The 43,828-nt window shown below is 40.3% G+C and carries 37 protein-coding genes, 1 tRNA gene and 2 pseudogenes; 14 read left to right on the top strand and 26 right to left on the bottom strand.

All coding sequences use genetic code 11. From position 1 onward, the window contains the following. The first annotated feature begins 274 nt into the window (after positions 1-274). Positions 275-940, top strand: a complete 666-nt coding sequence (locus FTU58_RS11590; RefSeq protein ID WP_004973089.1) for an O-methyltransferase — start codon at positions 275-277, stop codon at positions 938-940. A 180-nt stretch (positions 941-1,120) separates the two neighbouring features. Here FTU58_RS11590 and FTU58_RS11585 read toward each other — a convergent pair whose 3' ends face one another. From FTU58_RS11585 to FTU58_RS11530, 12 genes are all read right to left on the bottom strand, one after another. Beyond that, on the bottom strand, positions 1,121-1,963 hold the full coding sequence (locus tag FTU58_RS11585) for a universal stress protein (RefSeq protein ID WP_154320670.1): 843 nt from the start codon (positions 1,961-1,963) through the stop codon (positions 1,121-1,123). Between the two features lie 126 nt (positions 1,964-2,089). Then, positions 2,090-2,716: a DapH/DapD/GlmU-related protein gene (locus FTU58_RS11580; protein WP_004973079.1), complete on the bottom strand. Its 627-nt coding sequence runs from the start codon at positions 2,714-2,716 to the stop codon at positions 2,090-2,092. Beyond that, on the bottom strand, positions 2,709-3,308 hold the full coding sequence (locus FTU58_RS11575; RefSeq protein WP_179993764.1) for a YigZ family protein: 600 nt from the start codon (positions 3,306-3,308) through the stop codon (positions 2,709-2,711). Before FTU58_RS11575 ends, FTU58_RS11580 begins: the two co-directional genes overlap by 8 nt. 222 nt (positions 3,309-3,530) lie before the next feature. Beyond that, positions 3,531-4,298: an LPS export ABC transporter ATP-binding protein gene (lptB, locus tag FTU58_RS11570; protein WP_004973074.1), complete on the bottom strand. Its 768-nt coding sequence runs from the start codon at positions 4,296-4,298 to the stop codon at positions 3,531-3,533. Continuing rightward, positions 4,298-4,864, bottom strand: a complete 567-nt coding sequence (lptA, locus tag FTU58_RS11565) for a lipopolysaccharide transport periplasmic protein LptA (protein WP_004973072.1) — start codon at positions 4,862-4,864, stop codon at positions 4,298-4,300. Before lptA ends, lptB begins: the two co-directional genes overlap by 1 nt. Continuing rightward, positions 4,854-5,396, bottom strand: a complete 543-nt coding sequence (gene lptC, locus FTU58_RS11560) for an LPS export ABC transporter periplasmic protein LptC (RefSeq protein ID WP_004973071.1) — start codon at positions 5,394-5,396, stop codon at positions 4,854-4,856. Before lptC ends, lptA begins: the two co-directional genes overlap by 11 nt. 40 nt (positions 5,397-5,436) lie before the next feature. After that, entirely contained in the window at positions 5,437-5,976 is a 540-nt protein-coding gene (locus tag FTU58_RS11555; protein WP_004973069.1) for an HAD family hydrolase, read from the bottom strand. A 3-nt stretch (positions 5,977-5,979) separates the two neighbouring features. Beyond that, the gene (locus tag FTU58_RS11550; protein WP_180062459.1) at positions 5,980-6,957 is read right to left on the bottom strand and encodes a KpsF/GutQ family sugar-phosphate isomerase; all 978 of its coding nucleotides are present in this window, start codon (positions 6,955-6,957) and stop codon (positions 5,980-5,982) included. Between the two features lie 403 nt (positions 6,958-7,360). Next, positions 7,361-7,436 (bottom strand) — tRNA-Gly (locus FTU58_RS11545). A 65-nt stretch (positions 7,437-7,501) separates the two neighbouring features. Next, positions 7,502-8,923 carry a cysteine--tRNA ligase gene (gene cysS, locus FTU58_RS11540; RefSeq protein ID WP_180062457.1) on the bottom strand — a complete coding sequence of 474 codons (1,422 nt, stop codon included), beginning with the start codon at positions 8,921-8,923 and terminating at the stop codon, positions 7,502-7,504. A gap of 199 nt (positions 8,924-9,122) precedes the next feature. Further along, complete coding sequence (locus FTU58_RS11535) at positions 9,123-10,235, bottom strand: beta-ketoacyl-ACP synthase III (RefSeq protein ID WP_154320667.1); 1,113 nt, start codon at positions 10,233-10,235, stop codon at positions 9,123-9,125. Positions 10,236-10,265: 30 nt separating this feature from the next. Further along, the gene (locus FTU58_RS11530; RefSeq protein WP_180062456.1) at positions 10,266-14,225 is read right to left on the bottom strand and encodes a DUF3418 domain-containing protein; all 3,960 of its coding nucleotides are present in this window, start codon (positions 14,223-14,225) and stop codon (positions 10,266-10,268) included. A 375-nt stretch (positions 14,226-14,600) separates the two neighbouring features. Between FTU58_RS11530 and ahpC the strand changes: the two genes are divergently transcribed. From ahpC to FTU58_RS11515, 3 genes are all read left to right on the top strand, one after another. Next, positions 14,601-15,164: an alkyl hydroperoxide reductase subunit C gene (gene ahpC, locus FTU58_RS11525; protein ID WP_004973058.1), complete on the top strand. Its 564-nt coding sequence runs from the start codon at positions 14,601-14,603 to the stop codon at positions 15,162-15,164. 345 nt (positions 15,165-15,509) lie between these two features. Further along, complete coding sequence (locus FTU58_RS11520; protein ID WP_225530638.1) at positions 15,510-15,827, top strand: hypothetical protein; 318 nt, start codon at positions 15,510-15,512, stop codon at positions 15,825-15,827. A 249-nt stretch (positions 15,828-16,076) separates the two neighbouring features. Then, positions 16,077-16,283 carry a hypothetical protein gene (locus tag FTU58_RS11515; RefSeq protein WP_004973053.1) on the top strand — a complete coding sequence of 69 codons (207 nt, stop codon included), beginning with the start codon at positions 16,077-16,079 and terminating at the stop codon, positions 16,281-16,283. A gap of 87 nt (positions 16,284-16,370) precedes the next feature. On the opposite strand, the gene FTU58_RS11510 is transcribed toward FTU58_RS11515, so the two are convergent. Further along, positions 16,371-16,589, bottom strand: coding sequence for a DUF1653 domain-containing protein (locus FTU58_RS11510; protein ID WP_004973051.1), 219 nt, complete (start codon positions 16,587-16,589; stop codon positions 16,371-16,373). Between the two features lie 251 nt (positions 16,590-16,840). Here FTU58_RS11510 and FTU58_RS11505 point away from each other — a divergent pair, with 251 nt between their 5' ends. Continuing rightward, positions 16,841-17,185 (top strand): hypothetical protein, encoded by a 345-nt coding sequence (locus FTU58_RS11505; protein ID WP_004973048.1) that lies wholly within the window; start codon positions 16,841-16,843, stop codon positions 17,183-17,185. Between the two features lie 403 nt (positions 17,186-17,588). Here the strand turns inward: FTU58_RS11505 and FTU58_RS11500 are convergent, their stop codons facing one another. Beyond that, positions 17,589-18,092, bottom strand: a complete 504-nt coding sequence (locus tag FTU58_RS11500; protein ID WP_180062455.1) for a hypothetical protein — start codon at positions 18,090-18,092, stop codon at positions 17,589-17,591. Positions 18,093-18,251: 159 nt separating this feature from the next. Between FTU58_RS11500 and FTU58_RS11495 the strand changes: the two genes are divergently transcribed. Continuing rightward, entirely contained in the window at positions 18,252-19,298 is a 1,047-nt protein-coding gene (locus FTU58_RS11495; protein ID WP_180062454.1) for a nitronate monooxygenase family protein, read from the top strand. 42 nt (positions 19,299-19,340) lie between these two features. Here the strand turns inward: FTU58_RS11495 and dusB are convergent, their stop codons facing one another. After that, the gene (gene dusB, locus FTU58_RS11490; RefSeq protein ID WP_004973043.1) at positions 19,341-20,366 is read right to left on the bottom strand and encodes a tRNA dihydrouridine synthase DusB; all 1,026 of its coding nucleotides are present in this window, start codon (positions 20,364-20,366) and stop codon (positions 19,341-19,343) included. A gap of 83 nt (positions 20,367-20,449) precedes the next feature. On the opposite strand from dusB, the gene FTU58_RS11485 reads away from it, so the two are divergent. Both FTU58_RS11485 and FTU58_RS11480 read left to right on the top strand, forming a co-directional pair. Then, entirely contained in the window at positions 20,450-21,655 is a 1,206-nt protein-coding gene (locus FTU58_RS11485) for a DUF1615 family protein (protein WP_179989574.1), read from the top strand. Then, positions 21,622-22,269 (top strand): HAD-IB family phosphatase, encoded by a 648-nt coding sequence (locus FTU58_RS11480; RefSeq protein WP_180062453.1) that lies wholly within the window; start codon positions 21,622-21,624, stop codon positions 22,267-22,269. The genes FTU58_RS11485 and FTU58_RS11480 overlap by 34 nt, the downstream gene beginning before the upstream one ends. 292 nt (positions 22,270-22,561) lie before the next feature. On the opposite strand, the gene FTU58_RS11475 is transcribed toward FTU58_RS11480, so the two are convergent. Both FTU58_RS11475 and FTU58_RS11470 read right to left on the bottom strand, forming a co-directional pair. Beyond that, the gene (locus FTU58_RS11475; RefSeq protein ID WP_096900933.1) at positions 22,562-23,656 is read right to left on the bottom strand and encodes an acyl-CoA desaturase; all 1,095 of its coding nucleotides are present in this window, start codon (positions 23,654-23,656) and stop codon (positions 22,562-22,564) included. Positions 23,657-23,669: 13 nt separating this feature from the next. After that, positions 23,670-24,740, bottom strand: coding sequence for a ferredoxin reductase (locus FTU58_RS11470; protein ID WP_167846089.1), 1,071 nt, complete (start codon positions 24,738-24,740; stop codon positions 23,670-23,672). Positions 24,741-24,894: 154 nt separating this feature from the next. Here FTU58_RS11470 and fabR point away from each other — a divergent pair, with 154 nt between their 5' ends. Next, positions 24,895-25,575 (top strand): HTH-type transcriptional repressor FabR, encoded by a 681-nt coding sequence (gene fabR / locus FTU58_RS11465; protein ID WP_026438369.1) that lies wholly within the window; start codon positions 24,895-24,897, stop codon positions 25,573-25,575. A 77-nt stretch (positions 25,576-25,652) separates the two neighbouring features. On the opposite strand, the gene FTU58_RS11460 is transcribed toward fabR, so the two are convergent. The 6 genes from FTU58_RS11460 to FTU58_RS11435 form a co-directional block, all read right to left on the bottom strand. Continuing rightward, on the bottom strand, positions 25,653-26,462 hold the full coding sequence (locus FTU58_RS11460) for an alpha/beta fold hydrolase (RefSeq protein WP_180062452.1): 810 nt from the start codon (positions 26,460-26,462) through the stop codon (positions 25,653-25,655). Positions 26,463-26,873: 411 nt separating this feature from the next. Then, positions 26,874-29,711, bottom strand: coding sequence for an RNA polymerase-associated protein RapA (rapA, locus tag FTU58_RS11455; protein WP_180062451.1), 2,838 nt, complete (start codon positions 29,709-29,711; stop codon positions 26,874-26,876). A 146-nt stretch (positions 29,712-29,857) separates the two neighbouring features. Then, on the bottom strand, positions 29,858-30,502 hold the full coding sequence (locus FTU58_RS11450; RefSeq protein ID WP_004973024.1) for an RluA family pseudouridine synthase: 645 nt from the start codon (positions 30,500-30,502) through the stop codon (positions 29,858-29,860). 486 nt (positions 30,503-30,988) lie between these two features. Beyond that, complete coding sequence (hemL, locus tag FTU58_RS11445) at positions 30,989-32,290, bottom strand: glutamate-1-semialdehyde 2,1-aminomutase (RefSeq protein WP_180037635.1); 1,302 nt, start codon at positions 32,288-32,290, stop codon at positions 30,989-30,991. A 47-nt stretch (positions 32,291-32,337) separates the two neighbouring features. Next, positions 32,338-32,958 carry a thiamine phosphate synthase gene (gene thiE, locus FTU58_RS11440; protein WP_180062458.1) on the bottom strand — a complete coding sequence of 207 codons (621 nt, stop codon included), beginning with the start codon at positions 32,956-32,958 and terminating at the stop codon, positions 32,338-32,340. A gap of 635 nt (positions 32,959-33,593) precedes the next feature. Continuing rightward, the gene (locus FTU58_RS11435) at positions 33,594-33,977 is read right to left on the bottom strand and encodes a DUF962 domain-containing protein (RefSeq protein ID WP_180062450.1); all 384 of its coding nucleotides are present in this window, start codon (positions 33,975-33,977) and stop codon (positions 33,594-33,596) included. Positions 33,978-34,486: 509 nt separating this feature from the next. Between FTU58_RS11435 and FTU58_RS11430 the strand changes: the two genes are divergently transcribed. Both FTU58_RS11430 and FTU58_RS11425 read left to right on the top strand, forming a co-directional pair. Then, on the top strand, positions 34,487-35,953 hold the full coding sequence (locus FTU58_RS11430; protein ID WP_179996251.1) for a CYTH domain-containing protein: 1,467 nt from the start codon (positions 34,487-34,489) through the stop codon (positions 35,951-35,953). Between the two features lie 204 nt (positions 35,954-36,157). Beyond that, complete coding sequence (locus tag FTU58_RS11425) at positions 36,158-37,624, top strand: CHAD domain-containing protein (protein WP_167846096.1); 1,467 nt, start codon at positions 36,158-36,160, stop codon at positions 37,622-37,624. Between the two features lie 121 nt (positions 37,625-37,745). Here the strand turns inward: FTU58_RS11425 and FTU58_RS11420 are convergent, their stop codons facing one another. Continuing rightward, the gene (locus FTU58_RS11420) at positions 37,746-38,378 is read right to left on the bottom strand and encodes a hypothetical protein (protein ID WP_167846097.1); all 633 of its coding nucleotides are present in this window, start codon (positions 38,376-38,378) and stop codon (positions 37,746-37,748) included. A gap of 108 nt (positions 38,379-38,486) precedes the next feature. On the opposite strand from FTU58_RS11420, the gene FTU58_RS11415 reads away from it, so the two are divergent. Both FTU58_RS11415 and FTU58_RS11410 read left to right on the top strand, forming a co-directional pair. Continuing rightward, the gene (locus FTU58_RS11415) at positions 38,487-38,888 is read left to right on the top strand and encodes a DUF3144 domain-containing protein (protein ID WP_004973007.1); all 402 of its coding nucleotides are present in this window, start codon (positions 38,487-38,489) and stop codon (positions 38,886-38,888) included. Between the two features lie 141 nt (positions 38,889-39,029). Continuing rightward, positions 39,030-40,094 carry an amidohydrolase gene (locus FTU58_RS11410; RefSeq protein WP_096901876.1) on the top strand — a complete coding sequence of 355 codons (1,065 nt, stop codon included), beginning with the start codon at positions 39,030-39,032 and terminating at the stop codon, positions 40,092-40,094. A 96-nt stretch (positions 40,095-40,190) separates the two neighbouring features. Here the strand turns inward: FTU58_RS11410 and FTU58_RS11405 are convergent, their stop codons facing one another. Together FTU58_RS11405 and FTU58_RS11400 are read right to left on the bottom strand one after the other, a co-directional pair. Next, entirely contained in the window at positions 40,191-43,007 is a 2,817-nt protein-coding gene (locus FTU58_RS11405) for a pitrilysin family protein (RefSeq protein ID WP_180062449.1), read from the bottom strand. 263 nt (positions 43,008-43,270) lie between these two features. Next, positions 43,271-43,705, bottom strand: a pseudogene (locus FTU58_RS11400) (PhzF family phenazine biosynthesis protein); the annotation flags it as partial. A gap of 57 nt (positions 43,706-43,762) precedes the next feature. On the opposite strand from FTU58_RS11400, the pseudogene FTU58_RS14170 reads away from it, so the two are divergent. After that, positions 43,763-43,828, top strand: a pseudogene (locus FTU58_RS14170) (helix-turn-helix domain-containing protein); the annotation flags it as partial.

Below are 43,828 nucleotides of genomic sequence, written 5' to 3'. Positions count from 1 at the left end.
TGTACACAGTGCACTGGGTTATGTATCACCTTTTGAGTTTGAAGCAATGTACTATGATAAGATTAACCCGTTAGGTCAGGTGGCCTAACTTAAATAAAAAAGTCTCCGACAAACCCGGTACGGTTCAGTGTTGTTTAGAATTAAATCCTAAAGAGGTCAAATTGACCTCTTTTTTTATTGCGAAATAGATTATCACCGGCTCCATTCCGCGAATAAATTGCACTCTGAGCAGAAAAGTTTACAATGCACACATCGCAACAAAGGTGAGCACGCTATGCAACAAATGTGGACGGATATCGATCACTATATCGAATCACATTTAATTCCCGAAGACCCAATTTTGACGCAAACTTTAGAAAATACCGATGCCAAAGGTTTTCCAGATCACCTTGCAGTTGCGGCAAATCAGGGCATGTTGCTACAAATGCTCATTCAAATGAATCAATGCAAACGTGTGTTGGAATTGGGCACATTCGCAGCTTATAGCACAATGTGGCTAGCACGTGCGCTGCCTGAAGATGGTTATATACTCACGATTGAAGGACGTGATACCCATGCAGCTTTGGGACAGGAAAATATTGACCGCGCTCAATTAAAACAAAAGGTTGAATTAAAAGTTGGTCGTGCTGCAGAAATTCTAAAAGCTCTGCCAGAAGATACTGAAGCTTTTGATTTTATTTTTATTGATGCCGACAAACAAAGCTATCCTGAATATTTGGAACTGAGTCTTAAACTTTCACGCTCAGGTACAATTATCTTTTTAGACAATGTAATTCGTGCAGGGGAAATTTTAAATCCTGACAATCACAAACCAAGCATTGAAGGGATTCGTGACATGTTCAAAGCCATGCAAAATCATTCGCGAATTTTATCGTGCACAGCATTACAAACTGTAGGCAGCAAAGGACATGATGGCTTTGCTTTAGCGATTGTAAAGTAAAGTCCACACAAGGTTAAAAAACGACCTAAAGCAATTTTACATTATATATTATAATGTTACATATACTGTCCATACAGTTATCCACAAATTATGCGGATAACCATGGACAGTCAGCAAGCATTTACATCAGTTCAACTAAACAATCTTTTGAAATGATCTTTTTTGAATCATTTACGATTTTTACTTTGCCACCAACAAAGGAACAGTTGAGTTACGGAAAATATTGGTGGTAATGCTTCCCAAGAAAAATTGATGAATTTTACTGTGGCTAAATGCCCCTAGTACAATCAACTGGATACCATGTTCACGTTGATAATCTAAAATATTTTCAGCTACATCACCATAACGATATTCAACCACCACATCTAAACCCGCTGCTGTTAAAAAATCTGCAGGTTCATTTAAAACTTCAGGATGATCGCCCACATAAAGCAAATGACATTGCAGTAATTTAAGCAAATCACTTTGTGCAATTCGCTTCATCATTTTGATGCAAGTTGGGGAATATTCATAAGCAAAAATAAAGCGGGTTGGTGCTTTAAAATGCTCTCCCACAGTCATCACGGTACAATTTGCACCACGAATAAAGTTTTCGACATTACTCCCTAAAGCCTTATTGCGTTCAGCAGATTTTTCGCCCACGCGTCCAATCACCACAATATCGTCTTCATTCAACACACTGAAGCTTTGTTCTAGAAAATCGCCTTTTTCTTGAATTTGAGTAGGTACAATTTCATATTTTTCCTGAATCATATTGGAAATGTGCTGCAATAAATTGTTGCTATAGTCGAGTGCTAATTCACTTTGTTTTTGTTCCAACTCAGCTAATTCTTTGAGTAACATCGCATTACTTTCAAAACCAATCACGCCACTAATTTCCCCCAAATGATAACTGGCGGGGTAATAATCCAAAACTTGTAATAACACCAATTCACGTTGAGTTTGTGTTGCAATCCACGCAGCAGCTTCAGCAAGCGCATTAATACAAGGCGAAGAATCAATACAAGCAATTACACGTTTCATTATTGCCTCTCTTACTGCCTTTTGCAGGCTATTTTTTAGTTGTTATTTTTAACTTAACACAACTCGTGTTGCAGGGACATGAAAAAATGTAATGAAGTTTAAAGATTTAGCCTTGCTGCATCGTATTTACTCACGATAACGAATCAATTTGGCAGGGTTTCCTACCACAATTTCCCGCTCCTGAACATCTTTGGTGACCATGCTATTCATACCAACGACTGCATGTGCCGCAATCTTCACCCCATCTTTAACACCAACATGCGCACCTAACCAAACATCCTTACCAACTTCAATGCCCTGTGAACGCACCGCTTGCTGATAAATGGGCTGATCCAAAGCCATGCCATGATCAAATGCATATAAATGACAATATGCTGCGATACGCACCTGATCATGAAGCTTAATTCCAACTCTGCCACCATCTAAAATACAGTGGTGATTAATCGCGACTTCATTGCCAATTTCTAAAGGGCCATGCAAAGTACAATCGGCTGCAATAAAGGTATTATCGCCAATACTGATTTTACGTCCTGGTTCTGCAAAAATATGTGCCAATGGTGAAATAAAACAGTTTTTGCCAATCTCTACCGTTTCCATTGCCATTAAATAAGCTTGATATTCCTGCTGCCAAGCTTCTGCCCAAGCACGATGTTTAGGTTTTAATGACCAATATAACCACGGCATGTAGTTTAAACGGTGTTTATGCTGCTCACGGTACTTCGATAATGGATCAGGTGAATTTGCTTCAGTCATCTTGATCATCCTCAAGGATTTTGAGTTGTTCACGCCCACGGCTAATATCTTGTAATTTTAGTTTTAAAGGGTCTATTTGATCGACTTGCATGAATGCCTTTACCAACACGCCTTCGGCGGTGTAGTCTTCGCTGTACTCAATCTGCTGACTATTTAGCTCGTATTGTAAAATTGCCCACTCATTAAAATGACAGGAAAATTGCACGGTCTTTTTTTCAATCAGTTCTATTTTTTCTGCTAGAGCCAAACATTGCCCTGCACATCCCCCATAGGCACGTACCAAGCCGCCTGTGCCCAATTTAATGCCGCCGTACCAACGATTCACCAACACCAAAACATTAGTCAACTCATTGCCTTCAATCGTGGCTAAAATAGGACGTCCTGCCGTACCTGAAGGTTCGCCATCATCATTAAAACGTAATTGATGCCCGATTTTCCATGCCCAACATTGATGTGTGGTAGATGGATCACGCTGCTGTTCCAAAAAAGTTTTTACCGCTTGCTCATTATCTACAGGCACAGCAATTGCCTGAAATCGACTTTTTTTAATTTCTTCTTCAAAAGTGATGGGCGCAGCAATGGTAAATGGCATAACACTCCAGATCAATCAACCAGTTAAATAAAAACTTGATAATTATAACGTGTTTAGCGCTCTAACGTATTTAGAGTTATAGCTTATTTGGACTGATAACCACCATGAAAAAACCTTCTATCCTCAAAGGTATAGAAGGTTAAATAATGTTTACACGACTTTCTGTTCTACAACTTATGCAGTAAGCATACGAAAACCAATAACGGTTAGAACATTCAAGCTTTAAACAAAAAAGTCTTCACCCAAATAAACTTCACGCACAATTTCATTTTCCAGAATTTCTTGCGGTGTACCCTCTGCAATGACTGAACCTTCGCTAACAATATAAGCACGTTCACAAATGGCTAAAGTATCACGGACGTTATGGTCGGTAATTAATACGCCAATGTCACGATCTTTTAAGGTACGAATGATATCTTTAATATCACCGACAGAAATAGGATCGACCCCTGCAAAAGGCTCATCTAACAACATAAATTTAGGGTCTGCTGCCAAAGCACGGGCAATTTCTGCACGACGGCGTTCGCCACCCGACACACTCATCCCTAATGAATCTTTAATATGCGTGATTTTAAAATCTGCCAGCAATTCTGATAAACGCTGCTGACGTTGCTGTTTATTTAAATCTTTGCGGGTTTCTAAAATAGCCATAATATTTTCAGCGATGGTCAGCTTTCTGAAAATAGAGGCTTCTTGCGGTAAATAACCAATCCCCTTACGCGCACGTTCATGCATGGCAAGGTCAGATAAATCCAGTTGATCTAAATGGATTTCGCCTTTATCCATACGCACCAAACCCACAACCATGTAGAAACTGGTGGTTTTACCCGCACCGTTCGGCCCAAGTAACCCGACAATTTCACCACTTTTCATTTCAAATGAAACGTCTTTAACCACCCAGCGCTTATTATAGTTTTTGGCTAAATGCTTAATACACAAAGTCTGCTGACCGTGCTGGACGCTGTCCTGTGCTGCGCTCGTTTGATCCATTAATCACGCGCTCCCGGGAATGATTTTGAACTTGATGGTGGAATCACAATTTTTACACGACCCGCTTCAGAACCAGTTTTGTTCGGTGTACCAATCGCTTCAACATCGCCTTTGTTCATACTATAACGCAAGGTATTACCACGAATACTGGCTCCATCTTGCTCTAAAAGTGCGCCACCCGTTAAGGTGATAATGCCTGTTTCAGCATTGTAAACAATCTTTTGCGCCTGACCTTTGGCAAGCCCTTTGGCTGGATCAGTCTTTTGCTGGAATTGCGCAGGTCTGCCCGTTGCCGTAATGACACTAATTTCTTTTTTGCTGTTCAGATTAGCAACAATCGAATCTGCCTGCAGTTTCATGGTGCCCTGTTCAATCACCACATTGCCTGTATAAGTGGTGACGCCAGTACGTTCACTAAAGGTCGCACGGTCTGCCAATAAAGTAATAGGCTGACTGCGGTCTGACGGAATTGCCCATGCACCTGCCGATGAAAGCACCGCCAAGCCCACAAGTGCTGCTTGTTTTATCAACGCTTTAGGAGCTGTAAGCTTAGATTTATGGTTCATACTTTCCTCGAATATTAAAAAATTCGTATTGCCCGTCATTTAAATTGGCTTTTAAGCCCTGACTGATAAAATCAGCCTGTGGAGATTGTACAGTCACTTGTTTTTCGGTACTGATTTCACGTGTTTTAGGAAACACATTCAACTCGACTGTTTCAAGCGTCAGTTTGCCTTGAGCGAGTAACTTGGTTGCTAGCACTTGATCTGACAACACAACCTTTTCATTGTCATTAAAACCTTGTGCCTGTTTAGCAAAAAAAGTGGCATCCACCGCGCCCGCTTTATACATAGAGGCATTCAAATTTTCCAGCTTAGAGGTTTTTTGCTGCATGTCTTGCTCTAAACGGTCAATTTGCGCACGCACATATAAATTGCCCTGCTCATCTGTTTGGGTCAGATGAATTTGCTCTGCACTATAAGTCATAGAGCGAGCAGCGTCAGTTTCCAGTTTTTTGCCTTTACCGCTGTAATAGTAATAACCACCACTTACAGCTGCAATTGCAATCGCAGTAACGTATAAAACTTTAGTATCCATAAGTGGGGCTGTAACTCAAACCTTTGAATGTATGACTTAATTAATGAGGGATGCTGAGATATTTTTCAAGTAAGCTTTGGTACACACCTTTGGCGGTTAAAATCATATCGCAGATTTCACGTACCGCACCGCGCCCACCCATGGCCTGTGTGACTAAATCGGCACGACGACGCACTTCAATATGTCCATTTGGCACTGTGACTTTCATCCCTGCAATCGAAAACGCTGAAAGATCAGGCCAGTCATCGCCCATATAGAGACAATCTGCAGGTGATAAACCTAACTTGGCACAGGCTTCCTGCAATGCAGTGCCTTTATCTTCACGTCCTTGGTAGACCAAATCTACACCTAAATCGGACATGCGTTTTTCGACAATATTACTTTTACGACCCGTGATGATAATGACTTTAACACCTGCTTGTTGCACCAGTTTCATACCTAAACCATCACGAATATCGAATGATTTAATTTCATCACCGCTGTTGGTTAAGGTGACAAAACCATCACTTAGAATTCCATCGACATCTAAAACCAAAGCTTCAATATGACGCGCTTGCTCTAATAAAATATAAGATGCCATTGTTTAGTTTACCCCTGCTTGAATCAAGTCATGCATACTGATCACACCAATGACTTTATTGGCATCATCCACCACCACAAACTGATTGATTTTACGGTCACGTAATTGTTCTAAAGCTTCAACTGCACGTGCTTCTTGTGAAATCGTTGCAGGATGTTGAGTCATCACTTGCCCAACTTGTAAATTCACATCAAAGCCCTGTTGTTTATCAATTAAACGTCGTAAATCACCATCGGTGAAAATGCCTAACAAGACGTCATTTTCATCGACAATTGTGGTTAAACCTAGACGTTTGTTTGAAATTTCGTATAACACTTTGTTCATTGGTGTATCTGGTGCAACTTTAGGTAATTCTGTACCGGTATGCATCAAATGTTTCACATGCAATAACAGGCGCTTACCCAAAGCGCCTGCAGGATGTGAACGAGCAAAATCATCGGCAGTAAAACCACGTGCATCAAGTAACGCTACAGCCAATGCATCACCTAATGCCAAGGTTGCAGTCGTACTTGAGGTTGGTGCTAAACCAAGTGGACAAGCTTCCTGAATATTGCCTAATGTTAAAGCGACATCAGCATTTTGTGGCATCGGCCCGCGATCATCACCGCTAATTGTGATTAGAGGAACTTCCAGATGTTTGATGAGTGGCATCAACATCATAATTTCATCACTTTTGCCGGAGTTGGAAATGGCAATTAAAACATCACCCCGTACCAACATTCCCAAATCACCATGCCCTGCTTCACCCGGGTGCATAAAGAAAGACGGCGTGCCTGTAGAGGCAAACGTCGCAGCCATTTTACGACCAATATGACCTGATTTTCCCATACCTGTGACCACAACACGCCCTTTGCAATGCAACATGATTTCGCAGGCACGGCTAAAACGCTGATCAATTTGCGTCGCCAAGACTTGTAATGCTTGTTCTTCTATTCTTAAAGTGTCTAAGGCTACAGATTGGAAATCAATGGTATTTAACATGTTTGGCATTCAACGTTCAACTTAAATTGAGTATTTTCTACACCTCAATAAAAGTGATTTATTGAAGCACATTTAATTTTCGCAATTTTAGCATATCTATGCAATTCTACACTTTGATTCTGCGTGTGTTTTTTGTTTTAACGCATTTTTGTATGCTGTTTTAATTAACTCGCTTTTTGACTCGAGTTTCAAATGAAAAACAATCATATTTGAGCTTAGGCTATTTATTTTATTGATTCAAAGTTGCAGATAAAGCTAAAGATAGAACTAGCTCAGAAGCATATTTCAACGAAAATGCTCTAAAAATTATGGATCAAACCCATCTATAAAGCTGACTGCAAGCAAGCTGTAACAAACAGCCATAAAAAAACGCTTATCTTTCGATAAGCGTTTTTTAAAATTTTGGAGCGGGAAACGAGACTCGAACTCGCGACCCCAACCTTGGCAAGGTTGTGCTCTACCAACTGAGCTATTCCCGCAATATGGAAGTGAATTATAAAGAATTTCATACAACTGTCAACTCTCTATGCTCCCAAGTGCTCAATTAATCAGCACGACGCCATACTGTACCTTGACGGGTATCTTCCAAGACCACACCTTGATCGAGCAAAGACTGACGAATTTCATCAGCACGGGCGAAATCTTTGGCTTTTTTGGCATCCTGACGTTGCTGAATGAAGTCTGCAATGGCTTGTTCAGATAAACCTAAAGCGTCCTGACCAATATCAGACTTCAGGAATTCGTCAACATCATGCTGCACCAAACCTAAAATATTGGTCAAATGACGCAAAGTCGAATAGTACACCGCCGCCTGATCTGTCTGCTGCTCTTTTACTGAACGGTTCAGCTCTTTATTGACTTCAAACAGAACTGCAATTGCTTCGGCTGTATTAAAGTCGTCTCGCATTGCGGCATTAAAACGTTCCACCAAAGCCTCATCTAACTGCTCAACTGTTTGCGTACCGTACGCTTGTTGATAAGCTTTAAATGAGTGATAGAAACGTGATAATGCGGTTTTGGCTTCTTTGAGTGCTACATCGGAGAAGTTTACAGGGCTACGATAATGCGATGACACAATAAAGTAGCGGATCACTTCAGGATGGAATTTTTCCATCACATCACGAATGGTGAAGAAGTTACCCAATGACTTCGACATTTTTTCGCCATCGACATTAATAAAGCCAACGTGCATCCAGTAATTTACATACTGCTCACCTGTTGATGCTTCAGACTGGGCAATTTCATTTTCATGGTGTGGGAACATTAAGTCTGAACCACCACCATGAATATCAAAATGATTACCTAAGCAGCAAGTCGACATCGCAGAACATTCAATGTGCCAACCCGGACGTCCATTGCCCCACGGCGAAGCCCAAGATGGTTCATTTTCTTTGGCATGTTTCCACAAAACAAAGTCAAATGGATGCTTTTTGTCGACTTCAACATCAACACGCTCAGACGCGCCCGCCTGCATGTCTTCTAGCTTGCGACCTGAAAGACGGCCATATTTGTCAAATTTTTCAACCTGAAAATAAACATCGCCATTACTTGCTGGATAAGCTGTGCCTTTATTGACCAAATTACCAATCATATTTTGCATTTGATCAATATATTCAGTGGCACGTGGTGCAGCATCAGGTTCAACACAGCCTAAGTTTGCCGCATCTTCATTCATGGCTTGAATAAAACGATTTGTTAAAGCTTGAATGCTCTCGCCATTTTCATTGGCACGTTTAATAATTTTGTCGTCAATGTCGGTAATGTTGCGGACATATTTCACATTCCAACCTTGACTGCGCAAAAAGCGAATGATGTAGTCAAATGCAACCATAACCCGCGCATGCCCGATATGACAGTAATCATAAACCGTCATGCCACAGACATACATGTCGATATGTCCTTCTTTACGCGGAACAAATTCAACTTTTTTTCGTTGCTCTGAGTTATATAGAACAAATGGTTGCATAGGTTTTCAAAATAGGTCTATTAAAAGATGCTCCATCTTAACCTAAGCATTATTTTTCATAAAGTTTTTCGATGTTTTTATTCTGTATGTGTCTGTGTAAAGAGAATATCGCGGATGATCCAAGCCTTCTCCCGAAGGAGAAGGAACTTTTTAATACCTGTACTTAGGCGTTTGCTGATCTTATACGGTTTGGCAAAGCTTATGCAGCATCACGTTTTTGTACCAAAATCGCGCCAACTGAATAGCCTGCGCCAAATGAACACAAGACACCATATTCACCGTTTTCGACTTCGTGTGCAGTACGGTGTAAAGCGATAATTACCCCTGCCGAAGAAGTATTGGCAAACTCATCTAAAATAATAGGTACTAAACCTGGTTGTGCTGCTTCTTTACCAACCACCAATTTCAAAATGAGTTCGTTCATGCTGGCATTGGCTTGGTGCAACCAGAAACGCTTCACCTCGGTTGGCGCAATCTGATTCTTTTCTAATTGCGCAGTAATCATTTTGGCAACTAAGGGGCAAACTTCTTTAAAGACTTTACGACCATCTTGATGGAAGCGTTTATCGTCAATATCTGCATTTTCACTTAAGTTTAAAAAACCGAAATTATTACGGATATTATTCGAGAACTGAGTAAACAGGTTCATGTCCAAAATTTCGAAACCTGCTTTGGTTTCAGTGTCTTCCAAAATTGAAGCGGTTGCTACATCACCAAAAATAAAGTGGCAGTCACGTGAACGGAAATCGTTATGACCTGAGGTAATTTCGACATTCACCAACAGTACGCGGCGCGCACCTGCTTTAATCGCATCATGCGCTTGCTTAATGCCGAAAGTCGCAGCAGAACATGCCACGTTCATGTCATAGGCATAACCTTGAATACCAAGCGCAGTTTGAATTTCAATCGCCACCGCAGGATAAGCACGCTGCAAGTTTGAGCAAGACAAAATCACCACATCAATATCTTCTGCGGTCACGCCTGCATTTTGCATGGCTTGTTTTGCAGCAATTACACCCCATTCTGCTTGTAGCGAAATTTCATCATCCCCGCGTTCACGCAAATTTGGACGTAAACGGTTAATGTCCAGAATACCTGTTTTTTCTGACACGTAACGGCGTTTTACCCCAGAGGCTTTTTCGATAAAGTCAGCACTTGAGCCACGACGTTCTTCAAGCTCACCTGCTGCAATTTTGTCAGCATTGAGCTGATTATACTGTTCCACATAAGCATTTAAACTTTCGACCAACTCTTCATTGGTAATAACATCTTCTGGGTGATAAAGACCAGTACCTATAATGCGAATGCCCATGTAAAACTCCTTCTAGAAATTACTAATATCTTAACTGATTCCGAGCTTTTCCCATACTTTTTGCAGCCGAGTTGCAGAAATTGGCATTTTGGTTTTCATGGGTTGAGAGAACAGCGATATGCGTAATTCTTCCACCATAAAGTACAATTCCTTGAGTCGGGCATCTTGTTTGTGTTTAAACAATTTGTCCATCCAAGGGTCAATTTGGGCGATGGCAGCATCGTCTCTTTGCAAGTTATTGGGTAAGCGGTCTAAACGTAATAACAACGCTTTCAAATAGCGCGGATATTCGCTCCACACCTCTACAGGCTTGCTATACACAAAGTCTGCCAGATGCATTAAGTCCAGCTGATCTTCTATATCATCCATATTTTTAGCAAAAACTGCTTCATCAAGCATAAGAAGCTGACGGCGGATGTCTTGCCATGCAATATAAATTTCATTAAAGATACGCAGCGTGGTTTGACCATGACTGAGGAAAGTCTTTTTTACCTCAAGCTGCAACTTTTGAAACTCTTCCAAGTTGACTGGTAAGTCACCAATAATGCTTTGCAATGTTGCATAGATCAACATTTGCTCAAGTTGAGCTTTATCACCCAAAGGCGAATACGCCAAAGCCAAGGGTTTATCAATTTGTTTTTTCAATTGGCGTGATAAATCACCCAATTGCACATATAGCAAACGAATCACGCCTTCACGGTGCTGACGAATCGCCTCACTCTGATCATTAAAGGTTTGAATCACCACACCCGATTCATCTTTTGGTAAAAGCTCTGCAAATGTTTTGCTTGGTACCAACGCCTGATATTGCTTAACCACTACGCCCGTAACTTTTTGCGAAGCTTCAAATACAAATCGTTCAGGAAAAGTTTGAAATTCTCCGTGCACCTGCTTTACAGGACTATGCGTTTCGGTATGGCAACGCGCTTTTAATTCAGATAAATCACGACCTTGCTCAATCACCCGCCCTTTTTCATCTAGCACTTTAATGAACGGCAATAAATACGCATCTACCCGCTCAAAGCTAAAGTCTTTTTCGGTGATGTGCTCTGCGCGTAACTGGAATGCCAAAAAGCTAAAAATGTGCTCGCGTAAATTTACCGCATCAACACGTTGTAGCAACTTTCGAGCTGTGTCTGGAATAGGCACCAAATGACGACGCTTATCTTTAGGCAAAGTCTTGAGCAAGGCTTCAATTAAATTTTCACGCCAACCCAGAACACCCCACGACCAGATATTTTCATCGACCTGTGCCAACGCTTGCACTGGAATTTTAACGGTTGCGCCATCTTCATCATGGCTGGGGTCAAAACGGTAACTGGCCGCCAAGCGCAGCTCACCATTACGCAAATAGTCAGGAAATTGCTGCGTGGTCGGACGATCATTCAGCCAAAGTGCATCATCTTCCACAAATAAATAACGTGGATTTTGCGGCTCTACTGTGGCACGCCAATCTTCAAAGGAACGACGGCTTGCAACTTCTGCAGGTACTTTGGCGGCATAAAATTGATAAATAGTTTCTTCATCAACCACTAAATCACGACGACGTAATTTATCTTCAACCCGTTCCACTTCTTCCAGTTTAAGCAGGTTGTGTTTTAAAAATGGTGGGGTAATGCCCAAGTTGCCTGTGGTTAAAGCATCACGTAAGAATATTTCATGGGCGGCTTCCTGATCGACCTTTTCGTAATTGACAGGACGTTTCGGCTCGATAATTAGACCAAACAGCGAAATCTGATCATAGGCATTCACCACGCCTGCTTTTTTAGACCAATGTGGTTCAAAATAGTGATGCTTCAGCAAATCACGTGCAGCCAATAAAATCCATTCAGGTTCAATTTTTGCCAAGGTGCGTAGATACACTTGCGAAGTTTCTACCATCTCAAATGCCATGACCCACGGTGTATTGGTTTTATGCAAAGTCGATGCAGGGAAAATTCGTGCTTTTTGTTGGCGTACTGCCATAAACACATTGCGCTCATCGGTTTTATTGGCAATAAAAGAAAGCAACCCTGTTAATAACGCCCGATGCAGATTTTCATAACTGGCTTTTTTCTCATTAAACGACAGTTTTAAGCCACGCGCCAAATCCACCAATTGTTCATGAGTTTTCTTCCATTCACGTAAACGCAACCAACTTAAAAAATGCTGACGGGCAAAAGTACGACGTTTGTTTTCACTCATGCCATCACGGTTTTCGTGTAAAGTTTCCCACAGTTTTAAATAGAATAAAAAGTCAGAATCTGCTTCACGGAACAGTGCATGTTTTTGATCGGCTTGCATTTGTTTGTCTGCAGGACGTTCACGCGGGTCTTGTACCGCCAATGCCGCTACAATAATCAGGACTTCATTTAACACCCCAAAATGTGCACCGCCTAAAATCATACGTGCCAATCGTGGATCAATCGGCATTTTTGCCATTTGCTGACCAATTTTGGTTAAGCTGCTGCCTTGAAGCTCGCCTTTATTAGCGGTGGATTTAGTGGAATTATTCGGATGATTGTCTCCCTTTTGCGTCGCAGAGCTGCTCATTCCGTCTAAAAGAGGGGCTTTACCCTTCTCAATCATCGCACCCAGTTCAATCAACAGCTTACGACCATCATTGACTAAACGATGATCTGGCGGCTCAATAAAATCAAAATCTTCGAGCGTACCCAAGCCCAAACTTTGCATTTGTAAAATGACCGATGCCAAGTTGGTGCGTTTAATTTCAGGTTCAGTAAACTCTAGGCGACTTAAAAAATCTTCTTCTGAATACAGGCGAATACAAACGCCTGGCGCAATACGACCACAACGTCCTTTACGCTGATTCGCTGCTGCCTGAGATACTGCTTCAATCGGTAAACGCTGCACCCGTGAGCGATAGTTATAACGTGAAATACGTGCAAAACCGCTATCAATCACATAGCGGATATTGGGTACAGTGAGTGCGGTTTCAGCGACGTTGGTGGCAATAATAATGCGACGACCACCACCTGAAGGATTAAAGATTTTTTGTTGTTCCGCCAAAGCCAAACGCGCATACAACGGTAAAATTTCAGTATGACGCGGTCCATGCTTATGCAAGGTTTCTTGCAGCTCCCGAATTTCCTGTTCAGTACTGGCAAAAATTAGAATATCGGCATGTTCAGGATGACCTTTTTCCTGTGCATCGGCAAAGCATTCTTCTACCGCTTGCACCACTGCGCGTGGCAAGTTTTCTTCAAAGTCATCAAACTCATCATCATCACTACCACCAATGCTTAATTCAGAAATTGGACGATAACGTACTTCGACAGGATAGCTTCGACCTTCGACCTCAAAAATAGGTGCGCCGTTAAAATAGTTACTAAAACGCTGCACATCTAAAGTTGCAGAAGTGATGATGACTTTTAAATCAGGGCGACGTGGCAAAAGTTGCTTTAAATAGCCCATAATGAAGTCAATATTTAAAGAACGCTCATGCGCTTCATCTATAATAATGGTGTCGTATTTATTTAAATAACGATCATTGGCAAGCTCTGCTAACAAAATACCATCGGTCATTAAACGGACAATTGAATCTTGCGAACCCTGTTCATTAAAACGAACTTTAAAGCTGATGGACTCACCTAACTTTTCGCCAACTTCTTCGGCAATACGCTGCGATACACTACGCGCAGCAAGACGTCGTGGCTGAGTATGACCAATTAACCCCGTTAAACCACGACCTGCCAACATTGCAATTTGTGGTAACTGTGTAGTTTTCCCTGAACCTGTTTCACCCGCCACAATAATGACCTGATGTTGCTGAATTGCAGTAATCAACTGTTCGGCAGATTGAGTCACAGGTAAATCTTGATTCAACTTAATGTTGGGAATGCGCTGTGCACGCTCCAACACTTTTAAATTAGATTTTTCAAATAATTCCTGATATTGCTTTGGATTGGCATCTTTGCCTTTTCGTAGTCGATTTAAACGATGACGATCACGCGCCAAAACGAGGTGGTCTACATTTAAATGACTCTGCACAGAATACGCTTCCTAACCAAAACACAAACGCGTATTTTACGCTGTAATGCCTTTAAGCGAAAGAACAGTGATTTAGAATGCGTATTTAAAAAGTTTTAAATCCCCCCTTGAATTTCAAAATAGCATCCCCATATAGATGTATGTTCACCAATTGCTTGAAATGGGTTGTATTTGAACCTGAAAAATAGGTTGTCATGCAATCATCATCATTTTGAGGCCTAATAAAGACTCAATAATACTGTGATGAAAGTGTACGCTTTTTACATACTCATTTGTTTTTCCGATGCTAGTAATGTAAAAATACCATTTCAGCAATAAAACAAAATTAGATACTCTATTGCCAACGAAATACAAACCTTAATCATGGAGACAATGATGAGCTTAATTAATACTGAAGTTAAACCATTTAAAGCAAATGCATACCACAACGGTCAATTCATTGAAGTAACTGAAGCTGATCTTAAAGGCAAATGGTCTGTAGTATTCTTCTACCCTGCTGACTTCACTTTCGTTTGCCCAACTGAGCTTGGTGACCTTGCAGACAACTACGCAGAATTCCAAAAATTAGGCGTTGAAATCTATGCAGTTTCTACTGACACTCACTTCACGCACAAAGCTTGGCACGATTCTTCAGAAGAAATCAAAAAAATCCAATACGTAATGGTTGGCGACCCAACTTGGACGCTTTCTAAAAACTTCGAAGTATTAATCGAATCTGCTGGTCTTGCTGACCGTGGTACTTTCGTAATTGATCCAGAAGGTAAAATCCAAATCATCGAAATCAATGCTGGCGGTATTGGCCGTGATGCTCAAGAACTTCTTCGTAAAGTTAAAGCAGCTCAATACGTTCACGCTCACCCAGGTGAAGTATGCCCAGCTAAATGGAAAGAAGGTGATGCAACTTTAGCCCCATCTATCGACCTAGTAGGTAAAATCTAAGTTTTAGATTAAACCACTCAAAAAAACCACGCATATTTTGCGTGGTTTTTTTTAATCAGAACATCACCCTTTTCTACCTTATTTATTCATATTTCATCTCTAGAATAGAAAATGTAAAAACATTACAACACTACAATCGAATCTGTACCGGTAACAGTTGTGAGATTTATTTTTGAGGGCTGTTCTATGAAAAAATTATTTTTACTTTCAACATTAATAGCATTTTCAGTGCCAGCTTTAGCTGATTTCAACTGTAATGGCAGCATTAAAAATCGAACTATTGATGATAATGTCAAAGTGCATAAACAATGTGTTCTTGATCATGTGACTATTAAGGGCAACCTAATGTTGCATTCCAACTCACATACGGCAATTAAAAATAGTACGATTGATGGCAATTTAGAATCTAAAGGAAACTTTAGTCAGGTTAATGCACATGCCAACCGCATTGATGGCAATATCCAACTCGAAGATGGGCGTAACATCCAACTCACGTCAAACCGTGTAAATGGCAATATTCAACTTAAAGATAATTCAGGCTCAATCGTTGTAAAAAATAACCGCGTGAATGGCAATTTAGAATGTGAAGATAACCGCGTAAAACCGACTGGCGGCACAAACCGTGTTTCTGGTGACAAAGAAGATCAATGTCGTCATCTATAAAATCTAGTCTTTCAATCATTTTATTTAAATGAATGACTATTCATGTGCAAAGCATAAACACCACATCCTAAATGTGGTGTTTTATTTCGCTTCATAATAGTTTTGTCGTTTTTGGCACGTTTAGGTTGCGCAAAAAACTTATATTCAAAAGTTACAATTCTGTAATACTTTTTAGCAAGCACTTCACTTATGTTCAAAATAAGCAGATTTATTCTGTGAAAAATAATATAAAAAATAAAGGAGTTGCTTATGGGTAAAACACTTGCCGTGACATCCTGGACATACAGTGCATCTTCACGTTATTTAAAAATATTTTACGAAAATGGCTCTGGGGATTTATTCCATCCTGTACCACAATTTATTTATGACAACTTATTAAGACGCAGTGATAAAGCAGCTTTTGTGAGTAAATATTTAGCATACGATTTAAGCTTTAACCGTATTTCCATTCAATAATTGATTTTATTAAACTTTGAGCATCCACATAACGATCCAATCTAAAAATAGATTGGATCGTTTTAAATAGGTAAATAACTTCAAATATTAATACACTTCTTGAATCAATTTAAAGCGTTCCTGTTCACGGTCATCATCCAAAGTAATACTCTCCGTGAACATATCAAGCGGTCTGGCCCAAATAGAATAATCGCCATATAAGCATTGATAAACCACCAATTTCTCTTGGGTTTCACTGTGTGTAGCCACATGCAGCACTTGATACAATTGCCCTTTATAATGTTGATAAATCCCTTTTTTAAGCATTTTACAATCCCAATCTTACAGAATGGCATTACTGTACAATAAAAACTGTAACCATTCTTAAGATTTCACCTTATCAGAAAAAATGAATCGCATCGGCATATTTTTCTCTAATTTATCGTTCTAATCTACACAACAAAAAAATATCTAAACCCATTACATTATTTGAACAATTTTAAGCTTCAAATTGATTGTTTTTTGGTTATATTCGCATTATCCCATCTTAAGTGGATGTAAAAAAAGGAAACATGATAATGAATAAACTTCTTATTGCTTTAGGTCTTGCTGCCACTGTAGCACTTGTAGGTTGTGCAAAAGAAAAAGCACCAGAAACAGGGGCAACTACGGGTGAACACTTAGAAAACGCTGCGGCTCAAGCTGCACATGATGCCAAAGATGCAACACATGAAGCTGCTACTGCTACAGCAACTGCGGTAGATAACGCAGCGCAAGCAACTGAAAATGCTGCACACAATGTTGCAACAGCAACAGAAAACGCAGCTGATGCGACTGTACAAGCTGCTAAAGATGCAACTGCTGCGACTGCAGGTGCGGTTGAACAAGGTGCTGCAAATGTGAAAGAAAAAGCACAACAATAATTTGATTGTATAAAACAAAAACTCCTGAGCAAGTTCTCAGGAGTTTTTTATTCAGCACGATTTAATTAGGGTCTGTTGACAATTCGTCTATGTTTGCGACATGAGAGATATATCTCGCAAGGTTTTTTAGCTGATATAAGGCATGGGACAGGAAATTTACTCATTCTAAATGACTGGCACATAACGTAATAGCAGCAAAAAATATGCTTGTACCCTTGCGCAGCAAACAAAGCAGTGCTTTGTTTTTGCTCATGTGGCTAAAACTTTCACAGATTGCGTTATAAAACTTGAAAATAAACCCGTTATTCCCTGCGTTTCATGCCTAATCTGCTCAGTTTTAGCCTACAGCGCAAGCCATTTATGAAATATCAACAGACCCTAGTAAACCTAAATCCTGCCGCAACTATAACGCCGCTTTTAAATTACAACCATAGCCCATGGTCTGTTGTACTTGGCGGTAACTGGTGTAACGATTCAAAATAAAATCATAATAAGATTCTGCATTGGCAAAATTTTCCTGCTCTGCACGCGGTAATTTTACATCTTTAAGAAAATCTAGATTGTTATGTCCTAAGCGATATAACTCAGCAAAATAACCATTCATCATATCGCAATAAGCAATTTTAGTCGGCTTTAAAGCAGTACTGGCGACCAAATGCTGATTCAAAGTTTGTAAGTTATTTACATCTAAAGGGAATTGATGCGCAAATGCGATATTTTCGACTTGTTTAAATTGTTTGAAGTCTTGCGCCAATTTGACATTTAAAGCATCTATACGCTGTTGTAATGCAGTCGCATCCTGAACCTGATATTGCTTTGGATCAATTTTTACTTGAGTTTGCTGTGGATTGCTACACGCACTTAATCCACACACCACAAGCAAACCACCATAAACGAAAGGCTTCATTAATTTACTCATCAATTCATACATCAGGCTTATTATGCCTGAAAGCATCTGCAAATTTAATGATATCGCTCATCTTAATATTTCATAAGGAAATGACGGATATGATTTGCCAATCTATCTAGAGTTGGGCAAAGTAGATAAAAACATGGAGTAAATAATATGACCTTATCAGAACAACTGAATATAAAGCATCCTATTTTTCTTGCTCCAATGGCTGGCGTTTCTACTCCCGAACTTGCAGCCGAGGTTTCTAATCAAGGTGGTTTTGGCTCACTCGGTTTAGGTGCAAACACGGTAGATGCTGCACGTGAGCAAATTTTACGCACTCAAGAACTGACTGATTTTCCATTTCAGGTCAATTTCTTTTGCCATGAATCAAGTCCACTAGATGAAGTCGCTGCACAAGCGTGGATTGCACATTTTCAGCCAATCTTTGAACGCTATGGCGCAACTGCACCGAGTCAACTAAATTGTATTTATCCAAGTTTTAAAGACCATGATGGATATTTAGATCTTGTACTAGAAACTAAACCACAAGCCGTCAGTTTTCACTTCGGGATTCCGCATGCGCATCAAATTCAGGCTTTAAAAGATGCAGGAATCATTACTATGGTTTCAGCAACCAACTTAGCCGAAGCTCAAGCCATTGAAGCAGCGGGAATTGATGTCATTATCGCCCAAGGCATTGAGGCAGGTGGACATCGGGGTATCTTTAACCAAACTTTTGATAGTGCAATTAAAACCAGCGATTTAGTACAACTGATTCGTGAACATTGTACCCTGCCAGTGGTTGCCGCAGGTGGCATTATGAATGGTCAGCAAGCACAGTTAATGCTGAAATTGGGCGCTTCTGCGGTACAGCTGGGTACAGCTTTCGTGCAATGTAAAAGTTCCAATGCCAATCCAGCTTATCGACAAGCTTTATTTCAGCAAAACATTACTCAAATTACCGACAGCATCTCTGGACGTCCTGCCCGTGGTTTAATTAATCATTGGCATACACAGGTAGATACACCAAATCGTTTAACCGTGCCCACCTATCCATATACGTATGATCTTGCAAAACAGTTGCATGCAGCCGCCGTAACACAAGGCGAGCAAGGTTATGCACCTTTTTGGGCAGGGAGTAATGTCAGTCAAATTCGTGAATTAGAAGCCGCAGATTTAATTAATCAGTTGGTTTTGGAAATGATTCACGCACGCTAAGTTTACGTACGAAAAACTCAACTGTGTATCACGGTTGGGTTTTTATTTTGTATCTAATAAGTTCACCGCTTCAACCTGCACATCACTCATGATTTCACCATGCGCAAGTAGCTGATTAAAGTAATCTTCCACCACTTTATATTGTTCTGCAGTACTTTCTACTTGATACATACTTTGACGGAATTCATTACTTGAACGTAAACCTTTGGTGTACCAAGCAATATGTTTACGTGAAATACGACAACCTGAATATTCACCATAAAATTCATACAGCTCAGCTAAATGTCCAAGTAATACTTTTTGAACTTCTGCAATGCTCGGTGCTGCTAACAGCTCACCTGTTGCTAAATAATGTGCGATTTCCCGAAAAATCCACGGACGTCCTTGCGCAGCACGTCCAATCATAATCGCATCTGCGCCTGTATAGTCCAAGACATATTTGGCTTTTTCAGGACTATCAATATCACCATTGGCAATCACAGGAATATTGAGCATGCTTTTCACTTCTTTAATCAGTGAATAGCGTGCACGGTTTAAATACATATCTTCACGGGTACGCCCATGCAATGCCAATGCAGCAATGCCTGCTTGTTCTGCGCGTTTGGCAACCCGTAAAATATTTTCCTGCCCATTCAAAAAACCTAAGCGAGTTTTCAGTGTCACAGGCACATTCACCGCGGCAACCACAGTATCTAAAATGCGTGCCACCAAATCTTCATCTTGCAATAAAGCCGAACCAGCCAACTTATTGCAGACTTTTTTGGCAGGACATCCCATATTGATATCAACAATTTGTGCACCATTGGCGACTTGATAACGTGCGGCTTCGGCCAAATCATGCGGGTCTGAACCTGCAATTTGTGCAGAAATTGGTGCAAGTTCCCCATCAAAGTTGGCACGATACAAACTCTTTTTACTCATGCGCAAAGTTTTGTCAGAGGTCATCATTTCACTGACCGCATGCCCTGCACCAAAGTACTTGCACAGTGAGCGAAAGGGTCTATCTGTGACGCCTGCCATCGGGGCAACGATCAAATTATTTGACAGTTGATAGGGACCAATATACATATATATTCTTAACTTTAACGATTGGCATAGTATACTGCATCTGCCCTTTGGGCTCATCCATTTGGAACGAGTTTTCCCTATCTATGAAAGACACTGTATTCACTTCTTTGATGAAACCCTTCAGCGTGCTTGCTTTATCATTAAGCTTGGCTGCCTGTGGAGATAGCGCATGGTGGTCTAAGGACAATGAGCCTACCCTTGAAGCAGAACAAATCCGCAAACTCATTCCAAATCGGGTCAGCGAGCGTAGTGCTTGGGCAAAAGATATTTACGATATTTCAGAGCAATTGGGCATTCCACAAACCAAAGAAAATATGTGTACCATCATTGCCGTCGTGGATCAGGAATCCAACTTTGTAGCCGACCCTCAAGTCTATGGTCTGGGTGAAAAAGCAGTTAAAGAAGTGCAAGACCGTTTGGATGAGAAATTTAAAGATAAACTGGGCGAAGCGATTGGCGGTACGGTTGCAGGCTATTTTCAGGATGTACTAAAAAACCATCCTAGCCCTGAAGATAACTATTTAAGCCAAATGCGTCGTGTGAAAACCGAACGTGAATTAGATGAATTGTATCGTGAAATTTTTGACTATATGGCCAAACATTATCACGTATCTGCACTAACAGGTGCTGCCAAACTGTTTGGACAAAATATTGGCGAAAAACTTAATCCAATTACCACTTTAGGCTCGATGCAAGTGCATATTAGCTATGCCAAAGAGCATAAACGTCAAAGCGGCAACATCGCAGAGTTACGCAGCGATCTATACACTCAATATGGCGGATTATATTACGGGATTCATCGTTTAATGATGTACCCTGCCGATTACGATCAACCGCTATACCGCTTTGCTGATTATAACTCTGGCATGTATTCGAGCCGCAATGCAGCATTCCAAAGTATGCTGAATGATTTAACCGAAGCAGAATTAGATTTAGATGGTGATTTGCTGCTTTACACTAAAGATGGTGGTGTGCGTAATGCAAAGAGTGAATCAGAACGCGAATTAATTGCTGTTTTTTCCAAACATAATATTCTAGTCACCCCACGACAAATTCGTGCAGACCTAAAAAAAGAAAAAGAAAAGAAATTTGAAGACACTGCAACTTATTTGGCGGTCACGAAACTCTATAAAGCGCAAACGGGCAAAGAGCCATTTTATGCCATGATGCCGCAAGTGGTCATTTCAGGGCCTAAACTGAGTCGAGATTACAACACCAATTGGTTTGCTACGCGAGTCAATGGACGTTATAAAACATGCATGCAAAAAGCCAAAAATATAAAAATCTAGCCCTATTTGATTTTGATGGGACCCTGTGCAGCAAAGACAGTTTTACAGGGTTTATTTTCTATGCTTTATCTAAGCGGCATATTTTTAAGCAAGGACTTAAAATCTTGCCTTGGATTCAGGCTTACTATTTAAAAGTTTATCCTGCACATGCCATGCGCCCTAAATTGTTTAATGCTATGTTTAAAGATGCAAATACAGCTGAAATATTAGCACTTGCACAGCGTTACGCAGTAGATTTAATGCATGACCTTAACCCACAACTGTTACAACAATTAAAACAGCATCAATTCAATGGTGATGATGTGGTGATTGTTTCTGCCAGTGTGGATATTTATTTGCAATATATTTGTCAGCAGTTAAATGTCGATTTGCTTTGTACTGAAACAGAAATTAAAAATCTACAATTCACAGGGCAATATTCAACACCTGATTGTAGTCGGGAACAAAAGAAAATACGGATTTTAGAACAATATGATTTAGAAAATTATGCAGCTATTTATGCGTATGGTAATAGTGATGAAGATGATGCCATGCTGAGTTTAGCGACTTATTCTTATATGGTGGGTAGTGATCATTCATTGCCAGAAATTGTAACTTATAAAAAACTGGCTTGATTTTGATGAATGATATAATAAAACCACAATTTGAATTGTGGGTTTTTTAAGTTACATGTAGCGGATGCCGCCTATGGTGATTACTTTTTTATACCCAGAATAGAAAATAAAAATAGAGTTTTCTCTTAATAAAATAGCTGATGATTCTGCATAAAAATAACGACTACAACACCTAAAGCAATAAAAAAGGTGACACTTTACAGCATCACCTCTAATTCAAAATAGAAGTATAGTTTTAAACCAAGATCAATCACTTAATCTATTCGTACTAAACAACTCATTTGTAAGTCACTTATTTCTTAAATGGAAAAGCATATTTCACAATACGTTTAAGCACACTGCCGTACTGTTTAACTAAGCTCGCATTGTTGTAGTTCAAGCCATACTTTTCACACACAGCTTGTACTTTTGGCGCCATTTTACGATAGCGACGTGCAGGAATATCTGGATATAAATGGTGTTCAATTTGATGGCTTAAATGTCCTGTCAAAATGTGGAATGCTTCAGAACCTGTAAGATTCGATGAACCACGAATTTGACGCATATACCAGTGACCACGGCTTTCGTTTTGCATCACAGACTTTGGAAATACTTCTACATCCTTCGTAAAGTGACCGCAGAAAATAATGCTGAATGTCCAAATATTACGAATACCATTCGCAACCAAGTTCCCTGTAAACACTGGTAAAGCCGAAGGGCCTGCAATCAATGGAAAGAACACATAATCTTTAAACAATTGTTTTCCAATTTTCTTCTGCATAGGTTGCCATTCTTTTTTGGCTTGGGCTTTGCTTTTACGGCCATTCAAAATTTTACCAATTTCTAAATTCTGAATGGCAACACCCCATTGGAACAGTAAGCAGAAAGGAATACTGTATAAAGGTTGCAATAAATAGCCTGATCTCCAGCGCTGTTCTGGGAACAAACGCACCAAACCATAGCCAATATCATCATCCATACCTTTAATATTGGTATAAGTATGGTGTTTAAAGTTATGGGTTTGACGCCAGTTGTCTGAAGTACCTACCGTATCCCATTCATAACTTGCACCATTGAATTTAGGATCATTCATCCAGTCATACTGACCATGCATGACATTATGACCTAATTCCATGTTTTCCATAATTTTGGCAAAGCCTAACAAGCCTGTACCCAAAACCCATGCTGGCGGGAACCATCCTGCGAACAATAAGGCACGACCTGCCATTGAGCTATAACGAATGGTTGAATAAACACGGCGGATGTATTTAGCATCTTTTTCGCCAATATCATCCAAAACTTCTTGTTTAATGGCGTCTAATTCACGTGCAAGCTCATCTAATTCAAATTGAGTGAGTTCACGGTTTTTAGGATTGCGGAAATATTCTATTTTTACTGGCATATTCATAATCGGAACTCGCTTATAAATCAATAATTAAATCGGTTTGTGCTGAATTGACGCAGATTTTCAATTGGTTATTCGGTTCGCTGTTTTGAACACCATCGACCAAGTTTTTAGTTGAACCTTCAGCCTTGTTGCATACGCATTTATGGCAAATTCCCATACGACAGCCGTATTTAGGTTTAATATTTTGCTGTTCCAGACTTTCTAAAATGGACTTGCCTTTTGGAATAGTGACAATCTTTTTCGATTGAGTCAGTGTAACTTGTACCAAACCAACATCGTCACTTAACACAGGGGTCATGCTAAAAGCTTCTGTTTTCAGCAAAGCAGCTTGTGCAAATAATTGTTCAGCTTGCGTGGTAAAACCCGATGGGCCACATGCAAACACTGCACTTTGCTCGATTTGTGCCAAGTCTTGTAAATGTTCTGCATTTAAACGGCTGTGCGCCACACTCGGCTCTTGAGTATAAAACACTTGAAATTTAAAGTTTGGATATTGTTGTGCCCATGCTTCAAACTGTGCTTTAAATGCTGCGTCTGCAAAGGTTTTTACCCAATACATTAAAGTTACTGGAGTGCTACCAAGACGACCTGATTTCGCCATGTCTTGTAGCAAACTATACATTGGTGTGATACCACTACCCGCTACCAATAGAATTAAAGGCTGGGCTTGTGCAGGCAGTTGCATATCACCATAAGGCGCACCAAATTCCAAAGTATCACCAACTTTGGCTTGCTCAACCAGCCATGTGCTGACTTTGCCCTGATCAACTTTTTTTACCGTCAATAAAACGTGTTGTGCATCAAGCTGAGTCAAACTATAGGTTCGCTCATAGCGTACGCCTTGAATTGTCACATAAACAGGATGATGCTGCCCTGCTGCGCCAATTTGGAATTTTTTATTGAATTGCAAAGTAAAGCTCACTACACCTTGTGCAGCGGTATCTTTTTTTACAATTTTGCCGAGTGACTGATTCACCGACCATAATGGATTAATTTTTTGCAACCAGAAATTGGCGGCATAAGGGTCTAGTACTGCAGTTGCAATACTGGTTAAGGGAGATTTTCTTTTTTCAGTTAGCTGCATGATTCAGCACCACCCGATGAAATTTTAATTATTATACACATGTATATATATTTGTATATACACCTGTATTGTTTCTAATCATTTCACAAGTACTGGCGCAACCGCTATAATGCCTCTAAGCTTATAAATTATTGAAAATATGACTCAGCCTGCCATGAAAACAAACCATGATGTGACTTTTCCAGAATCTGAAACGGTTCATGAGCCTCTTGTCGTGCGTACGGTTGGGCGTAAAGCTACCATTACCAAACAAGAATTATTTCAGGCAGCATTAAATTTAATTGGCCCACAAAAAAGTATCGCATCTTTAAGTTTACGTGAAGTTGCACGTGAAGCAGGCATCGCACCAAACAGTTTTTATCGTCATTTTAAAGATATTGATGAACTCGCGATTGAACTGATTGATCGTGCAGGTGTGGTGTTGCGTCAAATTCTGCATGAAGCACGTTTAAAAGCATCTAAACAAAACAGTATTATTCGCAGCTCGGTTGAAGTATTTATTGAACAATTAGATACCGATGAAGGCAATTTAAGTCTGCTATTACGTGAAGGTTATACGGGTTCAACCTCTTATAAGCTAGCTGTTGAGCGCCAATTGAATTATTTCCAGCAAGAATTGCAGGATGATTTAATTCGTTTAGAACGTTTAAATAACAGCAAGTTAGCGCATCCCGATATTGTCGCAAAAGCCATTACCCAGTTGGTGTTTAATATGGGCGCTAAAGTCATTGATATGCCTGCGACTGAACGTAAAGAAACCGCTGAACAAACCATGACCATGATTCGCATGATTTTAGAAGGTGCACGACATTTGGATGATGCCAAAATTCGTTAACATAACACACGATAAATCGGACGATTTTCCTGAATCAGGTCACGCCCGTTTGAGCATTTAATTGCTAGACTTCGCTGTTAAGCGTGTTGTTTTTGAATTAATTGCTGCACATGTGTTGCCGTGGTTTCAGGATTTTCCAAAGGAAACATGTGTCCTCCCTCGACCACACTAAACTCAATTCCATAAGTTTTTTGCATGCCTTGCGGTAAACCTTGCAAATAAAATGGGCTATGCCTTGCTGTAATTAAATGCACAGGTACATCTGGGGCTTTGCGTGGTGTGCGCCACCACCATGCAGGTACGGTTCTAAATATTTCAGCTTCTACCCGTTTTGGAATTGTTAATGTCACACCACCTTTTTGTGCGTCGACTTCTATGCCGCTTGCAAAATAATCTTCAAAACATTGTGGATCAAAATTTTTAAATAAACGGTTATGCCGCAAAGCTTGATAGGCTTCTGCATGGCTAGCCCAATGATCTCGACGCTTCATGGTCACGGCTGCAGGTGTGAGTTGATCTACATATTTTAGTTTAAATTTTTGTAAAATTTCAAATAATGCAGACTTCGATCCAATCACAAAAGGTGGATCCATAATAATCAATTGAGAAAATAAATCTGGACGCTGATAGGCACACATCAGGGTTAATAATGCACCAAAAGAATGCCCTAAACCAATCACTTGTTGCTTTGGAAACTGCTGCTCAATGTCCTGAATCACTTGATGAATCAAATAGGTCCACTTATAGGTCACAGGAAATTCTGCTTGTATACCAATCAGTGGAATTGCCTTTAAATGATAATCTTCTTCAAAACATTGAAAAAACTTTTGATAACTGGCAGAAGGAATACCATTGGCATGGGTAAAATGAATTGCAGCTTTAGTCATTTAAAATACGCTTAAAAGAAGAATATCGGGTCTGTGACTTGATCTATGCGTACGCGCTTACAGATTCAACACTTGGCACATCAATCATAGATAAAAGATCAACAGCCTTTAAACTACGCATACCACTGGGTTTTGCAAATGACCGGAATGCTGAAAAAGATGAATTATGAGTCATTTTAATGACACATAAGCACTGGTTGCTACTTTGTTTAAGTCTGTGATGTGAAAAATCTCGCACAAAATTTTTATTGCGATATTAAAAAAGCACCCGCTAAACTGCTCCGTAAAAATGAGGCGCAATGCCCAACTTAAAACGTGCAATTTAGAAGATGCCAAATATTTAAAAAAGTGATTGATTAAAACCGACTCAATACAAATACACCGTCTAGACACCTGTATTGAATGCACTCTTTATGGCTTTACCACCACCATCACCTGAATTGCTTCAGTCGTGACCGACAAACCATCTAATAATGCAACACCTTCTTTTTGCAATTTCTGTAAACGTGTAATTTCATCTTCACGAATACTTGGGTTAAATTGCTTCAAATAGCTTAAACGGTCAATTTCATATTGCCATTTTTTGCTATATACATCTTTAGCTTGTTGCTTAAATTCAGGCAATGCAGCTTTAGCCAACTCCAAAGCCTGTGTATAACGCGCTTCAATCGCGTCACGGCGTGCTTTCACCACTTGACGACAACTGTTGCCATCTAAATGATGTAAATAAGGTTTTAAAATTTCAGGGGCAATTTTTTGCGATAAATCCTGCCCTTTTTCGCTCAATAAGACACGAATGAGTTGCTGTGGCAAGCTTGATGGCAAATTCAGGGCTTTAGGTGCAATGACATCCACTTTGAACCAGACTTCGAGCAACACAGAACCTTGTGGCAAAGCGGCAGATTTTAATACCGCAACGTTGGTGCTACCAAAACCTTGTGTATTGATCATTTCCATCACGCTTTCTGTGAATGGATGCTCTAGGGTCAAATACTGTGCATCTTCACGAATTTGCGCCTGATCCCGATAGAACGTCGCGGTCATGCCTTCTTCGTCTAAGGTCAAACCTTGCACTTGCATTTGATCAGTTGGTTTAATAATCACCGTGCCATTGCTTTGTTCATCGAAGTCAATATTGGTCGATGCCATAAAGCGCTTCATAAACATAGGCAACGTGGTATTGTCGTCGTAATCTTCTAAAGCTTGTACAATTTCCTGCGCCACCACAGGACGGCAAGAGTTGTATTCCAACAAACGATCTCGACCCGCTTGAAGTTCTGCTTCCAAAGCTTCACGCTGCACACTGACTGCTTCCAGTAAATCTTCAAACTGTTGTCCTAAATCTGCAAGTAAGCAGTGTTTTAAATCGACAATAAAGTTTTCCTGCAAGGTTTGTGCAGTGGGTGAAATATTGCTGAAAATATTGAGTGCTTCGTTATACCAACGGAACATACGCTCTTGCGCAGTCCCCACCAAATACGGCACATGAATTTGAATACGGTTTTCTTGACCAATACGGTCTAAACGACCGATACGTTGTTCTAACACGTCAGGATTAGCAGGCAAGTCAAACAAAATCAGGTCTGAAGCAAACTGGAAGTTACGCCCTTCTGAACCAATTTCGGAACACAATAAAATTTGTGCACCATAAGAATCTTCTGCGAAATATGCTGCCGCTTGGTCACGTTCTAACAAGCTCATGCCTTCATGGAACATTGCAGTACGAATACCTGCATGTAGGCGCAGCGCATTTTCAAGGGCTTCTACCACAGGGCCGCTACGCGCAATTAAAAGCACTTTTTTATGTTTTAAGTCGCTACGCAAACGCTCCATTAACCACATTACACGCGGGTCAGTTTCCATCCAACTGCCATCGAGCTGTGCTTCTTCTGGCCACATTTGTTCACGCAGCTTACCATCTTTAGACCAGTTTTCTGGTGCAGGTAACGGCGCAGGCTGACAATCACGGCCTGGGAAACCTTGAATTGCTTCACGGGTATTACGGAACAAAATACGTCCTGTACCATGACGGTCTAATAATTCGTGGATAGCACGGAAACGCTGTTCAGGGTTATCTTCTATGCGATGTCCCAACAAGCCTTCCAGTGCAGCCAAATGGCTTTCTTCCAATGCTGCATCTGACATTAGGACTTCGGCAATTTTTGCCGTATGTTGATATTGTGCTTCTTCATCCAAGAAACGGTCGAGCGAGCTAAAACGTTGCGGATCGAGTAAACGTAAACGCGCAAAATGGCTTTCTACACCCAGTTGCTCAGGCGTTGCAGTGAGCAATAACACCCCTGCGGTTTGTTCAGCTAATTCTTCGACCAGATCATAACGGTCATTACCACCTTCTTCTTCGCTCCACATTAAGTGATGCGCTTCATCGACCACCAGCAAATCAAAACCTGCTTCTAGGGCTTGTTCGCGTAAGTCATCGTGGTCAATCATTAAATCGACTGAAGCAATGATGCATTGTTCGGTCAAGAATGGATTCAGGTCAGGATCGTGTTCTTTAATAGATGCCGTACGGGTTAAATCAAACAAAGAGAATTGCAGATTGAAACGGCGACGCATTTCAATCATCCACTGATATTGCAGCGAATCAGGTACCAAAATCAGGATACGTTCCGCACGTCCTGTTTTGAGTTGCTGATGGATGATCAAACCTGCTTCAATGGTTTTACCTAAACCAACTTCATCTGCCAATAAGACACGTGGCGCAAAACGCTTACCGACTTCATGTGCAATATAAAGTTGATGTGGAATCAAACCTACACGCGAACCCACCAAGCCACGCAGTGGACTGCTTTGCATATTGGCTTGCATCAACAAGGCTTCTATACGCAAGTCGTACCATTCTTTATAGTCAATTTGGCTGGCAAGCAAGCGGTCTAAGGGTTTCGAAAGTTGGATACTTGCACCAATACGGGTTTCATTCAGTGATTTTTTTTCTTCACTGCCATCTTGCAAACGACGCACCACGTTATAACGCAATACGCCATGACGGTCTTCGACCGATTCAACCGTCCACACATTGCCTTCTTGGTCTTGAACTTCATCATTTACATTAAAAATGATACGCGATAAAGGTGCGTTATTGCGTGCATAGACACGGGTTTCATCACTTTTAGGGAATAAAATGCTGACCGATCGCTCATCTACATCAATCAGAACACCAAGTCCTAATTCCGTTTCTGTGTCTGATAACCAACGTTGACCAATAGCAAACTGCTGCAATTTTTCCACCTTTATTTAGAAGTTAGGACGTATAAATTTTTGCGCAAAACCAGCTGAGTATTTGAGCAAAAATTCAGGGCGTATAGCAATATATTTTGACATAAAGCGCACTAAAAAGAGAGCCTAAAGCACAGGCTTTGCGTAATCTTTTTCGCTTAAAATGGGACTGGGCAAGTAAACTGTACACGTTGCTCAGTTTGTGGATGCAGAAAACTTAATTCTGCTGCATGTAAACACAAACGAGGCATGAGTTGTTGCTGTTCGGGCGTGGCATACAAAGTATCACCAATAATTGGATGACCTAAATATTGCATGTGTACTCGCAGTTGATGCGAACGACCTGTAATCGGCGTCAGTTGCACACGAGTCACAATTTGCCCCTGCAATTCAAATTGCTCCAATGCACGCCAATGCGTTAACGCAGGTTTGTTATGGGTTGCATCGGCAATGTGTAATGGAGGATGTGCAGGATCATAGACCACAGGCACATCTACAGTGCCTTCACCTTGCAGTTGCCCTGCCACCAATGCCTGATAGGTTTTATCGGTTTGGCGTTCTTGAAACTGACGCGAAATTTGTTTTTGCGCCCATTTCGTGAGTGCAAATACCAAAATACCCGAAGTATCACGATCTAAGCGATGAATCAGCAAAGTGCGCGGCTCAATTTTAACTAGACGACTCATCACACAATCTTGCAAATCTGCTGTTTTACCTGGAACGGTGAGTATGCCAGCGGGTTTATGTATCACCATAAACTCATCGTCACGATGAATCAGGTGTTCGCTTAGAAAATTACTCAATTTCAATTCCGGGCCGATCGTGAAAACAAGGCGGCAATAATAAAAAGCCTGACACAGAATTACAATGCAAAATACATCAATTCCCGATGAATTTTCCGATTTACATTCCTGAATCAGACAATCTGCTGAATTTTAAATCAGCCTGCTTTTAGAAATGTGGGTTTTATAGCATGCAGGAGGCTTTGTTGCATAAATATTTTTTAAGATACTGTTTTAAAGGTTTTTAAAATTTGGATAGAAAAATACAATGAAATCATAGTGCAAGATAGTTGCACAACAAAGCCGTTCTGAAGCTATATCTTTGATGGTGGGAGCAAATGAAGTAATAGGATTCATATTTAGTTTGACCAGGCTATTTTAGTGTTTAACAAGACGCTGATCTAAGCCTTTGATATTAAATTGAAGAGTATGTCTTCAATTTAACCTAAAGCATAGATATTTTGGAGATATCTATGCCTTTTAGGACAGTGTTAAGCAGAGGTCAAATTACGCCTTCATTTCCGCAAATGTTTCTTTTGCAGCTTGAATGGTGTAGGCAATATCTTCATCACTATGCGCAGATGAAATAAAGCCTGCTTCAAAAGCAGATGGCGCCAAGTTCACACCACGTTGCAACATTCCGTGGAAGAATTTACGGAAAGCATCGACATCGCAATTCAGCATAGAATCAAAACTGGTGATGTCATCTTGGTCAGTAAAATACAAACCAAACATAGCACCGACTTGTTGCGTCTTGAACGGGATACCTGCTTCATCTGACGCAGCTTGTAAGCCTGCCAACAATTTTTCCAGTTGCGCAGTTAAATTTTCATAAAAACCTTCGGCACGTAAATGTTTAAACATTTCAATGCCCGCACGCATCGCCAACGGGTTACCAGACAAAGTACCTGCTTGATACACCTTACCTAATGGCGCAATACATTCCATGATTTCGCGTTTACCACCAAATGCACCTACTGGTAAGCCAGCACCAATAATTTTACCGAGTGTGGTCAAGTCTGGTTTAACATTATAATGCGCCTGAGCACCGCCTAAGCCAACACGGAAACCTGTCATTACTTCATCAATAATAAAGACTGAGCCGCGTTCATCGCAGACATCACGAATTGCTTGCAGGAAACCATCAATTGGTTTAACCAAGTTCATGTTGCCCGCAACTGGCTCAACAATCACCCCTGCAATTTCAGCACCAAACTTTGTAAAACATTCTTTTAAGGTGGCGATATCGTTATACGGTAAAGTCAGCGTATGTTTAGCAAAATCGGCAGGAACACCCGCAGAAGTCGCCTCACCTTCACCACTGGTTAAAAGTCCAGAGCCTGCTTTGACCAACAGCGAATCTGAGTGTCCATGATAGCAACCTTCAAATTTGACGATTTTGTCACGACCTGTATAACCACGCGCCAAACGAATTGCGGTCATGGTGGCTTCTGTACCTGAGTTGGTCATGCGAACCAACTCAATTGAAGGCATAATTTCGCAAATAATATCGGCCAAAGTCGTTTCATGCACCGTTGGCGCACCAAAACTCAAACCATCTTCAGCAGCAGCCTGCACCGCCTGAATAATAGCAGGATGGGCATGACCTAAAATCATTGGTCCCCAAGAACCTACATAGTCGACATAGCGTTTGCCATCGACATCGTACAAATAAGCACCTTTGGCTTTTTCAATAAATACAGGGGTTCCGCCTACCCCGTTAAATGCGCGTACCGGTGAATTGACCCCACCTGGAATATGCTTATTGGCTTGTTTAAACAGTTGTTCTTGCTTTGGAGATAAGCTCATGGAGGCACTCAACTCAAAAAAATAAAATAAAAAATTAGCTGGCTGCTTTAAGCTTCTGCTTTGAAAAGTGCAGACCAATCATAAACACGCTGTGCAACAGTATGCATCGGACGACCTAATATATCACTAATCACTGCACATAAATCTGCACCTGCTTCAATGACGGGCTGACTGTTTTCAACAGTTAAACCACCAATCGCACAAATTGGTACATTGAGTTGTTGCTTCGCCTGTGTGAGCGTGTCTAATGTGAGTGTACTTGCCTCTGGTTTAGTTTCAGTTGCATAGACAGCACCAAACGCCACGTAATTTGCACCATCGGCAATGGCTTGTTCTGCCAATTCAATCGAGTTATTACAACTGCGACCAATCAATACATCTTGGGGTAAGCGTGCAACCGCTTCAACAATAGAGCCATCCTCTTGACCCAAATGCACACCAACACCATATTTCACTGCAGTTTCAAGATCATCATTAATCACAAATGGCACTTTGTATTGATCACACATCGATTTCATATATTCAATTTCGTATGCCTGCTGAGCTTGAGGCACATTTTTACGGCGATATTGCAACACCGCGACTTCATAAGTTGCCATCGCCCCTTCTAATTTTGCCAAAAGCAGTTCGATAGGATCATCATTGGTAATCAAATATAAACCGCGCATAATCTCAGCCACAAATAATACAAGGTCTGTATTATTACACATTCAGGCGGCATGCGTCAGAACCTCAGGCTCAACAAGTTTTTTTATATAGGCTCTATAAGCTTCTATTTTGTTTGGGTTTTATTAAGTCAAAATGTTAAAAATACCAAATTCTAGTGATAGCGCTAAAAGCTAGATTTAGCTTTAATTGAACTGCGCAAAACAAGAACTGTAACCAGTTCAATAAGATATGGATATTAAAATCCATATGGGTGACTATAGCGAATAACGACATATTTATGTTACCCATTTAGACACATGATCATTTGTGCCAGAGCGCATGTGGGGGTGCGACAAATGATCATGTGTCTATATTTTTATATCTTACTTTCAGTAATCTACTTACCATATATTCTTGCTTAAAGATGAATGATTTCTGATTTAACGCAACTTGAAATTTTTCGCATAAAAAAAGCCTAGAGAAAGGTCACTCTAGGCTTGGAAAGTCACAAACTTTTATTACTCAATTTGATGACACATTATTAGAATATTCACTCTATCATTTCAACAAAAAATTAATTTTATTTAAACATTTTTTATGAAAATAATCACATATCGCTTACTTTTTGCCTAAACGGTATAACTAAGCACTCAATTCAACTTGGAATTTTATCTTTAGCGCGATCTTGTAAACTTAAATTACCACGCAAAACATCGGCAAACATCCGCCAATCTGAAATAAAACTATACACAGGTTGTTTAAAACTGGCAGGTTTATTTTTTTCAAAGATAAAATGTCCAACCCATGCACAGGCATAGCCTGCCATCAAACCATACAGTATATATTTGGCTTTTTTCTGTCGTATGGCTTTGCTCACACAATATAAACCAATACTGCTGCCCGCCACGTGCAAACGACGACTCATGATGTTGCGGTGTTCAGTTAAATAAAAACGGTAAAATGTTGAATAATCGTGAATTGGCAATTCAAACTTGGGCTCTGGGGTTGGCTCAAATGCGGGCTTTACTGCTGCGTTCATGTTCATCATCCTGATGTTTATAAATTTGAATTATTTTTGCTACGCTCAACCACACTTTAAACTAAGCCAAAAAAAAACCAAACTCAAGGGTCTGTTGACACTTCGTCTATGTTTGCGACAACGCATATTTTTCAGCTGATATAAGGCATGAGACAGGAAATTTAGTCGTTCTAAATAACTGACTCATAACGCAATAGCAGCAAAAAATATGCTTGTCCTGAAAGGCTGTGGCTAAAACTTTCTCAGATTGCGTTATGAAACTTGGCAATAGTCTCGCTATTCCCTACGTTTCATGCCTGATCTGCTCAGTTTTAGCCTACAGCGCAAGCCATTTAGGAAATGCCAACAGACCCTAAAAAAGCCAAGGTCAAGCCTTACTTCTTGGCATATTTTAGTTACAATCAAACGCACTTTTGCAAAACCTTAGTTCTGCAATTTTCACAAATTTATAATACCAATTTGTTTGCCGCTGCTTTGGCGCAACATGCTTTACGTTCAGGATATTTTTCATGGTCGAAGTTGAATTAAAATTTCAAATTCCAGTCGCACGTCGTACTGCACTACTCAAAACTTTAGACCCGAAAAAATCGACTCAAATTCCATTAAAAGCACGCTATTTTGATACATCTGCGCACAGCTTGGCGCATCATGGCATGGCGTTAAGACTGCGTTTAGAAGGTGAGCAATGGGTACAAACTTTAAAAGCGGCAGGTCAAAGTCATTTTCATAGTTTTGAACATAACCATCCACTTGCGCCAACTGAAAATCCAGATACTCCACCACAACTTGATCTGCAAATTTATCAAAGTATTCCCGAAGCACAACAATTGCTAAATCAAGCTTTGGGACAAAATTGGGATCAGTTGCAACTACAATTTGAAACCGATATTCAACGTACCTCACGACTAATGACCGTTGAAGATACTGACATTGAAATCAGTTTAGATGTTGGTCACATTCGTTGTGCAGATGCTGAAGTTGAAGTACATGAAGTTGAGTTTGAACTGAAACAAGGTTCAATTCAGCAATTGCTGGCTTTTAGTTTTGAATGGGTGAAAAAATTTCATTTATGGCTGGATGTGCGCAATAAAGCAGAAATTGGACATTTGCTTTCTGTGCAGCAAAAAGTCAGCCCTGCGGCTCAGAGCAAAGAATTTCAATTCAGTAAAAAAGACCATGCCGACCAAAATTTACGCCTGTTAATTGCACAACAATTACAGCATTTATTGCCCAATATTGCCGCAATTTCTGCTCAAGTTGCCGAACAAAGTCATATTGATCAGGCGCAGTTCGCTTTGCAACATTTACAACTAACACTATCCTTATTTAAAGATTGGTCGAAGCATTTAGGCGATAAATGGGCAATGCAAATTGCAGCATTTAAACAACATTTTGATCACCTGCAGCATTTGGAACACATGCAAGCCACACTCGGCGCATTTTTACAGAACCCGACGACTGCAGAGAACCTAAAAAAAGATACCTTGTACGCCCAAGAAAAATTGGTCAATTTAGTCCGTTCAACGCAAAATGTGCATCACTATTTAGAATTATTGATGTTTAGTTTAGCCGCGAGCGATCACTCAGGTTTAGACTTAAAAACTGCCGCACAAAACACGTTGCAACAGCAATATAAGCAGTTGCATGAACAATTACAGCACAGTGATATTCACGATTTTGAAAGTTTAGATCAACTGGCTTTGCGTATTCAGGAACTAAAATTTAGCTTCCCCATTTTGACGCATATTTATGATGTCAAAAATTTGCAGAAATATAGTAAAGCTTTGAATGATGCACAGCTTGCAGCACAGGAATATCAAGTGTTGGCATCTTCTGCAGCATACATTCAACAAACTGAATTGGAAGCGAGCGACTGGTTTGTTTTAGGTTGGCTCACTGCAAAACAGGAAGTGTATGCACAGCGTTTATTGGAAGCGACAGAACAATTTATGGTGAGCCGTAAATTCTTAAAATAAGTATCCTTAACATCCTCAAAGCACACGCTAAAAATACTGCAATACAACGGCAGCCTTGTGAATATTCATTCGGCTGCTTTGTGTTAAAAACTGAATACAAATTATTTTATTTTTCAAGCTTTTGTTCACAGTTCTCCCCTTGTTCATTTATAGATTTACACTATAGTAAAGAGAACTTATCTTGTTTCATCGAGGGCATTCCCGATGTGTGAAATAGAATTAAAATTTCAAATTCCACACAACTATCGTGCGGCATTTGAAAAAGCATTTAAAAAGAACAAACTGGTTCAACAACAACGCTTATGGGCTAAATATTATGATAGTCCTGAACAGCACTTAGCCAAGCAACGCATTGCCCTGCGTCAGCGTTTAGAGGGCGATATTTGGAAACAAACTTTAAAAGCGCCTAGTCCACAACATTATGAACGCTTTGAGCTTGAACATGAATTAGGACATGATGCGCCTGAATTGTGTGATTTGGCATGTTATGAAAATCATAAACAAGCACGAAAGATTTTAAAAAAAGCCTTAGACGGTTCAGAGGTAGATTTAACCCTGCAGTTTGAAACCGATGTTTTACGCTACAGCCAATTGGCACATTATAAAAACAGCCAAATTGAAGTTGCTTTTGATTTAGGTGAAATCCGCCAAGGCAAAAATTCGGTTGAAATTTACGAAGTTGAGTTTGAACTGAAACAAGGTGAAATTGCAGACTTAATTGCCTATATTCAGCCGTGGATTAAAAAATATCATTTATGGCTCGACACACGCAGTAAATCGCAGCGTGGCAATATGCTGTATAACAATGAAACCATGATTCCTGTACAGCAGCAAAGTACCTTGCAATTGCAACACCCCGAAAATATGCATGAGTTGTTGGCGCAAATTACCCAGAATTGTTTGGCACACTTGCTGCCAAATGCAACTGCGATTGCCAGTCAAGATTATGCCAGTGGGCATGTGCATCAAGCGCGTGTTGCCATTCGACGTTTACGCAGTGCCTTAAAAATTTTTGCTGAATATGATGCGTTGGCAAATAACAATTGGGAAAGTCAATTGGCGACACTTTTTCAGCAGTTAGGTTCGACCCGCGATCAAGATGCTTTGCGCGAAAGTCTGATTCCGCAACTTGAAAATGCAGGCTCACCTATTACCGAACTACCACCTGCAGCATCTGAAAACATTGCGATTGATGCAATTTTCCGCTCACCGACCACAACCTTATTACTGTTACAACTTATGAGTTTTGCACATTCGGCTGCGATTGCAGATGCAGAATCAAAACCATTCAAAAAAGTATTACGTAAACGCTTGCAGAAAATGCATCAACAAATTTGTGATGATACAGGTCATTTCCAAACCTTGGATGTGGAATCTAAACACCGCACGCGTAAGCGTGTAAAACGTTTACGCTATACCGTGGAGTTTGTGAGTAGTTTATTTGCAGAAGATGACGTCAAAACGTATTTAAAAACCCTAAAACCATTACAGGAAACTTTAGGGCATTTTAATGATTTAATGGTGGCACAAGGTCTATATGAAAGCCATGCTCAAACTGAACCGAAAACATGGTTTGTATTGGGTTGGATTGCGTCGGAAGAACGTCATATTTCCATACAGATTGAACAGGATTTACAGCAGTTTGCTGAAAGTCAGCCTTTTTGGTCGTAGTTGAAGTTTGATCATCAATCAATGATCACATTTAAGCTCAACAGGGATTCATTTCATGTTGAGCTTATTTTTTATATCTTAGATTAGTATTTAATCTGCAAATTCCAAACTTTCTAAAAGATTAACGATATTTACCAAATACTTTCCATGTTTGGTTATCTGCCAAAGGGTCTTGATAACTGTCACTACGCTGCTTACGTGGCTTATCTCGGGCATCGACCAGTTCAAAATATGGTTCGACACTTAATACAATACCATTCACATAAAAACGGGTGCGCGTGTAGTCACTTTGCCCATGCTGAAACACATAAGTACGCAAATCAATAAACTCACGATGTGCCACCAGTGCTGCATTGTCATCACTGTCTAACCAACGCTGCATGAGCTGAATTTCCTGCGGTTCAAATTGCCCACATTTTTCGATCAGGCTGGCAATCCCCCGAAAAGTTTTCGATTCTTTGGCGCGGGTTTTATTCACTCGAATCCGATCGACATGAAAATAAAATAAGGGCAAGTTCAAATGACTGGGTAAATGCACCGCATCAATGACTGCATCTTGCATAAAAGGCTGAAATAAATCCTGTGCACGTTCAATCAACCCTGTCCATTGTTTATAGTATTCTGCTACTTCTGCGCGTGTTCCATAATAAATCGGCAAGCCTTCAACATGGGCAAGTTGCACGGGTGGCCAAATATTTTGACGTAATAAAGCAATGTCGCTTTTTAAACTTTGTACCGCAATCGCATCTTGCATCAACCACTCCAATTTTGCTTAGGCTATTTTTAGCTTAAGGCAAAGGTTTTGTTTCTGCAAGGCTTTGCCTATAATGAAACATTCAGATTTTTAGCTTAGGAAAAATTCATGGTTCAAAAGATTGAAGCAACCGATGTAACCGAAGAAGAAGCATTAAATGCGGCTTTTTTTGAACGTGCCGATGAATTTATTAAACAGGCCAATGGCTTCTGTCATTTTGAAAAAGGCTCCACAGTAAAACCTGCCGAAATTCGTGGTCAGGTGAGTGCTGCCATGTTATTTGCTACTGCACGTTTTAATACTTGGGTGGCAGCCAATAATTTTAAAGATGGCAATGAAATGCGCGATGCCAAAGACCAAGTTATGTCATATATCTTGCAGCAATTTCAAATGATGCTTGAAGATAACTATGATGAATATTGCGAACAGTTTGAAAACTATTTGCGCTTCCGTCACAACGAAGAATTTCATACCCATAAACATGATCACGACCACTCGCACGATCATTAATTTTGCATATAAACAAAGCCCTACGGGGCTTTTTTATTGCGGCTAATTTTCAAACTTGTAGATTTCGATAAATAACCCTTCCCTTTTGTAACATGATGGCTTTGAATAGTGAAATAATAGCGTCATAAAAACAGGATCATTATGCAGAATCTAGGATTTGCACTCATTGATGCACATATTCATCAGTGGGATCCGTATAACACGCCACACAGCGCACGACTTGCTGTTAAGCTTTTGGGCAAGCATCCCAATTTGCTAGATAAAACCATCCGCCTGATAAAACCGAAAACACTCATTGAAACTTTGGGACGCACCGAGCACGTCACATCGCCCTATTTACCTGAGCATTATGCCCGCGACTTAGGTTTTTATACGGCTGAAAAAGTTGTGCATATTGAAGCCAATTGGCACAACCATAAAGGCAAAGGTGTAGTTGGTGAAACCGAATTTATAGAAAGTCTGGATTTTAAAAATAATGGTTTGGCTTTGGGCGCGATTGTCGCCACTGCAGACCCGCGCGATTCTAATTTTAAGAAAATTCTAAAATTACATCACAAAGCCTCTCCAAACTTCCGTGGAATTCGTAAAATGGCAGCCGTGCATGAAGATCACGGGATTTTCTCTTGGGCAGACGAACCACATTTATATCGGAACAAAAAGTTTCTAAAAGGTTTTGAAGCTTTAGCGCAATATAATTTAAGTTTTGATGCATGGACGTATTCGACCCAATTGGGCGATGTCTTGGCGCTGGCTAAACAATTTCCAGAAACTTCTATTGTACTTGACCATTTAGGCACACCTGCAGGGCTGTTCGGGCAAGTTGGCACACATACAGGCGTGACCAAAACAGCACGGGAAAACATTCTGTTTCGTTGGCAAGAAGATATTGCCGAGTTGGCACACTGTCCAAATGTTTACAGCAAAATTTCAGGGTTATTTATGCCTGTTTTAGGACATCAATTTCACTTGCAAAAACGTGAAGCCTCAAAACAGGAAATTATAGATTTAACTGCACCACTGATTCAGCATGCCTTACAAAGCTTTGGAATATATCGGTTGATGTTTGCTTCCAATTTTCCAATGGATCGAGTGAGCACGTCTTTGGTCAATTTAATTGATGCGACTAGTGATATTGTTGCGGCCTATCATCCAAATGCTTTGCAGCAAGTGTTTCATCATAATGCCAAACAGTTTTATCGTTTATAAAGCTTTAGCCAATTGAGCATAGATAGCAAACTTGAAGACAAAAAACGCATCGAAATGGATGCGTTTTTTGTATCTGCTCAAAATTAAATTGAATCTTTATTTAGACTGCGGCTTTAACGGCAGCACCTCAACATTGGCTTGACCATATTGATCGGCGGCTACTTCAAGCAAATGTTCTAAGCGTAAATATTTCTGAATCACAGCATCTACATCGGCTTTGCTGAGTTTTGCTAACGCTTGATCACGTCGCTCACGGTAACGTAAATCACGACCTTGTTCTAATTGCGGTACCAACATACGGTGGATACTGCGTTCATCTTCTAAGGCAGTCACACGTTTTTTCAAAATATCGGCTTTTGCAGCTTCAACTTCTTGCAAGCTGACACCATCACGGCGCAAATCCTGCAACACTTTATGCACCGCCTGTGACACTTGAGCCGACTTGCCTGCACTGTATTGCGCAGAAATACTGAGCGCACCCGATTGTTCAAATTCACTTAAACTCAAACCACTACTAAAACCATAAACCAATGCATTTTTTTCACGTAGTTCTTGTGCCAAACGTGAAGACAATTGCGATTCGCCCAAAATATAACTCAGCACCATCATGGCAGGTGTGTCAGGATGATTCACACCCAAAGGTAAGGTCAATAAACTTTGATAACTGCCAAATTCGCGCTGTTCTGCCAATACATGCAACTTTTTCGCAGGATATGCCGTATAGGCTGAATCTAAGCGTTGATACGCTTCCGTATTGCGTGATTGTCCTAAACGCTGAACTAAAGTTTTTTTGATTTGTTTCGGATCAAACTCACCTGTAATGGCAATATGTGCATGATTCATAGCAAAAAATTGACGATATAACTGCTGCACCTGCGCTTGGGTTGCAGCTTGCAGTTGTTGCTTCGCAAATCCAGGTTCGAAGTGATAGCGTAAATCGCCCTGCGGGTAAATTTCAATTAAACGCGCCATAGTCAAAGCAGCCACAGTTTCAGGCTCGGTATAAGGTCGTTCTAAACTGGATAAACTTTGAGAACGAATTAAATCAAACTGACTTTGCTCAAAACTTGGGTTTTGCATGACATCTAAAACAAAATTAAAAAACGCATTAAACTTTTCTTTTTTTGCCACAATTTGAATATGAATCGCATTAGCATCGGCTTGTGCAAAAGCCGAACCACCTGCAGCAATTGACTGATCGGCGATGTCTTGCAAACTATGCTCTTGAGATGCACGCAGCAACAAATACGCGGTTAAATCTAAAATTTCGCCCTGCTTAAATAAAGATTGTGCCGTACCAAAATTTACCGAAATAGTGGCATAGGTTTTATCATCACGAGTTGCAGTTGGAAATAATGCATACTTGGCACCATTTTTTAAGCTGCCACGCTGAATCTTTTTTTCATTTTGAATCAAAGCTTGTTTAGATTTTTGCACATAGTCTGTCACTTCTTGCTGATAACTTTGCACATCTTTCAAAGGTGCAACAGGTGCATCTTGCTGATCTAAAGTTTTTGCTACATTTGGATTATTTTTTGCTGTGAGTGCCTGTTTTTGATCTTCAGGAGTGGGTTGAATATCCCCTATTATGCGATGTTCTGCAGTAAAAAATTGTTTTAAACGCTGATTCAGTTCATCTGCATTTAACTGTTGAATATTGTTTAAATCACGCCAATATTGTGTCCAATCACCTTGATACGCCACAGCATAATCACTCAAGCGACCACCCAAAGCCACCGCATCATTCATCACACTGTCTGCCTGATTTTGAATCAAGTTTTTCACACGTTGTAACTCGGCATCATCAAAGTTTTTTGCCTGCTCGATACTTTGATTCAAGCCAGCTTGTAATTGCTTGGCATCATGATTCGGTGCATACAAAGCCCCCATCAGCACCAAATTAAAATCTTGATCTAACCAAGTGCTGGACTGCACCATGGTACTTTTGCCTGTTTCTACCAGTGCTTGATACAAATGCCCACTCGGTTGCAACGTATGTAAATAAGGTGACAGCGCCAAAGCGGTTTTGATCTTTTCGTCATTGCCATTTAAATACAGATTAAATTTGGCCAGTTGACTGCCCTTTTGTACCACAAAATTTCGTTGCTGAATTTTGTTACTGTCTAATCGAGGCACTTGTACTTGTTTGGGAATTTGTCGTGCTGCAATTGGACTAAAATGTTGATCAATTTGTTTTAACACCGCTGCCTGATCAAACTTGCCTGTCATCACTAAAATGGCATTATTCGGCGCGTACCATGTGCGGTAAAATTGATTTAATTCCTGCATTTTGATGGATTGCAGTTCGTTTAAATCGCCAATAGGTAAGCGTCCGAAATACTGATTGCCATAGGCCGATTTCCACACCTGATCTATCAAGACTGAAAACGGTTGATCCATCCGCACTTCACGTTCACGCTTTACAATCGCAATTTCGGCAGGCACATATTTTTCCTGCATGACCAACTTATCCATGCGTTCCGCTTCAAGATAAATCATCTCATTGACTGCGCGAGTTTCAGGACGAATGATGTTGGTGTATTTAGTCGAATAATAGTCGGTGCTGGCATTGTGCATTAAACTATATTGATCTAAACGGCGCTGAAATTCCTCGGCAGGTACATTTTCTGTACCTTTAAATGCCAAATGTTCCAACAAATGTGCCAAACCACCTTTGCCTTGGGGATCATTCAATGAGCCCGTTAAATACACCATATTCATAAAGACTTTATTTTCTTTTTGATTGGGTGCCAAAATGACTTTTAAGCCATTATCAAGTTGATATTCTTGTATTTCTTGCTGAGATTTTACTAAAACTGGCTGGGCGAAAACCACGCCATTGAATGCCAGTACACATAAAGATAAAGTGAGGGTTTTAAAACGTAGCAACTTCTTTTTCCCGATTGATTTCATTCTATTTTTGATTTGCCATCGAAAATGGCAATTTTCAACTTGAGCTTAACAGCATACCAAGCTGCGATTAAATCAACCGTAAAAATTTGCAAAATATATGATTTAAACCAAGCAAAACTTGCAAACTACTCTCATCTCAGCTTTTTTCCAATAAAGAAAGATGAAAACTCAATATGACAAAAATAAAGCAATGATCAATCGTAAATTTGACTATGCATTTGATCATTTTTAAAGGATGAAAGAAATCTAATGCAGGACATAGTTTAAATCATGATTTCGCCCTGCAAATATAGCTGTGCATAACCTGAAATTTCGATACGACCATTAGGCAACATCTTGCAATACAGTATGCCACCTCGGGCTGAAGCCTGATAAGCCACAAGTTCAGTTTGCTGCAATTTTTCTGCCCAAAGTGGTGCAATTGCAGTATGAATTGAGCCTGTAACAGGGTCTTCTGCAATGCCCATAGCGGGTGCGAAATAACGCGACACACAGTCATACTGTGCATTTTTAGAAGCAGTAATCGCAACATCATCACTCGACTGTGCTGTGATAGCTGTACGCAATTGTCCCAATTGTTTTAATAATTCAAGATTCGGCTGTTCATCTAGCACATCTTGTACCGATTCATACTCCACAATATAAGCTTGCGCATTGATATAGACATTTTTAAATGGTTTAGTCAAAGCTTGGCGTAAGTTGACAAAAATAACTAATCATGCGAAAAAGTTTTTTTAGTTAACAGATGTTCACACATGCCTCGAATTGTTTCTGTACCACTTAGTTTAGAACAGCGAGAACGACTCATTTTTCTGGCCAAG

The sequence above is a fragment of the Acinetobacter sp. YH12120 genome (assembly GCF_013418795.1).
GTDB classification, from domain to species: domain Bacteria; phylum Pseudomonadota; class Gammaproteobacteria; order Pseudomonadales; family Moraxellaceae; genus Acinetobacter; species Acinetobacter towneri.
This window is presented reverse-complemented; position numbering and strand designations above follow the sequence as displayed.

Excerpts from the sequence above, each read along its gene's own strand:
- FTU58_RS11575 (WP_179993764.1), bottom strand. The coding sequence starts at position 3,308 with ATGCCATTTACCATTGCTGCGCCCATCACTTTTGAAGAAGAAATTAAA.
- FTU58_RS11495 (WP_180062454.1), top strand. The coding sequence starts at position 18,252 with ATGACCTTATCAGAACAACTGAATATAAAGCATCCTATTTTTCTTGCT.
- FTU58_RS11405 (WP_180062449.1), bottom strand. The coding sequence starts at position 43,007 with ATGAAATCAATCGGGAAAAAGAAGTTGCTACGTTTTAAAACCCTCACT.
- FTU58_RS11535 (WP_154320667.1), bottom strand. The coding sequence starts at position 10,235 with ATGGGCATTCGCATTATAGGTACTGGTCTTTATCACCCAGAAGATGTT.
- FTU58_RS11590 (WP_004973089.1), top strand. The coding sequence starts at position 275 with ATGCAACAAATGTGGACGGATATCGATCACTATATCGAATCACATTTA.
- ahpC (WP_004973058.1), top strand. The coding sequence starts at position 14,601 with ATGAGCTTAATTAATACTGAAGTTAAACCATTTAAAGCAAATGCATAC.
- fabR (WP_026438369.1), top strand. The coding sequence starts at position 24,895 with ATGAAAACAAACCATGATGTGACTTTTCCAGAATCTGAAACGGTTCAT.
- FTU58_RS11480 (WP_180062453.1), top strand. The coding sequence starts at position 21,622 with ATGCATGCAAAAAGCCAAAAATATAAAAATCTAGCCCTATTTGATTTT.
- FTU58_RS11550 (WP_180062459.1), bottom strand. The coding sequence starts at position 6,957 with ATGTTAAATACCATTGATTTCCAATCTGTAGCCTTAGACACTTTAAGA.
- FTU58_RS11425 (WP_167846096.1), top strand. The coding sequence starts at position 36,158 with ATGTGTGAAATAGAATTAAAATTTCAAATTCCACACAACTATCGTGCG.
- FTU58_RS11435 (WP_180062450.1), bottom strand. The coding sequence starts at position 33,977 with ATGAACGCAGCAGTAAAGCCCGCATTTGAGCCAACCCCAGAGCCCAAG.
- FTU58_RS11585 (WP_154320670.1), bottom strand. The coding sequence starts at position 1,963 with ATGAAACGTGTAATTGCTTGTATTGATTCTTCGCCTTGTATTAATGCG.
- lptC (WP_004973071.1), bottom strand. The coding sequence starts at position 5,396 with ATGGATACTAAAGTTTTATACGTTACTGCGATTGCAATTGCAGCTGTA.
- FTU58_RS11520 (WP_225530638.1), top strand. The coding sequence starts at position 15,510 with ATGTTGCATTCCAACTCACATACGGCAATTAAAAATAGTACGATTGAT.
- FTU58_RS11470 (WP_167846089.1), bottom strand. The coding sequence starts at position 24,740 with ATGCAGCTAACTGAAAAAAGAAAATCTCCCTTAACCAGTATTGCAACT.
- lptB (WP_004973074.1), bottom strand. The coding sequence starts at position 4,298 with ATGGATCAAACGAGCGCAGCACAGGACAGCGTCCAGCACGGTCAGCAG.
- FTU58_RS11420 (WP_167846097.1), bottom strand. The coding sequence starts at position 38,378 with ATGCAAGATGCGATTGCGGTACAAAGTTTAAAAAGCGACATTGCTTTA.
- FTU58_RS11510 (WP_004973051.1), bottom strand. The coding sequence starts at position 16,589 with ATGCTTAAAAAAGGGATTTATCAACATTATAAAGGGCAATTGTATCAA.
- FTU58_RS11475 (WP_096900933.1), bottom strand. The coding sequence starts at position 23,656 with ATGAATATGCCAGTAAAAATAGAATATTTCCGCAATCCTAAAAACCGT.
- FTU58_RS11410 (WP_096901876.1), top strand. The coding sequence starts at position 39,030 with ATGCAGAATCTAGGATTTGCACTCATTGATGCACATATTCATCAGTGG.
- FTU58_RS11500 (WP_180062455.1), bottom strand. The coding sequence starts at position 18,092 with ATGAAGCCTTTCGTTTATGGTGGTTTGCTTGTGGTGTGTGGATTAAGT.
- FTU58_RS11580 (WP_004973079.1), bottom strand. The coding sequence starts at position 2,716 with ATGACTGAAGCAAATTCACCTGATCCATTATCGAAGTACCGTGAGCAG.
- FTU58_RS11460 (WP_180062452.1), bottom strand. The coding sequence starts at position 26,462 with ATGACTAAAGCTGCAATTCATTTTACCCATGCCAATGGTATTCCTTCT.
- FTU58_RS11415 (WP_004973007.1), top strand. The coding sequence starts at position 38,487 with ATGGTTCAAAAGATTGAAGCAACCGATGTAACCGAAGAAGAAGCATTA.
- FTU58_RS11485 (WP_179989574.1), top strand. The coding sequence starts at position 20,450 with ATGAAAGACACTGTATTCACTTCTTTGATGAAACCCTTCAGCGTGCTT.
- dusB (WP_004973043.1), bottom strand. The coding sequence starts at position 20,366 with ATGTATATTGGTCCCTATCAACTGTCAAATAATTTGATCGTTGCCCCG.
- FTU58_RS11430 (WP_179996251.1), top strand. The coding sequence starts at position 34,487 with ATGGTCGAAGTTGAATTAAAATTTCAAATTCCAGTCGCACGTCGTACT.
- hemL (WP_180037635.1), bottom strand. The coding sequence starts at position 32,290 with ATGAGCTTATCTCCAAAGCAAGAACAACTGTTTAAACAAGCCAATAAG.
- cysS (WP_180062457.1), bottom strand. The coding sequence starts at position 8,923 with ATGCAACCATTTGTTCTATATAACTCAGAGCAACGAAAAAAAGTTGAA.
- FTU58_RS11505 (WP_004973048.1), top strand. The coding sequence starts at position 16,841 with ATGAATAAACTTCTTATTGCTTTAGGTCTTGCTGCCACTGTAGCACTT.
- lptA (WP_004973072.1), bottom strand. The coding sequence starts at position 4,864 with ATGAACCATAAATCTAAGCTTACAGCTCCTAAAGCGTTGATAAAACAA.
- FTU58_RS11515 (WP_004973053.1), top strand. The coding sequence starts at position 16,077 with ATGGGTAAAACACTTGCCGTGACATCCTGGACATACAGTGCATCTTCA.
- thiE (WP_180062458.1), bottom strand. The coding sequence starts at position 32,958 with ATGCGCGGTTTATATTTGATTACCAATGATGATCCTATCGAACTGCTT.
- FTU58_RS11555 (WP_004973069.1), bottom strand. The coding sequence starts at position 5,976 with ATGGCATCTTATATTTTATTAGAGCAAGCGCGTCATATTGAAGCTTTG.